General features: G+C 28.0%; 62 protein-coding genes and 1 pseudogene (1 of these 63 running past the window's edge). 16 read left to right on the top strand and 47 right to left on the bottom strand.

Going from position 1 to position 57671, the window contains the following annotated elements; genetic code table 11:
• A protein-coding gene (locus GM111_RS02965; RefSeq protein WP_156299398.1) for a heavy metal translocating P-type ATPase crosses the window boundary here: on the bottom strand, positions 1 to 1966 show its 5' portion. The gene continues 416 nt to the left of window position 1, outside the view; only the first 1966 of its 2382 coding nucleotides appear in the window; it begins with the start codon at positions 1964 to 1966; its stop codon lies beyond the left edge, outside the window.
• A gap of 287 nt (positions 1967 to 2253) precedes the next feature.
• The gene (nagA, locus tag GM111_RS02960) at positions 2254 to 3405 is read right to left on the bottom strand and encodes an N-acetylglucosamine-6-phosphate deacetylase (RefSeq protein WP_156299397.1); all 1152 of its coding nucleotides are present in this window, start codon (positions 3403 to 3405) and stop codon (positions 2254 to 2256) included.
• Positions 3406 to 3641: 236 nt separating this feature from the next.
• Here nagA and GM111_RS02955 point away from each other — a divergent pair, with 236 nt between their 5' ends.
• From GM111_RS02955 to GM111_RS02935, 5 genes are all read left to right on the top strand, one after another.
• Positions 3642 to 4535: a metal ABC transporter solute-binding protein, Zn/Mn family gene (locus tag GM111_RS02955; protein ID WP_156299396.1), complete on the top strand. Its 894-nt coding sequence runs from the start codon at positions 3642 to 3644 to the stop codon at positions 4533 to 4535.
• Positions 4532 to 4921 carry a hypothetical protein gene (locus GM111_RS02950; protein ID WP_156299395.1) on the top strand — a complete coding sequence of 130 codons (390 nt, stop codon included), beginning with the start codon at positions 4532 to 4534 and terminating at the stop codon, positions 4919 to 4921. Before GM111_RS02955 ends, GM111_RS02950 begins: the two co-directional genes overlap by 4 nt.
• A gap of 14 nt (positions 4922 to 4935) precedes the next feature.
• Positions 4936 to 5541: a hypothetical protein gene (locus GM111_RS02945; protein ID WP_156299394.1), complete on the top strand. Its 606-nt coding sequence runs from the start codon at positions 4936 to 4938 to the stop codon at positions 5539 to 5541.
• A gap of 61 nt (positions 5542 to 5602) precedes the next feature.
• A complete protein-coding gene (locus GM111_RS02940) occupies positions 5603 to 6094 on the top strand; it encodes a hypothetical protein (RefSeq protein WP_156299393.1) in 492 nt (163 codons plus the stop codon).
• 12 nt (positions 6095 to 6106) lie between these two features.
• Positions 6107 to 6499: a hypothetical protein gene (locus tag GM111_RS02935; protein ID WP_156299392.1), complete on the top strand. Its 393-nt coding sequence runs from the start codon at positions 6107 to 6109 to the stop codon at positions 6497 to 6499.
• 10 nt (positions 6500 to 6509) lie between these two features.
• On the opposite strand, the gene GM111_RS02930 is transcribed toward GM111_RS02935, so the two are convergent.
• From GM111_RS02930 to gyrB, 8 genes are all read right to left on the bottom strand, one after another.
• Positions 6510 to 7178, bottom strand: coding sequence for a thiamine diphosphokinase (locus tag GM111_RS02930; RefSeq protein WP_156299391.1), 669 nt, complete (start codon positions 7176 to 7178; stop codon positions 6510 to 6512).
• Positions 7178 to 9598 (bottom strand): phenylalanine--tRNA ligase subunit beta, encoded by a 2421-nt coding sequence (pheT, locus tag GM111_RS02925; protein ID WP_156299390.1) that lies wholly within the window; start codon positions 9596 to 9598, stop codon positions 7178 to 7180. Before pheT ends, GM111_RS02930 begins: the two co-directional genes overlap by 1 nt.
• 11 nt (positions 9599 to 9609) lie before the next feature.
• Entirely contained in the window at positions 9610 to 10626 is a 1017-nt protein-coding gene (gene pheS / locus GM111_RS02920) for a phenylalanine--tRNA ligase subunit alpha (protein WP_156299389.1), read from the bottom strand.
• 11 nt (positions 10627 to 10637) lie between these two features.
• Complete coding sequence (locus tag GM111_RS02915; RefSeq protein WP_156299388.1) at positions 10638 to 11966, bottom strand: hypothetical protein; 1329 nt, start codon at positions 11964 to 11966, stop codon at positions 10638 to 10640.
• Positions 11963 to 12415 (bottom strand): YfcE family phosphodiesterase, encoded by a 453-nt coding sequence (locus GM111_RS02910; RefSeq protein ID WP_156299387.1) that lies wholly within the window; start codon positions 12413 to 12415, stop codon positions 11963 to 11965. Before GM111_RS02910 ends, GM111_RS02915 begins: the two co-directional genes overlap by 4 nt.
• A gap of 4 nt (positions 12416 to 12419) precedes the next feature.
• A complete protein-coding gene (locus tag GM111_RS02905) occupies positions 12420 to 13190 on the bottom strand; it encodes a GntR family transcriptional regulator (RefSeq protein WP_156299386.1) in 771 nt (256 codons plus the stop codon).
• Positions 13191 to 13200: 10 nt separating this feature from the next.
• Complete coding sequence (gyrA, locus tag GM111_RS02900) at positions 13201 to 15705, bottom strand: DNA gyrase subunit A (protein ID WP_231479747.1); 2505 nt, start codon at positions 15703 to 15705, stop codon at positions 13201 to 13203.
• Between the two features lie 115 nt (positions 15706 to 15820).
• Positions 15821 to 17803 carry a DNA topoisomerase (ATP-hydrolyzing) subunit B gene (gene gyrB, locus GM111_RS02895; protein WP_156299384.1) on the bottom strand — a complete coding sequence of 661 codons (1983 nt, stop codon included), beginning with the start codon at positions 17801 to 17803 and terminating at the stop codon, positions 15821 to 15823.
• Positions 17804 to 17967: 164 nt separating this feature from the next.
• On the opposite strand from gyrB, the gene GM111_RS02890 reads away from it, so the two are divergent.
• Together GM111_RS02890 and GM111_RS02885 are read left to right on the top strand one after the other, a co-directional pair.
• Entirely contained in the window at positions 17968 to 18516 is a 549-nt protein-coding gene (locus tag GM111_RS02890; RefSeq protein ID WP_156299383.1) for a hypothetical protein, read from the top strand.
• Complete coding sequence (locus tag GM111_RS02885; protein WP_156299382.1) at positions 18516 to 18974, top strand: methylated-DNA--[protein]-cysteine S-methyltransferase; 459 nt, start codon at positions 18516 to 18518, stop codon at positions 18972 to 18974. The genes GM111_RS02890 and GM111_RS02885 overlap by 1 nt, the downstream gene beginning before the upstream one ends.
• A gap of 10 nt (positions 18975 to 18984) precedes the next feature.
• Here the strand turns inward: GM111_RS02885 and GM111_RS02880 are convergent, their stop codons facing one another.
• Positions 18985 to 19236: an RNA-binding S4 domain-containing protein gene (locus GM111_RS02880; protein ID WP_156299381.1), complete on the bottom strand. Its 252-nt coding sequence runs from the start codon at positions 19234 to 19236 to the stop codon at positions 18985 to 18987.
• Entirely contained in the window at positions 19236 to 19952 is a 717-nt protein-coding gene (locus GM111_RS02875; RefSeq protein ID WP_156299380.1) for a hypothetical protein, read from the bottom strand. Before GM111_RS02875 ends, GM111_RS02880 begins: the two co-directional genes overlap by 1 nt.
• Before the next feature lie 90 nt (positions 19953 to 20042).
• Here GM111_RS02875 and GM111_RS02870 point away from each other — a divergent pair, with 90 nt between their 5' ends.
• Positions 20043 to 21926, top strand: a complete 1884-nt coding sequence (locus GM111_RS02870) for a M13-type metalloendopeptidase (protein ID WP_156299379.1) — start codon at positions 20043 to 20045, stop codon at positions 21924 to 21926.
• Between the two features lie 32 nt (positions 21927 to 21958).
• Here the strand turns inward: GM111_RS02870 and GM111_RS02865 are convergent, their stop codons facing one another.
• Positions 21959 to 23284, bottom strand: a complete 1326-nt coding sequence (locus tag GM111_RS02865) for a YadA-like family protein (protein ID WP_156299378.1) — start codon at positions 23282 to 23284, stop codon at positions 21959 to 21961.
• Between the two features lie 154 nt (positions 23285 to 23438).
• Here GM111_RS02865 and GM111_RS02860 point away from each other — a divergent pair, with 154 nt between their 5' ends.
• The gene (locus tag GM111_RS02860; protein WP_156299377.1) at positions 23439 to 24179 is read left to right on the top strand and encodes a YlmH/Sll1252 family protein; all 741 of its coding nucleotides are present in this window, start codon (positions 23439 to 23441) and stop codon (positions 24177 to 24179) included.
• A 194-nt stretch (positions 24180 to 24373) separates the two neighbouring features.
• Positions 24374 to 24958: a DDE-type integrase/transposase/recombinase gene (locus GM111_RS02855; protein ID WP_331279610.1), complete on the top strand. Its 585-nt coding sequence runs from the start codon at positions 24374 to 24376 to the stop codon at positions 24956 to 24958.
• Positions 24959 to 25122: 164 nt separating this feature from the next.
• Here the strand turns inward: GM111_RS02855 and GM111_RS02850 are convergent, their stop codons facing one another.
• The 22 genes from GM111_RS02850 to GM111_RS02745 all read right to left on the bottom strand — a co-directional run bounded on the left by GM111_RS02850 (position 25123) and on the right by GM111_RS02745 (position 37865).
• The gene (locus tag GM111_RS02850) at positions 25123 to 26196 is read right to left on the bottom strand and encodes a hypothetical protein (RefSeq protein WP_156299375.1); all 1074 of its coding nucleotides are present in this window, start codon (positions 26194 to 26196) and stop codon (positions 25123 to 25125) included.
• A 131-nt stretch (positions 26197 to 26327) separates the two neighbouring features.
• Positions 26328 to 27644, bottom strand: coding sequence for a preprotein translocase subunit SecY (secY, locus tag GM111_RS02845; protein WP_156299374.1), 1317 nt, complete (start codon positions 27642 to 27644; stop codon positions 26328 to 26330).
• 54 nt (positions 27645 to 27698) lie between these two features.
• Entirely contained in the window at positions 27699 to 28235 is a 537-nt protein-coding gene (gene rplO, locus GM111_RS02840; protein WP_156299373.1) for a 50S ribosomal protein L15, read from the bottom strand.
• A gap of 4 nt (positions 28236 to 28239) precedes the next feature.
• Positions 28240 to 28419 carry a 50S ribosomal protein L30 gene (rpmD, locus tag GM111_RS02835; protein ID WP_012859266.1) on the bottom strand — a complete coding sequence of 60 codons (180 nt, stop codon included), beginning with the start codon at positions 28417 to 28419 and terminating at the stop codon, positions 28240 to 28242.
• Positions 28420 to 28437: 18 nt separating this feature from the next.
• Positions 28438 to 28938, bottom strand: a complete 501-nt coding sequence (gene rpsE / locus GM111_RS02830) for a 30S ribosomal protein S5 (RefSeq protein WP_197034451.1) — start codon at positions 28936 to 28938, stop codon at positions 28438 to 28440.
• 16 nt (positions 28939 to 28954) lie between these two features.
• Entirely contained in the window at positions 28955 to 29317 is a 363-nt protein-coding gene (gene rplR, locus GM111_RS02825; RefSeq protein WP_156299371.1) for a 50S ribosomal protein L18, read from the bottom strand.
• A 12-nt stretch (positions 29318 to 29329) separates the two neighbouring features.
• Positions 29330 to 29863 carry a 50S ribosomal protein L6 gene (rplF, locus tag GM111_RS02820; protein WP_156299370.1) on the bottom strand — a complete coding sequence of 178 codons (534 nt, stop codon included), beginning with the start codon at positions 29861 to 29863 and terminating at the stop codon, positions 29330 to 29332.
• Positions 29864 to 29910: 47 nt separating this feature from the next.
• The gene (gene rpsH / locus GM111_RS02815; RefSeq protein WP_012859270.1) at positions 29911 to 30306 is read right to left on the bottom strand and encodes a 30S ribosomal protein S8; all 396 of its coding nucleotides are present in this window, start codon (positions 30304 to 30306) and stop codon (positions 29911 to 29913) included.
• A 20-nt stretch (positions 30307 to 30326) separates the two neighbouring features.
• On the bottom strand, positions 30327 to 30614 hold the full coding sequence (gene rpsN, locus GM111_RS02810; protein ID WP_156299369.1) for a 30S ribosomal protein S14: 288 nt from the start codon (positions 30612 to 30614) through the stop codon (positions 30327 to 30329).
• A gap of 21 nt (positions 30615 to 30635) precedes the next feature.
• A complete protein-coding gene (gene rplE, locus GM111_RS02805; protein ID WP_156299368.1) occupies positions 30636 to 31190 on the bottom strand; it encodes a 50S ribosomal protein L5 in 555 nt (184 codons plus the stop codon).
• Between the two features lie 18 nt (positions 31191 to 31208).
• A complete protein-coding gene (gene rplX, locus GM111_RS02800; protein WP_156299367.1) occupies positions 31209 to 31592 on the bottom strand; it encodes a 50S ribosomal protein L24 in 384 nt (127 codons plus the stop codon).
• Positions 31593 to 31608: 16 nt separating this feature from the next.
• On the bottom strand, positions 31609 to 31977 hold the full coding sequence (gene rplN / locus GM111_RS02795; RefSeq protein WP_156299366.1) for a 50S ribosomal protein L14: 369 nt from the start codon (positions 31975 to 31977) through the stop codon (positions 31609 to 31611).
• Between the two features lie 41 nt (positions 31978 to 32018).
• On the bottom strand, positions 32019 to 32273 hold the full coding sequence (gene rpsQ / locus GM111_RS02790) for a 30S ribosomal protein S17 (protein ID WP_012859275.1): 255 nt from the start codon (positions 32271 to 32273) through the stop codon (positions 32019 to 32021).
• A gap of 12 nt (positions 32274 to 32285) precedes the next feature.
• The gene (gene rpmC / locus GM111_RS02785) at positions 32286 to 32477 is read right to left on the bottom strand and encodes a 50S ribosomal protein L29 (RefSeq protein WP_012859276.1); all 192 of its coding nucleotides are present in this window, start codon (positions 32475 to 32477) and stop codon (positions 32286 to 32288) included.
• Positions 32477 to 32899 carry a 50S ribosomal protein L16 gene (rplP, locus tag GM111_RS02780; protein WP_012859277.1) on the bottom strand — a complete coding sequence of 141 codons (423 nt, stop codon included), beginning with the start codon at positions 32897 to 32899 and terminating at the stop codon, positions 32477 to 32479. Before rplP ends, rpmC begins: the two co-directional genes overlap by 1 nt.
• Positions 32899 to 33558 carry a 30S ribosomal protein S3 gene (gene rpsC / locus GM111_RS02775; protein WP_156299365.1) on the bottom strand — a complete coding sequence of 220 codons (660 nt, stop codon included), beginning with the start codon at positions 33556 to 33558 and terminating at the stop codon, positions 32899 to 32901. The genes rplP and rpsC overlap by 1 nt, the downstream gene beginning before the upstream one ends.
• Positions 33559 to 33580: 22 nt before the next feature.
• Positions 33581 to 33913, bottom strand: coding sequence for a 50S ribosomal protein L22 (rplV, locus tag GM111_RS02770; protein ID WP_156299364.1), 333 nt, complete (start codon positions 33911 to 33913; stop codon positions 33581 to 33583).
• Positions 33914 to 33971: 58 nt separating this feature from the next.
• On the bottom strand, positions 33972 to 34235 hold the full coding sequence (gene rpsS / locus GM111_RS02765) for a 30S ribosomal protein S19 (protein ID WP_012859280.1): 264 nt from the start codon (positions 34233 to 34235) through the stop codon (positions 33972 to 33974).
• 27 nt (positions 34236 to 34262) lie between these two features.
• Positions 34263 to 35090: a 50S ribosomal protein L2 gene (rplB, locus tag GM111_RS02760; protein ID WP_156299363.1), complete on the bottom strand. Its 828-nt coding sequence runs from the start codon at positions 35088 to 35090 to the stop codon at positions 34263 to 34265.
• A 219-nt stretch (positions 35091 to 35309) separates the two neighbouring features.
• The gene (locus GM111_RS02755) at positions 35310 to 35801 is read right to left on the bottom strand and encodes an NUDIX hydrolase (protein WP_156299362.1); all 492 of its coding nucleotides are present in this window, start codon (positions 35799 to 35801) and stop codon (positions 35310 to 35312) included.
• Between the two features lie 68 nt (positions 35802 to 35869).
• Positions 35870 to 36922: a PTS transporter subunit IIC gene (locus GM111_RS02750; protein WP_156299361.1), complete on the bottom strand. Its 1053-nt coding sequence runs from the start codon at positions 36920 to 36922 to the stop codon at positions 35870 to 35872.
• 7 nt (positions 36923 to 36929) lie between these two features.
• On the bottom strand, positions 36930 to 37865 hold the full coding sequence (locus GM111_RS02745; RefSeq protein WP_156299360.1) for a 2-dehydropantoate 2-reductase: 936 nt from the start codon (positions 37863 to 37865) through the stop codon (positions 36930 to 36932).
• Between the two features lie 427 nt (positions 37866 to 38292).
• Here GM111_RS02745 and GM111_RS02740 point away from each other — a divergent pair, with 427 nt between their 5' ends.
• The 6 genes from GM111_RS02740 (at position 38293) to GM111_RS02715 (ending at position 43448) form a co-directional block, all read left to right on the top strand.
• Positions 38293 to 39324 carry a methionine ABC transporter ATP-binding protein gene (locus GM111_RS02740; protein ID WP_156299359.1) on the top strand — a complete coding sequence of 344 codons (1032 nt, stop codon included), beginning with the start codon at positions 38293 to 38295 and terminating at the stop codon, positions 39322 to 39324.
• Entirely contained in the window at positions 39317 to 39985 is a 669-nt protein-coding gene (locus GM111_RS02735; RefSeq protein WP_156299358.1) for a methionine ABC transporter permease, read from the top strand. Before GM111_RS02740 ends, GM111_RS02735 begins: the two co-directional genes overlap by 8 nt.
• 18 nt (positions 39986 to 40003) lie before the next feature.
• Positions 40004 to 40822 carry a MetQ/NlpA family ABC transporter substrate-binding protein gene (locus GM111_RS02730; RefSeq protein WP_156299357.1) on the top strand — a complete coding sequence of 273 codons (819 nt, stop codon included), beginning with the start codon at positions 40004 to 40006 and terminating at the stop codon, positions 40820 to 40822.
• Between the two features lie 13 nt (positions 40823 to 40835).
• Complete coding sequence (locus GM111_RS02725; protein WP_156299356.1) at positions 40836 to 42011, top strand: M20 metallopeptidase family protein; 1176 nt, start codon at positions 40836 to 40838, stop codon at positions 42009 to 42011.
• Positions 42012 to 42172: 161 nt separating this feature from the next.
• Complete coding sequence (locus tag GM111_RS02720) at positions 42173 to 42625, top strand: DUF2147 domain-containing protein (protein ID WP_156299355.1); 453 nt, start codon at positions 42173 to 42175, stop codon at positions 42623 to 42625.
• 97 nt (positions 42626 to 42722) lie between these two features.
• Positions 42723 to 43448 (top strand): gamma-glutamyl-gamma-aminobutyrate hydrolase family protein, encoded by a 726-nt coding sequence (locus GM111_RS02715; RefSeq protein WP_156299354.1) that lies wholly within the window; start codon positions 42723 to 42725, stop codon positions 43446 to 43448.
• A 128-nt stretch (positions 43449 to 43576) separates the two neighbouring features.
• On the opposite strand, the gene GM111_RS02710 is transcribed toward GM111_RS02715, so the two are convergent.
• From GM111_RS02710 to GM111_RS08160, 12 genes and pseudogenes are all read right to left on the bottom strand, one after another.
• A complete protein-coding gene (locus tag GM111_RS02710; RefSeq protein WP_156299353.1) occupies positions 43577 to 44071 on the bottom strand; it encodes a hypothetical protein in 495 nt (164 codons plus the stop codon).
• A gap of 64 nt (positions 44072 to 44135) precedes the next feature.
• Complete coding sequence (locus tag GM111_RS02705) at positions 44136 to 44837, bottom strand: B3/B4 domain-containing protein (protein WP_156299352.1); 702 nt, start codon at positions 44835 to 44837, stop codon at positions 44136 to 44138.
• Positions 44837 to 45205, bottom strand: a complete 369-nt coding sequence (locus tag GM111_RS02700; RefSeq protein WP_156299351.1) for an OsmC family protein — start codon at positions 45203 to 45205, stop codon at positions 44837 to 44839. The genes GM111_RS02705 and GM111_RS02700 overlap by 1 nt, the downstream gene beginning before the upstream one ends.
• 65 nt (positions 45206 to 45270) lie before the next feature.
• The gene (locus tag GM111_RS02695; RefSeq protein WP_156299350.1) at positions 45271 to 47394 is read right to left on the bottom strand and encodes a hypothetical protein; all 2124 of its coding nucleotides are present in this window, start codon (positions 47392 to 47394) and stop codon (positions 45271 to 45273) included.
• A 12-nt stretch (positions 47395 to 47406) separates the two neighbouring features.
• A complete protein-coding gene (locus tag GM111_RS02690; RefSeq protein WP_156299349.1) occupies positions 47407 to 48591 on the bottom strand; it encodes a glycoside hydrolase family 88 protein in 1185 nt (394 codons plus the stop codon).
• A gap of 13 nt (positions 48592 to 48604) precedes the next feature.
• Positions 48605 to 50008, bottom strand: coding sequence for a sulfatase family protein (locus GM111_RS02685; protein ID WP_156299348.1), 1404 nt, complete (start codon positions 50006 to 50008; stop codon positions 48605 to 48607).
• A 12-nt stretch (positions 50009 to 50020) separates the two neighbouring features.
• Positions 50021 to 52246, bottom strand: coding sequence for a polysaccharide lyase 8 family protein (locus tag GM111_RS02680; RefSeq protein ID WP_156299347.1), 2226 nt, complete (start codon positions 52244 to 52246; stop codon positions 50021 to 50023).
• 1 nt (position 52247) lies between these two features.
• Positions 52248 to 54044: a heparinase II/III domain-containing protein gene (locus tag GM111_RS02675; RefSeq protein WP_156299346.1), complete on the bottom strand. Its 1797-nt coding sequence runs from the start codon at positions 54042 to 54044 to the stop codon at positions 52248 to 52250.
• Positions 54045 to 54103: 59 nt separating this feature from the next.
• Positions 54104 to 55621, bottom strand: a complete 1518-nt coding sequence (locus GM111_RS02670) for an extracellular solute-binding protein (RefSeq protein ID WP_156299345.1) — start codon at positions 55619 to 55621, stop codon at positions 54104 to 54106.
• Between the two features lie 35 nt (positions 55622 to 55656).
• On the bottom strand, positions 55657 to 56535 hold the full coding sequence (locus tag GM111_RS02665) for a carbohydrate ABC transporter permease (RefSeq protein ID WP_156299344.1): 879 nt from the start codon (positions 56533 to 56535) through the stop codon (positions 55657 to 55659).
• A 9-nt stretch (positions 56536 to 56544) separates the two neighbouring features.
• Positions 56545 to 57447 carry an ABC transporter permease gene (locus tag GM111_RS02660; protein ID WP_156299343.1) on the bottom strand — a complete coding sequence of 301 codons (903 nt, stop codon included), beginning with the start codon at positions 57445 to 57447 and terminating at the stop codon, positions 56545 to 56547.
• A 9-nt stretch (positions 57448 to 57456) separates the two neighbouring features.
• A pseudogene (locus GM111_RS08160) lies at positions 57457 to 57671 on the bottom strand (sugar ABC transporter ATP-binding protein); the annotation flags it as partial.

The following is a 57671-nucleotide window of genomic DNA, read 5'->3' as shown; positions in this document are numbered from 1 at the left end:
CTAAGATATCTCCAACTTCTTTTGCAGCTTCTTCATTATCCCCAGTAAGCATTATTATATCTTTAATACCACTTTCTTTAATCATCGTGATAGCTTCTTTAGTATCATCTTTTATCTTATCTTTGATAACAAATAAAGCAACAAATATATTATCTATAGCTACATATACTAAAGATGAATTTTTATCATTTAAGAATTCAGTTTTAGGTATAAATATATTTCTATCTTCTAGTAATTTTCTCTTACCTATTAATACTTTTTTATCATTAAATTCTACATCTACGCCTAATCCTGGAAGTTCTACACTTTCTACTATAGTTTTATCCTTTGCAAACATATTTCTTATACATGATTCATTGTGATTGTGTAATTCACAATCACAATGCTCACTATGTTCTAACTTCTTAACGTGATTTTTGCATTCATCACCATAATAATGTCCTTTAGGCTCATGTTCTACTATTCTAACTCTTTCATTAACATAATGTTCTGAATAATCATGACAGCAACCACAGTGTTTGCATAAACTAATATACTCATAAAATTTATCATCATTTTCAATATTGTCTACTAATCTAAATTTTTGATTTATAAAATTAATTATTGATCTTGCTATAGGATGATTTGAATGTTCTTCAGCCTTATATACATATTCATATACTTCTTTAGCATCTATATTAATTTTTTCTAAATCTTCAAATACTGAATTTACTTTAAATCTACCTTCAGTTATAGTTCCAGTTTTATCTAGAAATACACTTTCTACTTTATCTATATTATCAAAGATATCTGCACCTTTAATTAGTATTCCTTCTTTTGCAGCTCTACCTATACCTGAAAAAAATGTTAGTGGTATAGAAAGAACTAAGGCACAAGGACAAGCTATAACTAATAATACTATACCGTTATATAGTGAATCTATAAAAGTAATTCTTCTAAAAAATAGAGGAGGTACTATAGTTATAAATATAGCTAAAGTAAATATTATTGGAGAATAATATCTAGAAAATCTTGTAACAAATTTTTCCATTTTTGACTTATTATGTCCTGAATTTTCTATTAACTCCACTATCTTATATATATTACTCTCATCAAAGCTTTTAGTTGCTTCAATTGCTAATGATTTAGATAAATTTATCATACCTGCAAGTACATCATCACCTTTTTCAAAATGTCTAGGTAAAGATTCTCCTGTAATCATAGAAGTATCTAAATCTGCACTTCCTATATATACTTTTCCATCTAATAATATCTTTTCTCCTGGTTTAACATAAAATACATCTCCAGGCTTTATTTCATTAACATCTACATCTTTAAATTCATTTTTATCTAATACATGTACTACATTTTCTTTTAAATCTATTAAACTTCTTATTCCTTTTCTTGTTTTAAGTACTGAGTATTCTTGAAAATATTCTCCTACTGTATAAAATAGCATTACTCCTGTTGCTTCTTCATATTCTCTAATAAAAATAGCTAATAATGAAGCAACCATCATAAGTACTTTTTCATTAAAGAAGTCTCCATTTTTTATTGATCTTATAGCATCTTTTATTATTGGAAATGCAACAAATGCATATGAAAATAGGTAAAGAGGTATATAATATAGATATAGATCTGAATCATATTTTAGATATCTATATAAATATTTATCTACGAAAAGTCCCAAGATAAATAAAGCTAAAGATACAAACATATATACTTTTTGATCTTTAAGTATTTCTAATTCTTCAATAAATTGCGTCTCAGAATTATCTTCTTCCTTAATATCAAAAGAACTTTCTTTTTCCCTTCCAAGTCTTATTAATTCATCTATATTTCCTTTTTCCTTATTTTTAAAATCTACTTTTAATGTTTTAGTTGTAAAATTTATACTAATATCTTTTACATTTTCATGTGTTTTTAAATGTTCTTCTAGTTTAGCTGCACATCCTGCACAGTCAAGACCACATATAGTATACTTCATTTTATCACCTCAATCTCATTATATCACAGTAAAAAAATTATTGCTAGAATTTTTTAAGACTGAATAAAATTTTTTTATCAAAATTAAGCAATAACATTACTTTAAAGATATAAGACTGAAAAAATGTTATGGTATTAAATAGGTATTTTTACATTACTCAAATTTACTTATTAATTTTATTTTTTATAAACTATGATTATTTTTTATATCAGTCAATAAAATTACATACATCTTATTAGAATTCTAATTTCCTATAGAAAAAAAGAGCTTTCGCTCCTTTATTCATATTAATATCTTTGTAATTTGCCTTTTGAAATTGTTCCTTCTACAACAAAGTCTTCATTATAGAATGTTAAGTCAGCAATATATCCTTCTCTAATATATCCATATCTGTCTTCAACTTGAACTGCTTTTGCTGGGTATGAAGTTGCCATACGTAAAGCTTCTTCTTCACTTATTTTAACTTCTTTAACTAAGTTTTTAACTCCTGTTATCATATCAAGAGCTGATCCACCTAATGATCCAGTCTTAGGATCCCAACATTTTCCATTTTCATGACGAACTAAGTGGCCTTCAAATACGAATTCAGGCATATCTGTTCCCATAGGAGCAACAGCATCTGTAACTAAATACATATTTGATCTCATTACTTCTTTAACTACTCTTACTGAAGGGTAGCTAGCATGCATTCCATCTACTATTATTCCACATTGTACGTTTTTCTTATCTAATAAGTAACCAATAACTCCTGGCTCTCTTGAATCAAATCCACGCATTGCATTAAAGAAGTGAGTTGCATGAGTGAAGTACTCAGCTTTTTCTTCTACTTGTGCATAAGTTGCATTTGTATGCCCTAAAGCTATGTTAATTCCACTTTCTTTTAATTGTTTTAAGTGTTTAACTAGTGCATTTTCAGGAGCAATAGTCATAATTTTAACTCCTTCATATCCTACTTTAGCAATAGTATCTATAACTTCATCTGCTAAAACTCTAATATAGTCAGGTCTATGAACACCTTTTTTCTCAACACTAATATATGGCCCTTCAATATGTAATCCTAAAACCCCAAATTCTTCTTTAGTGTCTTTGATTTCTTCAATTAATTTTAAAGCTTTTAATATTTTTTCATCAGGTGATGTAATTAATGTAGGTAAGAATGAAGTACATCCATATTTTTTATTAGTTTCATTCATTACTTCTAAAGCTTCTCTAGTGATTTCATCGTTAAATAATACTCCACCACATCCATTAATTTGTAAATCAATAAATCCTGGTGATAATACTTTACCATCTATGTCTACTACTTCATGTTTAGACATTAATTCTTCTGTTAATTCAGATACAGTAGTAATTTTTTCAATTTTATCTCCATTAAGAATTACTACATTTTCTGGAATAAATTTATCCCCATCAAATATTTTTGCATTTTTGATTATCATATAGCAGCCTCCTGTTTTTTATTCTATATTTATTTTACCTCTATTCAACGAAAAAAGCAAGTTTTATCGTGAAATTTATCTTTCATTTTTTTACTATCCTGTGAAAGATTATTTTAGTACTATTCAAAGTTATAGTATTTATGCCTTATATTACTCTTTTTATTACCTTAACCCTTATTTTAACTTGTTGAAATATATTAGGATTAATGGTATAATTTACGTGAAACGGAGGCAAAATGAGAAAGATTATTTTTAAATTAATAATGTTACTTTTATTAGTTTCTAATATTTCTTTAGCAAAGCTTAAAATAGGAGTAAGTATGTTGCCTTATTATTCTTTTACAACTAATATTGTAGGAGATAAGGCAGATGTAATCCAAATACTTCCAGCTGATGTTGATGTACACGCATATCAACCTTCACCTGATGAAGTTAAAAAAATTACAGATCTTGATGTTTTAATTATTAATGGTACTGGTATAGATAACTATATGTACAATCTTGTTAAAGCTTCAAATAACAAGAAAGTCACTATTATTAACGCTAACAAGAATGTATCTCTTTTACCAATATCTGGTGAAAGAAGCAACTCTAAATCTGTTAATACTCATACTTTCATATCAATACAAGCTTCTATACAACAGATTAATACTATAGCTAAGGAAATAGCTAAACTAGATAGTAAAAATAGTAGTTATTATCTTAAAAATGCTAGGGATTATACTAAGAAACTTTCTAATATCAAATCTAAAAAGATAAAAGAAATAGCTAATCTTAGAAAAGGTATTAATTTAACAGTTGCAACTACTCATGGAGGTTATGACTATATCTTAGGAGAACTTGGTATTAAAGTTGGAGTTGTAATAGAACCTAAAAACAATAATAAGCCTAGTGCTAACGACTTGAAAGTTGCTATAGATTTAATTAAGAAAAATAGAATAGATATTCTATTTGAATCAGATGGTGCAAGTTCACCTTATACTAAAGCAGTTCAAAGAGAAACAGGTGTTGTGGTTGAGCAACTATTACATATGACTAGCGGTAGATATACTAAAGATGCGTTTGAAAAAGATATCGAAAAAAACCTTGATAGAATAATTTCAGCACTTAGAAAGGTGAATAAAAAATGAGAAAAACACTAATATTTACAAGTATAATTTTTGCTCTAACTAGTTGTTCTAGTATAGTAAATGGTTTACATCAACCATTAGATATTAGATCTAGTTCTGGTAAAGAAATAGTAGTTAAGGACGAAAAAGGAAATGTGCTAAAAAAAGGTAAAGGAACTTTATTTGTTAATCTAAAAAGATTAGATAATGAATCAGGTGTAGGTGCAAAATATTTTATCTCTTCAGGTGATAAAACTGTTGCTATCTTACCTAAAACAAACATTCCTGCATTTATAGTTGGAAATATATTTGTTCCAGGTGGACATTTTATAGACAGAGCTACAGGAGCTATGTATGATCTTGTAGATGTTGATGGTGAAAAAATAGATAGAATAGAATTTAAATAAAGGATGTTGATATAATGAAGAAATATTTAATACTAGGTATCTTTTCAACTCTTATTGGTTATTCAGGGACTGAAGTTACTGTTCTTGCTCAAGGTAGTGTTGGAGGTTTCCAAAGTGATGATATCAATAATACATCAGTTCATGCAGGTATACATACCTCTCTTGGAAAAGTTATTCCAATTAAAAAATATGGTATAAATGTAAATCTTGGAACTGGACTTGAAGGAGGATTAAGTAAAAAGATTTTAAATAAATCAGAAAATGAAAAATATAATATAAAAATTGAAGATTTTAATAGAAAAATTGAAACTGCACATGATACAGAAAAAAACAAATTAGAAATTGAAAAAAAAGACTATGAAAGAACTATCAAAAATTTCCATCCATACATTTCTCCATTTATATTTGCTGAAGTAAATGGAGAGGTTAAAGAAGACATTAAACTATATACTGGAGCTTCTATTGGTTCATATCACTATATAGTTAACGATAGATCAATTAACAAATTTGCAATAAAAGCTAAATTTGGAGCAACATTTAAGAACACATTCACAGGTGAAATTAGTTTAGGATATCCTCAATATTTCACTATAGGATTAGGAACAAAATTTAATTTTTAAAGAATAAAAGGAGGAGATGTATGGTAAAGTTTAAGAACTAACTATATCATACAAGTAAATTATGAAAAAAATTTTAACAACATTATTATTATCATTTGGAGTATTTTCTTGTAGTTTATTAAATGTTACAGATTATACAGTCCCAAATAGTGTAATTAAAGCAAATATTGCACAGAAAGTAGACAACAGGATAGATTTATTCTTAGCAAAAGGCGAAGTAGCTATAAGAGATGTCTTTGTTAAAGACTATAAATTAAATATAGTTTTAACTGCTGAAACTAGTTCGGTTGTCGGGGCTCTTTTAGGTAAAACAAATACAACTGCTATCGTTTATTTAGAAAGTGATATCAGATTCCAAGATGGAAAAATCTATCTTAAAAATGTAAAAGTTAAAGATGTTAAAGGTGATATTCAAGACGAATTCTTAAATCAAATCACTAACGCTATAGTTTATGCAACTTTAGACAACACAGAAATTTATAGTTATAAATATCCTAATGATTTAAAAGGTGCTCAATTAGGTCCTAATAATTTAATATTAAACTTTAGATAGGAGTAAATAAAAATGAATGATTTAATAGATATAAGAAATTTAATAGATGAAATTTTAATAGATTTAAAAGATGTGAAATCTAGTTTAAAATATTCTAAAAATTGGGGTTTATTTGATATGTTTTTTGGAAATACTTTTTCAACTCTATTTAAACATTCAAATCTTGATAAAGCTAAAAGTAAAATGGAATTAGTGAATTATAAGCTTAGGGATTTAAAAGCTATGTTTAATAAAGCTAATGTTGAATCTTTAAATATTAATGTATCTAGTTTCCATGTATTTGCAGACTATTTCTTAGATAATATCTTTGTAGATTGGACTATGCAAAGTAAAATAAAAAAATTCTACAATGAAGTTGATAACTTAATTAACAAATTAGAAGATATGAGGAAAGGGTTGTTTTAAAACAACCCTTTTATATTTCTATAATTATTAACATATCTCCACTTTTAGCACTTATCTTTGCTGAATCATCTTTAATAATATTACTTACAAGTGACATATCTCTTGAAATATCTTTATCTTTAAGATTATATACAAAACCTTCAAGTGTTAATTCTTTAAGATCTGAAAGTGGTATTAAAGAAAATCTTTTACCAGCCTTTCCATTTATCACATCTTCTTTATTTACATAATACATAAGTTCATTTTGATGACTAATATATTTCATATTAGTATTTTTAGCAAGTAATTTAGCATTACCTATAGACATATCCATTCTACCACCAGTAGCACCAAATACTAATACATCTTTATTTTGATAAAAATCTATTTCTTCTTTTTGAAATCTATCATTCATTCCAACATTTTCATAACCGCAAATATGAAGTAGTGCTATTCCAAAATCTGTATAATCTTTATCACTTGAATAATCATAAATTTTCACATCTTTTTTTCTATAATACTCTAAAACTTCAGGATTAATTGAATCTAAATCTCCTACTATAGCATGAGGAACTATCCCTTGCTTATAAGCAAAGTTAGTTCCTCCATCTGCACAGTATATTATTCTATCTTTTAATAATTCTAAATGATAATCATTAAATTCTGGATATTCTCCATTAAGAAATATACAATATTTCATTATCCTCTTAATGTTGCTCCAAAGTCTTTAGTTAATTTAGTAATGATTTTATTCATAACATCATTAATTTCTTTTTCTTCTAATGTCTTATTATCATCTCTCATCACTATACTTATAGCAACAGATTTATATCCTTTTTCAATTCCTAATCCTTGGTATATATCAAATAGTTCAACTCTTTCAATTAATTTATCTATTTTTTCTATAGTTTTTAACATTTCTCCTACTAGAACATTTTCATTAACTACTATAGCTATATCTCTTGGCACTGATTGATATTTACTTAAACCTTTGTATCTAATGCTTGTTGATATATATTTTTTAATTAAGTCTAAGTATACTTCAGCATAAAGGATATTACTCTTTTCAACATCCATGTTTTCTAATACATCTGGGTGTAATTCTCCATATGTTGCAACAAGTTCTTTACCTACAAATACATCAACGCTTCTTCCAGGATGATATGCTTTGTTTTCACTTCTTCTAATTTGATATTTAGTAAATCCAATTTTTTCAAATAATGCTTCTACTACACCTTTCATATCATAGAAATCATATTCTTCTGGTTTAGCATTCCATATATTCTTAATTTTGCTTCCTGATAGTACTAATGCTAATGTTTCTCTTTCAAATACTTGCATTTCTCCTATCATTACAGCTTTTTCATTTATATTTGTAACTTGTTCTTTAGTAAATCTCTTACTTACTTCAAAGAATCTAATATCACTTGCACCTCTATTAATGTTATCTCTTACATTTTTGATTAATGAATACATTAATGTAGGTTTTAAAATACTAAATTCTTCTACTATAGGGTTTTTGATTTCAATAATATTTTCTTCTGCTATATCAAACAATACTTTTTCTAAAGAATTTTTAGGGATAAAGCTGTAGTTAATAACCTCTCTTACTCCTAAGTTAGATACTACCTTTTTAATATCAGTAACAAATTTAGTTGTATCTTCTAATCTTTCTTTAGTTAGTTTTACTGAAGGCATAACATTTTCTATACTATCAAAACCTACCATACGTATAACTTCTTCAAAGTAATCAAATTGATTTATTAGATCTTGTCTATGTGAAGGTGCAGTTAATAATAACTCTTCACCTTTATCTTCAACTTTTACTTCTAATTTTTCAAAGATATCTATTATTTTATCTTTCTCTATTTCCTTACCTACAAATCTATATAGTCTTGGTAAAGATAATGTAGTTATATTTGTATTAGGTTTAACTGGATAACTATCGTTAATATTACATACTGTTCCTCCAGCTAATTCTTTAACTAAACTTGAAATTCTATCTAATACATATTCCATATTTTCTGTATTTACTGATCTTTCAAATCTATATGCAGATTCAGTAGATAAAGCAAATTTTCTATTAGTTTTTCTAACCATAATGTTATCAAAGTGTGCAACTTCTATTAAGATATCAGTAGTGTTTTCATCAACTTCTACTTCTCCACCACCCATAACTCCTGCTATAGCTACAACTTTTTCTCCATTTGTTATTACTATATCCTCGTTATCTAATACTCTTTCTTTATCATCTAAAGTAACAAATACTTCTTCATTTTTTGCTCTAGATACTGTAACTTTTCTTGAACCAAATTTATTTAAGTCAAAGATGTGGTTAGGTTGATTAGTTTCAAGCATTACATAGTTAGAAATATCAACTATATTATTTATACTTCTAATCCCTACTGCTTCTAATCTATTTTTTAACCATTTAGGACTTTCTCCTACTTTTACACCTTTAATTACTCTTGCTAAATATCTATTTGATAATCCTTCTTCTATAGATATATCAATATTTTCATTTCCTTCTACTGTAACTTCAGCTGTAGGTACTTTTAATTCTTTTGAATAATATGCTGCAAGTTCTCTTGCAATACCTACATGAGATAAGCAATCAGGTCTATTAGGTGTAATTTCTAATTCAAATACAGTATCATCTAAACCTAAGTACTCATTCATAGGTACTCCAAGTTTAGTGTCTTGTGGTAATATCATAATTCCATCATGATCTTTACCTATTTTTAATTCAGATTCTGAACAAAGCATACCATTAGACTCTGCTCCTCTTATTTTACCTTTTTTTATTATGAAATCTTCGTCAAGTTTAGCACCTATTTGTGCCATAGCAACTATATCTCCTTCTTTATGATTAGGAGCTCCACAAACTACTTGAAGAACTTCAGTTCCGTTGTTAACTTGACAAACAGTTAGATGATCTGAATCTGGGTGTTTTTCATATTTTTCTATTTTAGCTGTTAAAACTTTGCCTAAATTTTCACCTTGTTTTTCTATTTTTTCTACTTCTTGCCCTATCATAGTTAAGGCATTTTCTAGTTCTTTTATATCTATATTTTTGTCAAGATCTATATATTCTCTTAACCAATTTAATGAAATTAACATATTTCCTCCACTTAAAATTGTTCTAAAAATCTAATATCATTTTCAAAGAATGCTCTTAAATCATCAATACCATATTTAAGCATAGTTATTCTTTCTACTCCAAGTCCGAATGCAAATCCTTGATATACTTCTCCATCTATACCAGCTGCTTCAAGTACTTTAATATTAACCATACCTGAACCAAGTATTTCTAACCAACCAGTATTTTTACATAATCTACATCCTTTACCTCTACATACTCCACATTCTACGTCCATCTCAGCACTAGGTTCTGTAAATGGGAAGAAATGTGGTCTAAATCTAACATTTCTATCTGCACCAAATATTCTTTGTACTATACTTTCAAGTGTTGCTTTAAAGTTAGAGAAACTTACATCTTCTCCTATCATTAAACCTTCAACTTGATGGAACATAGGTGTATGTGATACGTCATAATCAGGTCTATATACTTTACCTATAGATATCATTTTAAATGGTGGTTTATGTTCTCTCATATATCTAATTTGAACTGGAGATGTTTGAGTTCTTAATATTACATCATCAGTGATATAGAAAGTATCAGTTAATTCTCTTGATGGATGTGTCTTAGGTATATTTAAAGCATCAAAGTTTAAATATGTACTTTCAACTTCAGGCCCATCAACTATATCAAATCCCATTTCACTAACTATTTCTTTTATTTCAAGTAATGTTTTAGTTAATGGATGTAAACTAGATTTTTCTAAAGGTTTCCCTGGAAGTGAAATATCTAGTGTTTCTGATTCTAATTTGATTCTTTTAGCTTCTTCTTTTAACTCTGCAAACTTAACATCAAATTTATCTTGTAATTCTGTTTTTACTTCATTTGCAAGTGCTCCAAATTCCTTTCTTTTTTCAGCTACTATATTTCCCATTTCTTTCATTATAGCTGTAAATTCACCTTTTTTACCTAAGTATTTAACTTTTAAATCGTTAAAATCTTGTACAGAATCTAATTTTTCTATATCTGATAAAGCTTTTTCTTTTATCAGTTTTAATTTGTCTAACATTTTTCCTCCAACTACTTAACTTTTTCTATCTTATTTCCTTTAAGTGAGCCTAATAACTCTTCTTTATTATTAAATAGATATGATCCTTGCTCTAAGTTTAATCCTTCAAGTCCGACTACTTCTTTTTTATCTCTATACATAACACCTAAATATATTAGCTTATATATTTCATCAGTTTCTTGGAATTTTGGAGCATCTGTAAAGCTTAATTCATCATATTTAATCTTTTGAAGAACATAGTATTCTGAATTACCATCTATAGCTTTACCTTCATAAATACCTGTTAATTCATCTTTGCTACTGAATTTAGAATATCTTTCATCGTATTTTCCTAAATATTCGTAAACAGTTTTAGTATTTATTTCATCTATAGATTTTACTATTTCAGGTACTTCTTTAATTGTTATTTTATCTTCAATCTTACCTGTTTTAAGATTTAAGAATTCTTTTGTTTCAACATCAAAACTAACTTTAATTTCTCTAGTTTCTCCAGCTTTTAATTCTTCTGTTCCTCTTTCTACTTCATAGTTAACTCCTCTTAAATAAAGGGTTCTGAAGTTAGGATCAAGGTTTTTCTCATTTACTTTTCTCATATTTACACTACCATAAAGATATATTTTATCATCTTTATGTTTATAGTTTGTTACCATATATCCAAATGGTTTAAATTGTTTACTATCGTATTTAATATATATATTCCATGCTACTAATCCTGAAAATACTAACATTGATACTGTAAATATGCTAGCATTTAATTTTTTCCAAATAGCTTTATCTTCTTTTCCAACTAAAGTTCTTACATTTAATATTATTGCAAGGACTGTTGATACAAGTATAATAGCAGTTAATGCATGTATTATGTATTTAACATCTAAGATATATTGTATTCTACCCATTAAGTATAAGGCTGCTGGTAATCCTTGTTCATACTGTCTTTCAGTTATACTTTTTAAAGCATAGAATAAATCTTTTGTAATATATACATAATATACTGCTGCCATACTTGCTACCCACATCATTACTGTAGAAGCTTTTAGTAATCTGTCATATTGTCTTTTTACAATTCTAAAGATTATGAAGGCCGCGAAAGTAATCAATAGGAATAATAAGAATGTTCTATAAATAGTTGCAAACACTTCTAAGGCTTTTAAATCTTCAGTCATTACAGATAACTTTTTAACTAAAGTTACAAAGTCTGTCTGAGTAGTAATTTTACCTCTAAGTTTATAGAAAATATCTCCTACTTTTGCCATTAATAATAGTTTTATTAATAAGCAAAATGATAATAACCACAACATAACTGTTTCAAATATCTTACGTGGTTTTACTACATTATTCATCTTCTTCCTCCCTTAAATTCTAGAACGCCATCTTCTAATATTGCATATTCATGATTCATTATAGCTCCAGGATTAATGAAAACTACATCTTTAAATTCACTTTTATGCTGAATGTGAGTATGTCCAAAAATTACATAATTTGCATTTTTTTCTACTCCAAACTTATATATACTATTCATATTTGATTTAACACCAAAAAGGTGTCCATGAGTAAGTATTACCTTACCCATAGACTCTATTTCTAACTCTAAAGTTTCCTTAGTTTCATCATCAAAATAGTCACAATTACCTTTTACTATATGAAAAGGTATATCTACTGCATAAGACATTTCTATAGCATCAGCGCTATAGTCTCCTGCAAAAATTATTAATTCTGGGTTTTCTTTCTTGATTACTTCATAAAAATATTTTAAATCTGTATGAGAATCAGAGCATAATAGTATTTTCATACTATCACCCCATATATATAGGTGTTTCAGTTTTTTCAAATACTTTTAGTCCTACTTGCCCTGTAAGTCTTTCAAATATTATTGAGTATTTTAATACACCCATTAAAATTAAATCATATTTTGGTACTTCTGATAAGATAATAGATACCTCATCACCTTTTCTATCTATTATATTACATTTAGAACCAAATCTTTCAGTTAATCTGTTTTGATCTTCTACATTAACTCTTAGTACATCTATATCTTGTACACCAAAAGTATCGAAGTAATCATAAACAGTTCTATTAACCATGTATCCACCATCATTTAACATTAATATATTATCAAATGAATATTCTCTATCTGTTATTGAAAGTATTAACATAGGTTTATAGTGATGTCTTAATAGTGAATGTAAATTATCACTTATAGTTCCATTCTCTGTTCTACACACTACTAGTAAATCGTAAGCTTTTAATTCTTCCATAGCTACGTCAACTATTTCACCCTCTAAAGAGTATATTTTTCTGAAGTTACCTTCTGCTAATCTTTCCTTGTAGCTTTCAAAAATCTCATCTTCTAATCTTAGATAATCTTCAATAAGTAAATTAGTATTAGCACTAACTCCCATTCCCTGTATAGTTAATGGAAAGATGTCATATTTCATAATATCTTTAATATATACTACATCCTTTTCTATATGTGGGTATTTCTTATCTAAAGATTTAGATAACTTTAAGAACTCATTTATTTCTACCTCATTTGTTAGTAAAAACAAGAATCTTTTCATATTCATACCATCACTCCTATTCTTCAACTATTTCCTCTTCTTCAGAATTTTCAGCAGCAACTCTATCAGCTGATACTAGGTATTCTTTATATTTAAGAGATTGTATTTTAACACCTTTACTGTTTCTTCCTACTACTGGAAGATCTTTAATCTTAATACGTATTACTGTTCCTGTAGTTGATATTGCAACTAATTCCATATTTTCTGAATTTTCATCAGTAGGATCTATTATAGTTGAATAAACTACGAAATGATTTTCACTTTCTTCTTTACTTCTTCTTTCAAGGTTATAGTTTTTAACTCCTTTTCCACCTCTCTTGATAGTGTTGTATTCAGAAAGTAATGTTTTCTTCCCTATTCCTAAAGAAGTTACACTTAATACGCTCATTTCTTCTACGTTATTATCTGTATAAATTACATCAGCAGAAACTACTTCATCTCCAGCATTTAATTTAATTGCTCTAACTCCTGCAGCAGTTCTTCCCATAGAACGTATATCTTCTTCTTTAAATCTTACTGCCATACCACCTTTAGTAGATATGAAGATTTCATCTTTTTCACTTCCAGAAGTAATACCAACGAATTTAACTTCATCTTCATCTTCTTTAAATGAAATAGCTATCTTACCATTTCTATTAATAGTTTTAAACTCAGAAATCTTAGTTTTCTTAGCTATACCATTTCTAGTAATAAATATTAAATCTCTATTATCATTTTCTACTTCATCAACTGGTATTATTACTGAAATTTTTTCGTTTTCATCAAGCTCTATAATATTTCCTATTAATTTACCTCTAGCTTGTTTACTTACTTCAGGTATTTCGTAAACTTTAATAGAATATACTTTACCTTTATCACTAAATACCATTAAAGTATCAAGCGTCTTAGCTGTAAATAGGTCTTTTAGCACATCATCTTCGATAGTTGTAGTATTAGATACTCCTTTTCCACCTCTTTTTTGCGCTTTATAGCTATCAAGTGACATACGTTTTGCATATCCTCTCTTAGTTATAGTAACTATTACATCTTCATTCTTGATTAAGTCTTCTATATTTATTTCATTTCTATCTTCTTCAATAGCTGTTCTTCTTGGATCTCCATATTTTTGTTTTAATTCTAATACTTCTTCCTTGATAATTGCATATTTTCTCTCATCTTTAGCAAGTATATCTTCAAGATCTGCAATAAACATCATTAATTTATCATATTCAGCATCTATTTCTTCTCTTGCTAGACCTGTTAATCTATGTAATCTCATTTCAAGTATTGCATCTGCTTGTATTTCAGTAAATGCAAATTTAGCTATTAATGATTCCTTAGCTAAAGCTCTTGTTTTACTTCCTCTAATAGTAGCAATAATTTCATCTATATGATCAAGTGCTTTTCTTAATCCTTCTAATATATGTGCTCTATCTTTAGCTTTATTTAAATCAAATATTGTTTTTCTTGTAATAACATCATATCTATGTTCTAAGTATTTTTCTAATATTTCTTTTAGATTTAATATCTTAGGCGCATTATTAACTAATGCTAACATTATGATACCAAAAGTAGATTGTAAGTCAGTAAATTTAAGTAATTTATTAAGTACTATTTCTGCTTCTTCTCCTCTTTTAATATCTATAACTATTCTAATTCCATCTAAACTTGATAAATCAGCTAAATCAGATATACCAGTAATTACTTTATCCTTAACTAATTCACCTATTCTCTTAATTAAGTTAGATTTATTAATTTGATAAGGTAATTCTGTAATAACTATACTTTGTTTTCCTTTTTTATCAGTAACAATTTCAGTTCTTGCACTTACTCTTACTTTACCTCTACCTGTTCTATATGCTGAATATATTCCAGCTTTACCATAGATAATACCACCTGTAGGGAAATCAGGACCTTTAACATGAGTTATTAATTCATCTATAGTAATATCTCTATTATCTATTAATGCAACTATTCCATCAGATAATTCTCCTAAATTATGAGGTGGTATATTAGTTGCCATACCTACTGCTATCCCTGTAGTACCATTTAATAATAGGTTTGGTAATTTAGCAGGTAATACTGTTGGTTCATCTAAACTTTCATCAAAGTTTTTTCTCCAATCTATAGTATCTTTATTGATATCTACTAGCATTTCTTCAGCAATTTTTGACATTCTTGCCTCAGTATATCTCATCGCTGCTGCAGAATCTCCATCTATAGATCCAAAGTTTCCATGTCCATCTACTAGCATATATCTAGTATTGAAATCTTGTGCCATTCTAACCATAGAGTTATATACTGCACTATCACCATGTGGGTGATACTTACCTAATACTTCCCCAACTAGTCTTGCTGACTTTTTAAATGGAGTATTATGATACATTTTTAATTCATCCATAGCGTATAGTATTCTTCTGTGTACTGGTTTTAATCCATCCCTTACATCCGGTAAGGCCCTTGAAACTATAACACTCATAGAGTAATCTAGATAAGATGCTTTAATCTCATCTTCTATATATATTAACTGTTCATTTGACATTTGAGTCTGTTGCATTACTGCTTCTATTGCACTTTGACTGTCCTGATCTAATGTCGAGTCTATATCTTCTATTATTTCATCTTCATTATCGAATAAATCTGCCATTTCAACCTCCCTATATATCTAAGTTTCTTACGTAATTTGCATGTTCTTCTATAAACTCTCTTCTTGGTTCTACTTTATCTCCCATTAGTATAGAGAACATCTTATCTGCATATTGTGCATCTTCAAGTGTAACTTTTAATAAAGTTCTGATATCTGGATCCATAGTAGTTTCTTTTAACTGATCTGGATTCATTTCTCCTAACCCTTTATATCTTTGCACGTTATACCTATTCTTACCATTGTTATCTTGACCTAATTTTTCATCAAGTACTCTAGTTATAGATTTTAACTGCTCATCAGAATATGCATATTTAACTTGTTCTTTTTTACCACTCTTAGTTGTAATTTTATATAAAGGTGGTTGAGCTATATATACATGCCCATTATTGATTAATTCTCTTAAGTATCTATAGAAGAATGTAAGCATAAGTGTTCTAATATGTGCACCATCGACATCGGCATCGGTCATTATTATTATCTTATGATATCTTAATTTCTCTATATCAAACTTATCTCCAAATCCAGCACCAAAAGCTGTAATCATAGCTTTAATTTCTGAATTTTCTAATATCTTATGTTCATTTGATTTCTCAACGTTTAATATCTTTCCACGTAATGGAAGTATTGCTTGGAATTCTTTAAATCTTCCTTGTTTTGCTGATCCACCCGCTGAATCTCCTTCGACTATGAATATTTCTGAAGCTGAAGGGTCTTTAGATTGACAGTCAGCAAGTTTTCCAGGAAGTCCCCCTAAACTAAATTCATTTTTCTTAGTAACTAGATCTCTTGCTCTTTTAGCAGCTTCCCTTGCTTGTTTAGATATAGCTATTTTATCAACTATAACCTTACAATCTTTAGGATGATCTTCTAAATACATTTTAAGTTTATTTCCTACTACTCCTGATACTATACTTGTAGCTTCAGAAGATCCAAGTTTTGATTTAGTTTGTGACTCAAATTGTGGTTCTGGGAATTTTAAACTTAGTACATATACTAATCCTTCCCTTACATCCTCACCTTTAAATTCATTCTTACTATTAGCTTCTTTAGCTAAATCATTAATCGTTCTAGTTAAAGCACTTCTTAATCCTGAAACGTGAGTTCCTCCATCTGTAGTATTAATATTATTAACAAATGAATACTCTACTGTAGATTGTGAGTTCTTATATATTAAAGCTATTTCTACTTCTGAATATTTATCAGGAATAGGGTTACCTTCATCATCTACTTCACCTTCTGAAAGCATCACTCTATCTTTCATATAGATTACTTCATCTATTATCTTATCATCACCAACAAGTTCAGTAACGAAGTCTACTATACCACCCTCAAAGTGGAAAGTTTCTTCTTTAACTTTTTCAGGTTTTCTAGCATCTATTAATACTATTTTTATTCCTTTGTTTAGATAAGCTAACTCTTTAAGTCTTCTTTGTAATATATCATAATCAAATAATATAGTTTCAAAGATAGTTGCATCTGGTTTAAATTTAATTGTAGTTCCATGTGCTTTAGCTGGTGCTTTTCCAATTTCTAAAGCTTCTGTAATTGCATTTCCTCTTGAGAATATTTGTCTTACAACTTTACCATCTCTTGTAACTGTAGCTTCTAATCTATCTGAAAGAGCATTAACTACTGAAACTCCAACTCCATGTAATCCTCCTGAGAATTGATAGTTAGAATTATCAAATTTACCTCCAGCATGAAGTACTGTCATTACTACTTCTAGTGTTGATTTTCCTGATTTATGCATTTCTGTAGGTATTCCCCTACCATTATCTGAAATCTCTATTTCTGAATCTGGAAGCATTTTAACTGTGATTGTATCACATACTCCTGCAAGAGCCTCATCTATACTATTATCTACTATTTCCCATACTAGATGATGTAATCCTCTTGAAGAAGTTGTCCCTATATACATCCCTGGTCTTACTCTTACGGCATCTAATCCCTCTAAGACCGTGATGCTTTCTCCACCATAATTTTTTTTCGACATAATTCCTCCATTTTAATATATTTTTTATTACTTAAATTATATCATATTTTATTGATTTTTACTAGCTTTTTAATAGATTTATCCATCTATTTTTCATATATTTTTTTATATCACTTATTGAATAAAAAATACTAAAATGTTAAAATGAATCAAGAGGTGATATTTTGAATAATAAATTAAGATTTTTCCTAGCTATTATTATACTTTCAAGTACTATTTTTGTATTTAATAGATTCGTAATATCAACAAATAATAATACCATAGCTATAGAGAGTGTAAATAAGAATATATTTAAAAACATGTTACTTGACAATGTTATTGAAGAATTTAATAAAAAATATGGTCCAACTAAATACGATGTAAGTAAATTCGTTAATAAAGAAGTGGACTCAAATATATATTTCTATTCACAAATTTTTGGATATACTGAATCATACTTCATAATACAATACAATGATTTTGAAGTTACACAATTAGTATTTAATTTCTCTAATGCTAAGAAAGAGGATTTAGAAGATATTACTGAGATAATATCTCTAATGGTACAGATTTCAGATAGTGATATTAAAGAAATTGAATCAAAAGCAATAGTTTTAAATATGTTTAAAGAGTTTGAACACAACAAGGATACTGTAACTTTAATCTATGATAATAACCTTATTTATTCACTTAATATATTTAATAACAATAGCATAAGGTTTACTATAAGATAATGTATATATCATATATAGAAAATAAAGTACTAGGCTGTATTGAAATAATCTGTGATGAAACTCATTTGATAGAAATAAATATTAATGTGAATAAAAAGAAAAAATATATTGAAAATAATCTATCTAGGAAAGTTAAAAAACAACTTTTAGAATACTTTAATGGGGATAGAAAAGTTTTTGAGCTCCCACTAAAATTTGAAGGAACTGATTTTCAAAAAAGTGTATGGAATACATTAGTAAAGATTCCATACGGTAATACTAAAAGCTATAAAGATATAGCTAAGGAAATAAATAATGAAAAGTCATGTAGAGCTGTTGGTGGAGCTAATAACAAGAACCCTATACCAATTATCATTCCTTGTCATAGAGTTATTAATAAAAATGGTAGTTTAGGTGGATATAACGGTGGGGAATATATAAAAAGATACTTATTAGAATTAGAAAAGCACGAGAAATAATCTCGTGCTTTTATTTAATTTCTTCTATTTTAATATACATCTCTATATCTTCTTTTCTTAATGATTCAGGTGGTAATTTTAATACGTTAACCACAAAGTTTCTGTTATAGAATTTAATATCTATTTTATCTCCTTCTTTAACAGAATAAAGAGCTTTTTTTGTATCTCCATTTACTGATACATTACCAGAATCACATAATTCGTTAGCTATAGTTCTTCTCTTAACAACCCTAGTAACTTTTAAAAATTTATCTAGTCTCATTATCTTCCATCTCTTTCTATACTATTCATTACTCTAGCTGCAGCAAGTATATATGAGTTTACATTAGTTTTCTTAATATTATCGTAAGCCTTAGCTAAAAATTCTCTAGCAGAATATTTATATCCTTTAGACTCTAATCTTTGTATACTTTCTACAGTTTTTCTCTTAATCTGTTCTTCATTTTCTACTACTTGTTCAGCAATAAATTTAACAATCTTTAAATCAGTATCATCAAATTTTACTGTAGTTTCTTCAATCTTAGAAGTTACAACTTCAACTTGTACTACTTCCTTTTTCTCTACAGGTTTAACTTCAGCTTTTGTTTCTACAACCTTGTTTTCAACTTTCTTAGGTTCTTCTTTTTTAACTTCTTTTGGTTTTATCGGATTATCTGATTTAATAATATTCGCTTTAATTTCAGACTCACTTTTAGCTGGAGTAACTACAGGAGTTTTCTTTTTAACTTCCTCTTTCTTTTCTACAATTTCTGTTTTCTTTTGTATTTTAATAGTCTCTGCTTTTTTAGGTTCTTCTTTTTTTACTACCTTAGTATCTTTAACTTCTTGTTTTTTTACTTCTTCTTTTTTTTCTTTTATCTCAACATATTTAATATGATCGTTTTGTGTAATCAAATTTCTGTCTTTTAAATATTCATCTACTGAAGTACATGAAACAACAGCAAATGCTAAAAAAATATAACTCAAAAATTTCATCATTTTAATCACCTCATACGTATTTTACCATATTTTTTAATCTTTTAAAAGAATAATATTCGTGGTATAATCTTATTAAACAAGGAGGAACTTATGAAAGAAATAAGAAATAATTTGTATTTAGCAGTAAATTCAAAATGGCTAGAAGAGACTGAAATACCTGAAGGAAGAACTAATACTAGTTCATTTTCACAATTAGATTTTAAAACAGAAGATATTATTTTATCTGAGCTAGATAATTTTTTAACTAATTTTGATGCTGTACCTAATAAAGAAATGGGCAATTTTGTAAAATTATATAAACAAGCAATTAATATTGAAAAAAGAAAAAAATATGGAATAACTCCTATTAAAAAAATGATAGATTTTCTTTTAGAAATAGATAATTTTGATACTCTTAACTCAAAATTATTTCATTTAATTTGTAATGATTATCCTCTACCATTTAATCCATCAGTACAAATAGATATGAATGATTCTAATACTCATTCTCTTTATCTATATATTGCATCAAGTATTTTACCTAATAAAGATACATATTATAGTAATAAAAAAGAAATATATTTAGAGAAATATAGAGAAATGGCTATAGAAGTTATGAATCATTTCTTTAGTAATGAAGAAAGTATAAAACATGTTGAAAATACAATTAAATATGATTTATCTTTTATTGAATATATAAAGTCACCAACAGAAAAAGCCGATTATTATAAATCATATAACCCTAAAAATTTAGATGACATTGCAAACTATAGTAATAACATACACATACTAGATGTGATTAATAAGATATTTAATAAAAAGGTAGAAACTGTAATAGTTACCGAACCTAGATATTTTGAAAATATTGATAAGTTTGTTAACCCTGAAAACTTTGAATTACTTAAATCTTGGATGATAGTTAAATATATTTTAAATAATACTTCACTATTAACAGAAGAACTAAGATTATTAGGAGAAAAATACTCTAACTTTATTTTAGGAAAAGATAAATCACTAGATTTAAAGAAATATAGTTTCAATTATTGTTCTAGCATTTTTTCTGGTGTTGTAGGTGATTTCTATGCTAAAAAATATTTTGGTAATGAAGCAAAAGAAGATGTTTTAGATATAGTTAAAAAAATAATAACAACATACAAAAAGAGATTAAATGAAAATACATGGTTAAAGAAATCTACTATAGAAAAAGCAATAAAGAAAATAGAAACTATGGATATTTTAATAGGTTATCCTGAAGAATATGATAGTAAATATAAGAAATATATAGTAAGAGAAGATCATTCATATTTTGATAATAATTTAAACATAATTAGAGTAGCTATAGTTAAAAACTTTAAGAAATTAACAGAAGCTGTAGATAGAAAAAAATGGGATATGAGTCCTGCTATGGTAAATGCATATTACCACCCTACAAAAAATCTAATATGTTTTCCTGCTGCTATATTACAAGAACCTTTCTATAATTTAAATAGAGACAAATCTTCAAATTATGGATCAATAGGAGCTATTATCGCTCATGAAATATCTCATGCATTCGATAATAATGGAGCAAAATTTGATGAATTTGGAAATTTAAATAATTGGTGGGATGAAGAAGATTTCAAAAAATTTAACGAGTTAACAAAAAAAGTTATAGAACAATTTGATAATATTCCTTTCCAAGATGGGCATGTAAATGGTAAGTTAACTGTTTCTGAAAATATTGCAGATCTTGGTGGTTTAAGTTGTGCTCTAGAAGCATTAAAAGAACATGATGAATATTCTATTCAAAACTTCTTTATATCATGGGCAAAAAGTTGGGCATTTAAATCAACACCTGAATACACTAACCTTTTATTATCAATGGATGTACATTCTCCTTGTGAGATACGTGCTAATATGCAACCTAAAAATTTAGATGATTTTTATGAAGCATTCAATATCAATGAAAACGATAACATGTACTTAGCTAAAGAAAAAAGATTAAGAATATGGTAAATAAATAGGCCTCAATCACATGAGGCCTATTCCTATTTTTTAAGCATATTTTTTAATTCATTTAATTCTTGTTCTAATTTATTTACTTTTTCATTTAATGCTTTATTCTCATTTTCTACTTTACCAAAGTTATATGAAACTCCTGCTCCAAAGTTTATATTTTTAACTCCCCCTATCCCTAGGCTTGCCTTATATCCAAAGTTTCCTAATTTACCATTTACACCCATAGCAAATGCACTATTTCCATTAGTTGTACTAAATGCAGCACCTAATGCAAATTTAGCACCTGGATCAAGACCTGGAATATTTGCCATTGCTACAGCTGATGCAACTTCCTTTTTAACTTCATTAAGTTTTCTATTTACTTCTAAGTTAGAATTTTCAAATACTAATCCATCTACTTTTTGATCAATTAATTTTTTAACTTCTACTTTATCTGCTTTAATCGTTTCTAATTCTGCAATTTTTTCATTAACTGCAGTTATTCCTTTTTCTCTTTCTTTTGCTTCTTCAGTTATTTTTGTTGTTAAGTCAGCTATTTGTTTATCTTTTTTCTCAACAGCTCTTAAGAATCTTTCATCTAAACTTTGAACAGCTGTTTGTCTTGCTAAAGTTTCGTTACTGATATTAGTTTCCATTGTTTTAACACTTGTTTTTAAGTCTGTAATTAATTTATCTTTTCTTTCAACGTCTCTTAAGAATCTTTCATCTAAACTTTGAACAGCTGTTTGTCTTGCTAAAGTTTCGTTTTTAATACTAGTTTCTAAAGTTTTATACGCAGCTTTTCTTTCCTCTTGTTCAGTAAACAATTGTGAACCAACTACTACTTCATTACTATTTTCTGTAAGATCTCCTGCTTTAACATTTACTATTTTTCTTGATATATTTTCTCCATCAGCTGCAACTCCTCCTAAAGATAGAGCTCCTGCAACTGCTACTGATTTATTCCCTAAAACTATAGCATTTTTAACTCCTGTTGCTACATTAACATTAGAACCTAAAATATACACATCATGTCCTGATTCTTGATCTTTTCCTTCATTTACAGTATTATTATTCCCAATTACTACTGAATTACTTCCATTTAATTTATTATTTAATCCAAGTACTTGATCATATGACCCTGAGACAACATTTTCTCTACCAAAAATATATGCATTTTCAGATATTCTACCATCACCTAATCTATCAACTTTATTGTAATTACCTACAGCAAATGATTGATCTGATGTTCCGTTCCAAACACTATTACCTGCATTATCATAATTTTTTTGATCAAGTAATAATAACTCTGCATTTCCTACTGCTCTACCTAATACTCCCAAAACTAAAATCGCTACTAAAAAAGATTTCTTCATATATCACAACTCCTTCAAAATATTTAATATATTATACCTTGAATTTCCCCATTGTCAAGATTATGCAAACGTTTAAATTATAGAAAAATAAGGTATGCAAGTGTTTACATTTTACATTCTTTGTTATATATGTTAAAATATTTGCGGTGATGATATGAAATTAAATAGAGAAGAATTTTTAAAAAAATTTGTAGATAATGAAATGTCTATCAAAGTATTTAATGCTCTTGATATGGCTTTAGAATATGAAATAGGGGTATGTACAGAAATTTTTGTAACTCCTAACATATATAAAAAACTTACTGAAACATATGGAAATATACATACATATTTAGAAGGTTATGATAGAAAACAAATTTGTTTTACTCCCTATGAACCTGAATTTGATTTTAGTGTTATAGAAATTAGTGTTAATAATAAGTTTAGGGAATATACTCATAAAGATTTTTTAGGATCAATTATGGAACTAAATATTAAAAGAGAAATGATAGGTGATATATTTGTTGAAAATAATACAGCATATGTATTAATATCTAATAGTATATTAAACTTTGTAATAAATAACCTAACTTCTATTGGTAAAAATGATTGCAAGATCAGTTTAAGCAATAGGAACAATTTTAAATACAACTTTAAAGATATTAAAATTAATATTAGTTCTAATAGATTAGATAATTTTGTTAGTGATATTACTAATTTATCAAGAAATAAGGCCGTTGAACTTATAGAGGCAGGACTTGTACAAATAGACTATGAAGTATGTAAAGAAAAGAATAAAGAGATAAAACATCAAGATATATTAACTATAAGAAAGTATGGGAAGTTTTTAGTGTCTGAAGAATTAGAGGATAGTAAAAAAGGTAAAAAAAGATGGATAGTAAAAAAATATGAATAAAAATTGGGCTCATTTATATGTGATATGTACCCTCTTTACTGGACAAAGCAGTAAGGAGGGTATTTTTATGTGTTACAGTTTTGAATTTAAAAAGAAATGTGTTGAAATGTACAAAAAATGAATTTATCCAGAAACACCAGATAGTGTAAGTACAAAAACATTTAAAAATAAAATTAGACACTGTATAAACTAAAATATTTATTGAAAGCTACCTGTATACCAAAATCTACATATTATATGAAATTAGTAAAATAGATGTAGTAGAAGGTAGATATGGAGTAGGCAGAGTACATAGAAAGTTATTGAATTTAGGGTATAAGATTAACCATAAAAAAGTTCAAAGATTAATGAATAAAATAGGACTATTAGTTAGAAGGCCTAAGAGTAAATATCGTTCATATAAAGGAGAGGTAGGAAAGGTTGCTACAAATATAATTGATAGAGACTTTAATGCAACAGCACCGTTACAAAAATGTAGTACAAATATATCTAAATTTTCATTTAAATGGGGTAAATGTTACTTTTCTCCAATACTAGATATGTATAGTAATGAAATAATCTCATATCATATTTCATTGAGTCCTAATTTAGAATTAGTATCTAGAATGCTTAAGAAAGCATTTAAAAAATACCCTAATATTGAAAATTTGATATTTTATTCAGATCAAGGGTGGTATATAAATGAATTGAAAAAATATAATATTAGACAATCTATGTCAAGAAAAAGCAGTGATGGAGTATTTTTTGCTAGATTAAAACTAGAAATGTATTATGGTTAAGAATACAAGTATAAATCTTTTGAAGAATTTTCAAAGGCAATAAAAGAATACAGGCTAAAACAAAATGGATGCCTCCTGTTAAGTACAGGGAAACATCCATTTCCATAGCCTAATTCATATGTGTCCAGGATTCTAGGTACATATCAAAAAAGCCTATTTATTTATTACCATTTATAGTTTAATCCTACTTTTAAGCTTGGTGTTGAATTTAAATACCCATATTTATTTGAAACAGTTTTACCAAAGTTAATTCCAGTTTCAGCTTTAGCATTAACTTTTAAGTTTTTAATTATTTCATATTTAGCTTCAACAGCTGGAGTTAATGATAACCCTAATCCACCAAATGCTAATTTAGCATCGAAGCTTGGTGTAATTACCAATCTATCTACTGTATGAATTTCTTTAGTAATGTCATATGCTACTCCAGATTCTAATGATCCAGTTACTGTAGTATTAATATTTAATGAAGAACCAGCTTTAACAAATGTAGTTGCTGTTCCTAATTCAACTTTTCCATTAACAGTTAAGTTTTTAATTGGTTTAATTTCTGTAGATACAATTGTTTTAGTATCTAAACCAGGTGTAACATCTTTATTTAAAACTGTTATTGGTATTGAAACTTCTGTAGATCCTGTAACAGATAACATATCTGAATGTTTGTAAGTAACTTCTCCACTAACTTTTGGAGTTACAATATGTTTTTTTGTACTTGGAGTAACATTGTATTTTAATTCTACTCTTGCTTTCGCATTTGTTTTAGGATTAATTGTATATTCAGAACCTGCTCCAACTTTTAATGTATGAGTTTTGAATTCATTTGATAATTTATATTCAGCATCTCCATTAACTTTAACTTTATTTACTTTTCCTTCATTTTTATATCCTAAAGTTAATGTCTTATCTGCATACATTGATACATATGGATTTCCATATTTTTTAAAGTTTAATTCAACTTTTGCTCCTGTTTCTGAAGGTTCTAAAGCTGCTCCAGCTTTCCCAGCTTTATAAGCTAATTCTCCTGTAACTTTAGCAAATTCATATACATCTAATACTACTTTGTTGTTGTGTTTGAATGTAGTATCTTTTGCATCAAAATTTTTACCAACTATAGTGTTTGATACTGTTCCTTTAGTATCTACTTCTATTGAAAGTGGTTTTGCATTTTCAAAATTAAATGGTGATGCTGCAAGAGCTAAGCTTGAAACACCTAATAAAGTTAATAACATTTTTTTGTTCATAATAATCTCTCCATTCTCCTTTTTATTAATAGCTTTGCTATTGTTTAACTTATATTATCAAATTTTCTAAATTTTGTCAACAGAATTACTAAGTTTTTTCTAAGTTTTTTTAATATAAAAAAGAAGAAGTATTATCTTCTTCTTCTAACATTATTAAATCCTTTATATTTTTGTGTCGCCATATGTGAATCAATATTTTGTATTAATTCTACTGCTACCCCAACTAGGATTAGTAAGCTTGTACCACCTAACATAACTGGGATATTTAGTACATATCCAAACCAAATGTTTGGTAATATACCTAGTATAGCTAAAAATATTGCTGTACCAAATGTAATTCTTGTTGCTACATATTCTAAGAAATCAGATGTTTCTTTACCAGCTCTTTTTAAAGGAATACTTCCTCCACTTTGTTTTAAGCTATCTGCAATTTTATCTGGATCAAATACTATTGCAGTATAGAAGAATGAGAATAATACTATTAATATTACAGTAAGTAATAAGTAAGCCCATCCTTTTGGCCCAAATAAGTTTAATAAATATGCTTGTTTAGCTTGGTCTTTAATTAGAGGTATAACAGCTGAAGGTACAGCCATAATCATTGATGCAAAGATTATAGGCATAACTCCTGCAATATTTATTTTAACAGGAAGATATGTTTTTCTTCCAACTACAGAAGGTTGTTGCATATTTCCAACTCCTCTGCTTGATTTACCTACATATTGTATAGGTATTCTTCTTTCCCCTAATTGTATTACTACCATTATCATAATAATAGCAACAAATAATAATAGTGAAATATATCCAAGTGCTGGACCTCTTCCTGAAGTTCTTAATTGATCTATAGTTCCTTTAACAACTTGAGGTAAGTTTGAAACGATATTTAGGAATATTAACATTGAAGTTCCATTCCCTATACCTTTTATAGATATTCTTTCTGATAACCACATTAGGAACGCAGTTCCTCCAGTAATTAATACTACTGTAGTTAATACAAATATTGTTCCTGGATCTCTAACTAAGTTGTTAGATTGTAATAGGAACGCAATACCAGCTGACTGGAATATTGTAGTAACTATAGTTAAATATCTAGTCCATTGTGTAATTTTCTCTGCTTCTTTTCCACCCTCTTTTTGCATTTCTTCAATTCTTGGCCATAATACACCTAAAATTTGGAAAACAATTGAGGCATTAATGTAAGGCGTTATTCCTAATGAGAATATTGATGCTCTTTGTACAGCTCCCCCTGTAAACAGGTTTAAAAATTGAGCTAAACTACTTCCACCAGTAAAATCTCTGAATAATTCCATATTAATTCCTGGAACTGGAATATGTATACCAATTCTAGCAACTAAAAAACATCCTAAAGTAAACAATACTCTTTTTCTAAGCTCATGAGTTGTTATCATGGCTTGGAATCTTGTTACTATTGCTTCTTTAAATGTCAAAGAAATCACCTCTATTCTATAATTTTATGTAAACAGGAAAAAAGTAAGTTAAACTTACTCTCCCTTAACTTCTTTAGCGTTTCCTGCTACATTTGCAAATGATTTGATTTCTAATAATTCAACTGTTCCATTGAATTTTTCAATTGCTTCTTGAGCACCTTTAGATACTCTGTGTGCTTTAACTTTTAAAGCTTTTTCTAATTCGTAATTACCTATAACTTTTAATAATGAAGTGTATACTCTTTCTCCATCTTCTTTAGTAATGAATCCAGCGTTTTTAACTACTCTTCTTTCTAATAAAGATTCTAAAGTTACTTCTTCACCATCATTAAATTTGTCTACTATGTCTTTTAAGTTGATTACTACCATGTCTTTTTGGAATACAGAATTTGAGAATCCTCTTTTAGGAACTCTTCTGATTAAAGGCATTTGCCCTCCTTCAAACGCAGCTGATACATAAGTACCTGATCTTTGTTTTTGTCCATTGTGACCTTTACCAGCAGTTTTACCCCAACCAGTTCCATGTCCTCTACCGATTCTCTTTCTATCTCTTTTTGATCCTTCGGCAGGTCTTAATTCATTAAGATTCATTGATTTAAACCTCCTCTACTTTAACTAAATAAGAAACTAATTTAATTTTACCTTCTATATCTGCAGTCAAATTGTGTTCAACTGTTTGACCAATTTTTCTTAAACCTAAAGATTTAATTGTTGCGATATGGTTAGGCTTTCTTCCATTAATTCCTTTTACAAGTGTTATATTTACTTTAGTCATTAATCTATCCTCCTAGCCTTATCCTAAAATTTCTTCTACAGTTTTTCCTCTAAGTTTAGCAACTTTTTCAATTGATCTTAATTTTTTTAATCCATCTAATGTAGCTCTTGCAACATTATCTTTATTTTTAGATCCTCTGATTTTAGTTAGTACGTCAGTAACACCTACTAATTCTAAAATTTCCCTTGTTGCTGACCCAGCGATAACCCCAGTCCCTTTTGAAGCTGGTTTTAATAAAACTGATGTAGCGTTAAATTTACCTATTTGTTCGTGTGGTAATGTTCCACCTTTTAATGATACTGTTATCATATTTTTCTTAGCACCTGCAATAGCTTTTCTAATTGCTTCAGGTACTCCGTTTGCTTTTCCTAATCCTATTCCAACTTTTCCGTTTTCGTCTCCAACTGCTGCTAGTACTGAGAATGAAATTCTTCTTCCCCCTTTAACAGTTTTAGAAACTCTACTAATTCTTAAAAGTTTTTCTTTGTATTCGTTAGTTTTAACTTCTCTTGCCAAAATAAATCCTCCTATCCTATTAGAATTCTAATCCTGCTTCTCTTGCAGCGTCTGCTAAGGCTTTTACTCTTCCAGTATAAATGTATCCGCTTCTATCGAATACTACTTTAGTAATTCCAGCAGCTTTAGCTTTTTCAGCTATTCTTGTTCCTATTAATTTTGCAGCTTCTACATTTGAACCGTGTTCAACTTTGTTTCCTTTTTCAATAGTTGAAGCTGAAACTAATGTTTTACCTGTTGTATCATCTATTAATTGTGCGAAGATGTTAGATAAACTTCTATAAACAGTAAGTCTAGGTCTTTCAGGTGTTCCACTGATTTTAACTCTTATACTTTTATGTTTTCTAACTCTTGCTAAGTTTCTATCTACTCTTTTAATCATTTAGACTACCTCCTATCCTTTCTTACCTTCTTTTCTTCTTATCTTCTCATCTGCATATTTAACCCCTTTACCTTTATAAGGTTCTGGTGCTCTCTTAGCTCTGATATCTGAAGCAACTTGACCAACTAATTGTTTGTCAATTCCTTCTACAGTTAATTTAGTATTTCCTTCTACAGTGAATGTAATTCCTTCAATTGGAGCTATTTCTACTGGATGTGAATATCCAAGTGCCATAGTGATCCCTTTACCAGCTGCAGCTACTCTGTATCCAACCCCAACTAACTCTAATTTAATTTTGAAACCTTCACTTACTCCAACTACCATGTTATTAACATTAGCTCTTGTAGTTCCATGTAATGCTCTAATATTAGGTAAGTCATTTGGTCTTTCAAAAGTTATTTCATTATTTTCAATATTTACTTTAATTTCTGAAGAAAGTTCTCTAGTTAAAGTTCCTTTAGGTCCTTTTACTGTATAAACATTACCTTCATTTGTAATTTCTACACCGTTAGGTATAGTAATAGGTTTTTTACCTACTCTTGACATTATTCTCCTCCTTATATGCGTAAATTTCCAGAAGTGTCTAGGTTATATTACCAAATGTAACAAAGAACCTCTCCACCAACACTTTGCTTTCTGCATTCTTTATCAGTTAAAACACCTTTAGGTGTAGTAACGATAGCTATCCCTAAACCACCTAATACTTTTGGTAAGCTTTCTACTGAAGAGTATACTCTTCTTCCAGGTTTAGAAATTCTTTTTAATCCTTTTATAACTTGTTCACCGTCAACAGTTTTTAAAGTTACAACTATATCTTTTATACTTCCTTCTTCTTTGATTTCGTATTCTGATATATATCCTTCATTTCTTAATATATTTGCGATACTTTCTTTAATTTTAGAAAATGGTATTGCAACTTTATCATGTTTTGCAATATTAGCATTTCTAATTCTTGTTAACATATCTGCAATAGGATCTGTTAAATGCATGTTTGTCCTCCTCTCAAATATTACCAGCTTGATTTTTTGATTCCAGGTATCATACCTTCACCAGCTAATTGTCTAAACATTACTCTTGATATTCCGAATTCTCTCATAAATCCTCTTGGTCTACCATTTACTTGACATCTATTTCTAAGTCTTGTAGGTGATGCATTACGAGGTAATTTAGATAATTCGATAAGTGCTTCTCTATCTCCTTGTTTAGCTCTTGCTTTTAATTCAGCTCTTTTAGCTGCATATTTATCTATTGTTTTTTCAATTTTTAGATTTTTTTGAACCATTGCTTTTTTAGCCATAAATTCTTTTGCACCTCCTTATTATTTTGCAAATGGCATTCCAAATGCTCTTAATAATGCTCTTCCTTCTTCATCAGTTCTAGCAGTTGTTACGAATGTAATTCCCATCCCTAATACTTTATCAACTTTATCAATCTCGATTTCTGGGAAGATGATTTGTTCTTTTAATCCTAAAGTGTAGTTTCCTCTTCCATCGAATCCTTTAGATGAAACTCCTTCGAAGTCTCTTACTCTTGGTAAAGTAACACTTACTAATCTATCTAAGAATTCATACATTTTTTCTTTTCTTAAAGTTACTTTTGCACCTATTAATTGACCTTCTCTTAATTTGAATCCAGCTTCAGATCTTCTAGCTTTTCTTGCAACTGGTTTTTGTCCTGTAATTTGTGCTAATTCTTTAACTGCTGTATCTATTAATTTAGGGTTGTTTACTGCTTCTCCAAGCCCCATGTTTACTATTATTTTATCTAATTTAGGTACTTCCATAATGTTAGAAAGTCCTAATTCTTTCATTAATGCTGATACCATAGTTTCTTTGTATGCTTTTTGTAATCTAGGCATATATTTTGTAGACATTTAGGTATCCTCCTTCCCTTATATTTCTTGTCCTGATTTAACTGAAATTCTTACTTTTTTACCGTCTTTAATTTCATATCTTACTCTTGTTGCGCTTTTTACACTTTCGTCCCATAACATTACTTTAGATGAGAAAATTGGTACTTCTCTTTCTACAATCTCACCTTGTGTGTTCATAGCATTAGGTTTTAAATGTTTTTTCTTAACGTTTACACCTTCAACTACAACTTTTCCAAGTTTAGGGAATACTTTTAAAACTTTTCCTATTTTTCCTTTATCTCCCATTTGAGAAGATTTATTACTTCTTTTGTCATTATTACTTCTTCCACTAATTACTACAACTGTATCTCCAGTTTTAACGTGTAATTTTTTAGGAACTGATTTTATTTTAGATTTAATCACAAAAAATTCCTCCTTCCTAAAGTACTTCTGGTGCAAGTGACACTATTTTCATAAAGTTTTTCGCTCTTAATTCTCTTGCAACAGGTCCAAAAATTCTCGTCCCTTTCATTTCTAGTGACGCATTTAAGATAACACCTGCATTATCATCAAATTTTATATATGAACCATCCACTCTTTTAACTTCTTTTTTAGTTCTAACTATAACTGCTTTTACAACGTCTCCCTTTTTAACACTTCCATTAGGTATAGCTTCTTTTACAGATGCTACAACAACGTCTCCTATTCTACCGAATCTTCTTCTTGATCCACCTAATACTCTAATAACCATGATTTTTTTAGCTCCTGTGTTATCAGCAACATTAAGTATACTTTGTTGTTGAACCATTTAATAGTTCCTCCTCCCATTTAATAATAATATCTATTAAATTATTTTGCCTTTTCTAAGATTGTAACTACTCTCCAGTTTTTATCTTTACTTAAAGGTCTAGTTTCCATTATTCTTACTTTATCTCCTACACGACATTCGTTTAACTCATCATGAGCTTTATATCTTTTAGAAGTTTTTACTCTCTTTTTATATAATTTGTGCAGTTTCATCGTATTTTCTACAACTACTACTGTTTTATCCATTTTATCAGAAACTACGATTCCTTCTCTGACTTTTCTTTCGTTTCTTTCCACGTGAGAATCCTCCTATTTTCCAGTTTTTTCTGTTAAGATTGTTTTCATTCTAGCTATGTCTCTTTTTACTTTTCTAATTTGTGCTGTGTTTTGTAATTGTCCAAGAGTTTTTTGTAGCTTTAAATTAAACAATTCATGTTTTAATTCTTTTACTTGTGATTCTAACTGATTTAAATCTAAATCTCTAACTTCTTTAACTGTCATTACTTATCACCACCTACTTCTTTTCTTACGAATTTAACTTTGATAGGTAGTTTGTGTCCAGCTTTTCTTAATGCTTCTTTGGCTTTCTCTTCTGATACTCCACCAACTTCAAACATTACTTTACCAGTTTTAACAACTGCTACCCAACCTTCAGCGTTACCTTTACCTTTACCCATTCTTGTTCCTTCAGGTCTCTTTGTATAAGGTTTATCAGGGAAAATTCTTATCCAAATTTTTCCTTCTCTTTTAAATGTTCTATTTATTGTAATACGGCATGCTTCTATCTGTCTAGAAGTAATCCAACCAAATTCTTTAGCAGCTAATCCGAAATCACCGAATGCTACATAGTTTCCTTTAGTTGCTATACCTCCCATGCTTCCTCTAAATTGTTTTCTATATTTAGTTCTTTTAGGTATTAACACTATTCTGTTCCCCCTTCCTTCTTAGTAGGTAAAACTTCACCATTAAAGATCCATACTTTGATCCCTAATGCTCCATATGTTGTATGAGCTGTTGCTGTTGCATAATCAACATCTGCTCTTAATGTATGTAATGGTACTCTTCCTGATAAAGTCCATTCACTTCTTGCTATTTCTGCTCCGTTTAATCTTCCAGAAGTCATTACTTTAATTCCTAATACTCCAGCTTTTTCAGCTCTTTGAACAGCTTGTTGTACTGCTCTCTTATAAGCCACACGTTTTTCAATAGCTGTTGCAATACTTTCTGCTACTAATTGTGCATCTCTGTTAGGGTTTTTAATTTCTAAAGCTTTAACAAAAACTTTTTTTCCTGTCATTTTTTCTAATTTTGCTCTTAATGCTGTAATTTCAGCACCTTTTCTACCAATTAATACTGCTGCTTTTCCAGTAGAAACTATTACAGTTACTTCATTTTCAGAAACTCTTTCAATAGCTATTGAAGAAATTCCAGCTTGGTAGTAGTTTTTCTTAATGTATTCTCTTATTTTTAAATCTTCGTGAAAATTATTTAAATATTCTTTTCCTTTTTTGGCAAACCATTTTGAATCCCATGTCTTAACAATACCGATTCTTATGCCCCTAGGATCTACTTTTTGTCCCACAGACTTACCTCCTTATGTACTCTTATTTTACATCCACTTCAACAGTTATGTGTGCAAGTGGTTTTCTTATAATATCTGCTCTTCCCATTGCTCTTGGGTTCATTCTTTTTAATACAGGCCCTTTATCTATTAATACTTTTGAAACTATTAAGTTTTCAGGGTTTAATCCTAAGTTATGTTCTGCGTTTGCAATTGCAGATCTTAATGTTTTCTCTATTAATGGAGCTGCTTTTTTATTTGTGAATCTTAAAATGTTTAATGCAAGTAATGCATCTTTTCCTCTTACAATATCAGCTACTAATCTAGCTTTTTGAGGACTTAATCTTTGATAACGTAATTTAGCTACTGCTGGCATGCGTTTTCTCCTTTCATATAAAGTTGTAAGATTTTACTCTTTCTTATTTATCTAGATTTTATTTTTTCTTATCTTTACCGTGTCCATGGTAAGTTCTTGTTGGAGCAAATTCTCCTAATTTGTGTCCAACCATTTCCTCAGTTACATATACAGGTATATGTTTTTTACCGTTATAAACTGCAAATGTATATCCTATAAATTGTGGAAATATAGTTGATCTTCTTGACCATGTTTTAATAACCGCTTTGTTTGATCCTTGTGCTTCAATTTTTTTGAATAAATATTGATCAGCAAAAGGTCCTTTTTTTAATGAACGAGCCATTTTTCCTCCTTACTTTATAACACTAATCTATTTTTTTCTCTTTCTTACGATGAATTTATCAGAATTTTTCTTACCTCTAGTTTTCTTACCTAAAGCAGGTTTACCCCAAGGAGTAACTGGTGCTTTTCTTCCTATAGGTGATCTTCCTTCTCCTCCTCCGTGTGGGTGATCCACTGGGTTCATTACTGATCCTCTTACGTGAGGTTTTCTACCTAAGTGTCTGTTTCTTCCAGCTTTTCCTAAAGAAACTAATGAGTGTTCAGAGTTTCCAACAACTCCAACTGTTGCGAAACATTCTTTGTGAATTAATCTTAATTCTCCTGATGGTAATTCAACGTGGCAGTATGTTCCTTCTTTTGCTACAAGTCTTGCTGCAGTTCCTGCTGATCTTGCTAATTGTCCACCTTTACCTGGGATTAATTCAACATTGTGGATTAATGTCCCAACCGGTAAATCTTTTAATTTTAATGCATTTCCTGGTTTGATGTCTGCATTTTCTCCTGCAAGCACAGTGTCACCTTTTTTTAATCCGTTTGGAGCTAAAATGTATCTTTTTTCTCCATCAACATAATGTAATAAAGCAATATTTGCTGTTCTATTAGGATCATATTCTACACTTGCAACTTTTGCAGGTATTCCTAATTTGTTTCTTTTCCAATCGATTACTCTGTATAATCTTTTGTGTCCTTTGTGTCTGTTTCTTCCTGTTCTGTGTCCATAGTTGTCAATTCCATAAGCTGAGCTTAATGGTTCAACTAATGTTTTTTCAGGTCTAACTTTGTCTAATTCTGTGTTTACTAATATAGACATATGCCGAGTCCCACTAGTAATCGGTTTTAATTTTTTAATAGGCATATCTTCCCTCCAATTTCTAAATTTTTTATGTACACCTTTACCTCGTGTGCACCTCTTAAGTGCAAAGAAATAAGGCGCACTTCGACCTATAATTTCTAGCAATTCACCTTGCTAACTTAGTTAGTATATCACATTTAATCTAAAAAATCTAGCTTTTTTTGTATTTTTTTACATTTTTTGCTAGATTTTTTTTAAACTTATCTCAAAACTTTATTTTTACTACATTTTTTTATTAATAATATGTATTACTTCTTTACTATTTATTATTTCTGTAATTCTATTTTTAAGTACAGCAGGTCTAACATCAAAATTTTCTAAATTATTAATATCTAACCATCTCACTTCCTCAAGATCTCCATCCATGTTTATAGATTTAGCTTCCAGTTCTTCTTCCTCTACATTTAATATATAGTAAAATTCTAAAGCATGACATCTATCATCTTTTATTACTCCAATAGTTCCAATAAAGAAATTTTCTATTATCGCTGCTAGTCTTACTACTTTACATTTAACACCTAATTCTTCATATACTTCTCTAATTATTGCTTCTTCTGAACTTTCTCCTATCTTAACTCCTCCGCCTAAAGTATAAATATACTTTAAGCTTTCACTAGTTATAAATAGACATTTATCATCTTTAATAATTAATCCTGCAACCCTATATCTAAATCTATTTTTTCCTTCTACTACATCACAGTCTTTATTTATCATAATTATCACCCCTTAAATTATACCATATATTAACACAAAGAAAAAGGCAGCATAAGCTGCCATATTTATTAGTTTTCAAATTTATATATTTCTGGCGAATATACTTTTAATACTTTAGTATATACAATATGTGATATTAAAGCTACTCCAAATGGTACTACGAAATAGGCAATGATTACATATATTAAAGCTGTTGCTCCCGTAATTCCTGCTGCTGCATATTCACTCATAGCTTTAATAGGTCCTACTAGTCCTACAAATCCAAATCCTGAACTTATTTTATCTCCAGTAATTCCTAAAATTCTTACAGTTAAACCAGCTACAGCTGATGTAGTAAGTATAGGTAATAACATTATAGGATTTCTAACTAAGTTAGGCATCATCATTTTCATACCACCCATACCAACTGCTATTGTAACTCCAGCTTTATTTACTTTCCATGATCCAATAACTAATACTGCTGCAGTTGCTGCAACTCCAATATTAGCTGCTCCACTAGCAAGACCTGAAAGTCCTATAGCTATACCTATAGCAACTGTAGAAATAGGTGAAACTATTAATACTGCAAATGACATAGCAATTAAGATACACATTAATACTGGTTGTAATGTAGTGAATGAGTTAATTCCTGTTCCTATAGCTGTTGAAATTTTTTGTACATAAGGTAACATTAATAGTCCTAAGAACCCTACCCCAGCTCCAACTATAATTGGTTGTAATACTATAGTAAGTGATCCTAATTTTTCACCAAGTAACATAGTAACATAAGCCGCAATACCTGCAACTAACATAACGTTAATTAAATCTCCTAATCCTATTTTTAACATACCGTCAGGTAATCTAACTAAAGCTCCAGAAGCTATCCATGTAGCTGACATGATAATAGCTGATTTCATAGGATTAAATCCAAATTGTAACCCTACTAAGAATCCTATCATAGGTGCTACTAACCATTGAATATCTGCAACTACTTGAGCCATAGTTCCAAATACTGGATGGTATGCTGCAAGGTATTTAAATAATCCTCCAAGTACAGCATTTGGTATTAAACCAACAACTATACCTATAGCAGTTCCGTTTAATACTTTCATTATAAATTGTTTCATAGTCATATCTTTCATTTGTTTATTATCCTCCAATTAATACACTTTCTCTACCGTGAACTAAAATAGTTATTAAATCACAGAAACTAGTATCTATTCCATATTCTTTACCTTTTCTAGATACATATCCATTTAAATAATCTATTTCTGTTAATCTTCTTTTTTGAATTAAATCTTGATGCATAGAAGGATAATGTTTAACTCCTTGAAATTCTTCTGTTGTGAACCAACAAACTAGATTTGTTATTTCTTCAACATTTAAAGTTGTTCCTTCTTTTTTAGCAATAGCTGCAAATTCTTCAACTATTCTTCCTAAAAGTTCTCTTGATTTTTCAATTTTACCTAATTGTAACATGTTACAATCAAGTAGTGCACAACATGCATTCATAGTTCCATTAATACATGCTTTTCTCCAAATTGAGAACAAGATATCTTCAGAATATACTGTAGGTAATCCTGAATTGTTAATGCATTCTACAACTTTTAATGCATTTTCTCTTCCATTTTCAGAAATGTTTTGAATTTCTGTTTTACCATAGTTAGTTACTTCAAACATACCAGGACCTTTCATTCCAGCAGTTAAAACTGTAACTCCCATTAAGATTTGTTCAGGTTTAACAAATTCTTTTAATGTATCTATATGTCCTAAACCATTTAATAGACATAATACATTAGTTTTTTCTGATATTAAATGTTTAATATCATTTAACATTTCTTTTAATTGCATAGATTTAGTAAACACTATTATTAAATCTGCAGTTTCATTGTAGTTAGAAGGAATATACGCTTTAGCTTCTATATTTTCTTCAACTCCAATATTTGTAAATTTGATACCATTATTATTAATAGCATCAATATTTTCTTGCCATAAATCTAAGAACGTTACATCATGTCCAGATTTTTTTAACATAGAACCATATGTTGCTCCCATAGCTCCAGTTCCTGCAATAATTACTTTCATAAAATTCTTCTGTATGATAAAAATATCATACATCTCCTTTCAATAAGTTTACAAAGTTAATTATATCACAAAGCAAATGTATTTTGCAATAAAAAATTTACTATATTTTAACTTTAAATTATTTTTAACTCCTTTTATTTGAAAGCTAAAATTCTCTTTTATCTTTCATTTCACTTTTCGATACATTAGCAGAATATATAATAGAATCTATATTATATATTTGAAAAAATTTTTTTCCTATGCTAATATATGCATAAATAAAAAATTGGAGGAAATATATATGAAAAATTTAGTAGTAGTTAATGTTATGATGATGCACACATAAGCTTGGCCAAAAGGGCACAAGCTTTTTCGCGTGTGCCTAACACTACTGAATCTTTAACAGGCACACAGGTGCCTGTTTTTTTTTGCAAATGAAAGGAGTAATATGATTAAACTTAACAATATTAGTGTTGATTTTAACGGCTTTAAAGCTGTTAATAATGTAGATTTAGAAATAGATAAAGGAGATATTTATGGTATAGTTGGATTTAGTGGTGCAGGTAAGAGTACTCTAGTTAGAACCATTAACCTATTACAAAATGTTAGTAATGGTAATGTGGTTATTAATAATACCAACATCACTAATCTAAAAGAAAAGGAATTAAGAAAATATAGAGAGAAAATTGCTATGATATTTCAACATTTCAATCTTCTTAACTCCTTAAATGTCATAGATAATGTTACTTTCAGCTTAAGAAATAGTAATTTATCTAAGGCTGAGAAAAAGGAAAAAGCTAGAAAATTACTTAAACTAGTTGATCTAGAAGATAAGGAAAATAACTATCCATCTGAACTATCAGGTGGACAAAAACAAAGAGTTGCTATTGCAAGAGCATTGGCTAACGATCCTGAAATTCTTTTATGTGATGAAGCTACTTCAGCACTAGATCCTCAAACAACTCAACAAATACTTAAATTACTTAAAAGAGTTAATGAAGAAATCGGAATTACTATAGTAATAATTACTCACGAGATGGGAGTTATTAAAGAGATATGTAATAAAGTAGCAATAATGGAAAAAGGAGAAATAGTAGAAAGAGGTACAGTATTTGAAATATTCTCTAATCCACAAAAAGAAATTACACAAAAGTTTATTAATTCTATACATAATAACGAAGGATTAATAGATTCTCTACACAGATTAAATCTTGAAACAGGTGAAAATAAGAAATTATTTAAACTTACTTATGTTGGAGATATCTCTACTGAACCATTGATAAATAACATATATATCAAATATGGGATAATTTCAAATATACTATGGGGTAATATAGAATTCATATCTAAAAAACCTCTTGGTAATCTAATAATAGTTTTTGAAGGTGAGAATATATATGAAGCTGTAAATTACTTAGAAAGTGTTGGAGCTTTAATCACAGAAATTAAATTAGAGAAAGGAGTAATAAATTATGTTTAAGTATTTTGAAAATGCGTACAATATTCGTCATGATTTTTGGGTAGAAACTAAGTTAACTATATATATGACAGTTGTTGCTGCAATTATAGCAGGTGTTTTAGGAATAATACTTGGAGTTATACTTATACTATTTCAAGATGGTGGATTATTAGAAAACAAAAAAGTATATTCTGTTTTAGATAAAATAGTAAATATTTCTAGATCTATCCCATTTATCATACTAATAGCTCTACTTTCAAATGTAACTAGATTTATAGTTGGTACAACTATAGGTTCTACTGCTGCAATTGTACCTTTAGTATTTGCATGTATTCCATTTTATTCAAGACAAGTTGAAAATGCACTACTTGAAGTTGATAAAGGGATAATTGAAGCAGCCAAATCTATGGGATATTCTAAACTTCAAATAATATTACATGTATATTTAAAGGAAGGATTGCCAGGATTAATAAGGGTAAGTCAATTAACACTAATTAGTTTACTTTCACTTACTACAATGGCAGGTGCTGTTGGAGGTGGAGGACTAGGTAATCTTGCAATATCTCAAGGATATTATAGATATAGAAATGATATTACTATAGTTGCCACAGCTATAATATTATTATTAGTATTTTTCATACAATATGTAGGTAATAAAATAATTAAAAGAATAAGTCATTAAAATTTAGGAGGAAAAATTATGTTAAAAAATATATTAAAAGGATTAGTAGTATTTGTATTAGGATTTGTCTTATTATCTTGCGGTAATAAAAAAGAAGAAGTTAAAAGTGATGTAACTAAGGTTAAAATTGGTGTTGTAGGTTCTACATCAGAAACTTGGGATTATTTAAAAGAAGTATTAATTAAAGAAAATATTGAATTAGAAATAGTTAAATTTTCAGACTATAACCAACCAAATGATGCTCTATTAAATGGAGACATAGATTTAAATGCATTCCAACACAGAATATTTTTAGCAAACTATAATAAAGAAAAGAATGCTAATTTAACTCCAATAGGGGATACAGTTATAGCTCCTATAGGTCTATACTCTAACAAAATTAAGAACGTTGAAGAATTAGTAGATGGTGATACTATTATCATACCTAATGATGTAACTAACCAAGCTAGAGCGATTAACCTATTAGTTAGTGCTGGATTAATTACACTTAAGGCTGATGCTGAAGAATTCCCTACTCCTAAAGATGTAGAAGGAAATCCTAAGAATTTAAATATAGTTCCAGTTGATGCATCACAAACTGCAAGATCATTACAAGATGTTGCTGCAGCTGTAATTAATAATGGAGTTGCTGTGGATAGTGGATTAACTCCTACTGTAGATGCAATATTCTTAGAAAAAATAGATGAGAAATCTAAACCATATATAAATATTATTGTTGCTAGAGAAGAAGATAAAGATAATGAAGTATACAAAAAAATAGTTAAAGCTTTCCAAACAGATGAAGTAAAAGAAATTATAGATAGAATAAGCAAAGGTAGTTCAGTTACTGCCTGGTAAAAAGGTGATATAGATGAATATTAAAAATGAAGTAGAAAAATATAGAGAATTTACGATAAATAATAGAAGATTTTTACATCAACATCCTGAACCAAGTTTAAAAGAATATAACACAGCTAAATTTATTCAGGATATATTAAAAGAAAACAACATTGAATTTGTTAAAGTTGGTGAAACAGGAACACTGGCTATAATCAAAGGTGAAAAAGAAGAGAAAAATAAAACAATATTTCTAAGATCTGATATTGATGCCTTAGAAATAGAAGATAAAAAAGAATGTGAGTACACTTCAAAAATAAAAGGGTTATCTCACGCATGTGGACATGATGGACATGCTACATCTCTTCTTACTACTTGTTTAATACTAAATAAAAATAGAGATAAATTTTCTGGTACAATTAAATTTGCTTTTCAACAAGCAGAAGAAATTGGAAGAGGAGCAAAAATTTTTGTAAAAGAAGGACATCTTGATGATGTAGATCTATCATTTGGTATACACTTAGATTCCTCTATAGATGTAGGGAAGGTCGGATTAACAAAAGGTCCAGCTAATGCTTCTTGTGACATCTTTAAAATATTTGTTAAAGGTGAGAGTGCACATGTTTGTGCACCTCACAAAGGTAAAGATGCATTAGTTGCAGCAAGTAATATAGTAGTTGCATTACAAAATATTATTGCAAGACAACTAGATCCATTAAAAGAAGGAGTTGTAGGAATAGGTGTTTTAAATGCTGGAACTAGATACAATATCATTGCAAATGATGCATATATCGAAGGAACAGTAAGGGCATTTGATTATGAAACTAGAGAATATATTCTAGCTAAGGTTGAAGAAATTGCTAAATTAACAGCTAAAATACATAATTGTGAGGCAGCATTTGAAAACTATAACGCAGCTAATCCATTAATAAATAATGACGAAGCTATTGATATTTCAATAGAAGCTGTAAAAGATTTAATAGGAATAGATAATATTATTACTAATGTGCCAAAAACATTAGGGGCTGAAGATTTTGCAGATTATTTAGCTGTAACAAAAGGATGTTTTGCTAGAATAGGAAGTAGAAATGAAAGCAAACCATACACTACTAGAGCACATCATCATCAAGAATTTGATATAGATGAAGAAGCTCTATTAGTTGCAAGCTCAGTATATCTTAAGGTTGCCCTTTATTTTTTAAATAATTAATGACAATAATATATAATATATAATATATAATATATATACATATGTTAAACAACGTATTTTCTTTATTCCTTTACCCTTGAAAAAAAATACTATTGACTTTAATTTTAATAGTTGTTATCATTAATTATACACCAATTTTTCAGGTGTAAAAAGGAGGAAAGATGAAGAAAATTTTTTATTTCTTAACTATTCTTTTAATGCCACTATTTGCTATGGCTGCAAAGGAAGATGCTTTTGGTAGATGGATTACTGAAACAAGTTCTGCAGGAGCTAATAGAATAATCGTGGATATCTATGAAAAGAATGGTAAAGTTTATGGTAAAATTTATCAATTAACAGAGAGATTTGATGATAAAGGAGAATTAAAAAAAGATGTTAATAATCCCGATAAATCAAAACAATCTAGAACTTTAGAAGGAATAGACTTTGTAAGTGGATTTGTTTATAACGATTCAAACAACACTTATGAAGATGGTAAAATTTATGATCCATCAACTGGTAAAACATATAGCTGCTATATGGTATTACAAGAAAATGGAACATTAAAAGTTAGAGGTCACTTACCTGGATTAACTTTAATAGGTAAAACTCAAACATGGAAGAGATACAAATAAAATCACTGGGATGTGTTTTCACACATCCCAGTGATATATATTTACAAAACTAAATCAAAGTTGTATAATATATATATTATATTAATGAGGTGATATTATGAAGAATGTATTAATAGGTGTTACTAGTAGTTTAAGATATGAAAATGAAGGTGTTTTCTCTGGTCTTGGAGAAACATATATTTCTGAAAGCTATATCAACAGTGTAACTAGATCTGAAGCTGTTCCTGTAGTACTTCCAGTAAATGATAATATTGAAGTAATTAGAAAATATGCTGAAATGATAGATGGACTTTTGGTTACTGGAGGATATGATGTTACTCCTAGTCTATATGGACAAGATCCACACAAACTATTAGGAGCTACATTACTAAAAAGAGATGTCTTTGAGATGAAGTTAATTAAAGAAGTCTTTAGATTAGGTAAACCTATACTTGGTATATGTAGAGGATTACAACTACTTAATGTTACTTTTGGAGGAACGCTTTATCAAGATATATCTCAACACGAAAAAGAAGTAATACAACATACTCAAAAAACAAGATTTAATCTTCCAAGTCATTTTATACAAATAGAAGATGTATTAAAAGATATGTATGGAAGAGATGAAATATATGTAAATTCTTATCATCATCAAGCTATAGATAAACTTGCAGATGACTTTAAAGTCATAGCTAAAGCTAGTGATGGAATTATAGAGGCTATAAAGTATAAGGATAATAAGAACTTTATACTTGCATTACAATGGCATCCAGAAGTATTAGAAGATTCTAAACCAATATTTGATTTGTTTATACAAAAAGCAGAGAATAATGTTCTAAAATAATTAAAAAAAATGGAGGATACTATTTTTTAGAATTCTCCATTTTTATTTTTTTCAATTGTTACAATAAAATAAAATTATCTACTAAGTGTTTTAAACTATATATTTGTAAGAGTTTTAGACTAGACTTTTTATTTATTAATTTTATTTTCAATTAAATCAAACAATTTATTATATAATTCTACATTATATATCGGTGTTAAAGTTGTATGTTCTTTAGATGTTTTAAAATTAAATGATAATACATCTAAAATTCCTATACCATCCTTACTTTTAAATTGTTCACTTACCAAAAGTCTAACTTTAACTCCATTATCTATCGGAGTTAAAACCGCATCAATGGTAAGATTTTTAAATACTTTCGAGCCTACCAATACATTAAATGATTCATCACTTGTTTGAATTTCTGTATATCCTTTAATAAATCCATCATCTATATTAGATGTGATAATATTAAATTCTTTTTCAACTATCATATCTCTAGTTGCATAATAAACATCTTTCATGGATTTTTGATAAGTTCTTGTTGTCATTACTTTAATATCTTCAGCTGATATTTTAGGTACTGTACTACATGAAAAAAGCGAAAACACTAAAAACATCAACATTATAATTATTTTTTTCATTTTCTCCTCCTTAATAAATTATTTAATATATTATACCTTAAATCCATAAAAAATCAATTAATTTTTATATAGTTATTTTTTCAATAGTCTTATCTAAAATTAGCGATTCTGTAGTTGCTCCTAAATATTTTTCTACATTATTTTTTATTTCATCTAATGCTTTTTGTAACTCTTCTTCTCTTTTTTCATCTATTAATTCTATAACAAGAAATACATTTCTTGTTTTCTCTGTTACCATAGTTCTCTTTCCATCTCTCCAGTTAAAACATCTACATACTGCTCCTGCATCATCTTTGTAACATAATTCTCCTGGTAATGTAGGGCTATTATTTTCTTCACCTATTAAGTAAAACTCATCATTACCTTCAGTAATACCTAATCTTAAATCACCTACAAAAGTATCTATATCTTCTGCTCCACAAGGCATCCCATATTTTAATGATACAATATTATATATATCTACAAGTGGATTAATACTTGTAACTGGATTTCCTTTTTCTATTCTTTTAAGTAAAGCTTCTATAGAAGATCTTACACCTTTTTTAGTTTTGAATTTCTGATAAGCGTCTCTCCATACTTTAATCACTGGATTTTCACTAAAAGTTTCTTTAACAAAAAATTTTTTTGCACTTTCATTTGCTTCTTCAAGCATTTTTTTTATTTCTTCATTACTTTCAGCATTATTCTCTATATTTTTTATTAATACCACTCCCAATTTAGAATTAGGGAATAGTTCCCAATAACTATTTTCTATTATAAATTCCATTATATCCCCTTAATATTTTTAATTACTTTTACTTCTTTAGATAACATTCTTGATACTGTACATTTTTCATCAACAAAAGCAAGTAATCTTTCAAGTTCTGCTTCACTAATTTCTGTATCTATATTAATATCCATATCTATATTCATTCCATCAAGTCTAGATTCTACTTCTACTTTAACATCTATACCCATAATGTTATAATATGATTTAATACCCATAATTATACATCCAACTAATGCTGAATTTAATAATCCAACAGGACTAGTTCCTATAGGATCTACTTTCTTATAGTCCATGTTATATACAGATCCATTTGTTTCTGTAGTTACTTCATATTTTTGTAAACTTTTACCTTTAGTTATATACATAATATTACCTCCTATTTTATTTATATTATATAAAATCCTCTAGAAAAAATCTAGAGGATTCTAAATTACCATGAATATTTAATATTAATTCCTATTCTACCTTCAAAGTTTCTAAAATTAAAATTTTTATTAGCATTTGCATCTTTAATTGCTGCCTGATAGATTTCATTTTTTTCTTTTCTTTCAGCTGAACCCATATGAGCTTTATTTATAGCATCTTTCTTTTCTTTAAGTTCTTTAGCATAATTTGCTGAATTATATCTATATGATTTAAAATCTAATACTCCTTCTACATATGGTATTAATTGTAATTTACCATGTAATTCTTTAATAACTAAAGAAAATTTAGGATTCATTCTATATGAATGTAAAGTATTAATTTTACTTTCAACTGTATCTACATTTTTTAAAGTTGCAATATATGCATCTTGTCTAGTTGCATCTAATGTTTTAACATAATTATCTAATGCAGTGTATTCTTTATCTTTAAATTTATCTGCACCAAATTCTTTAATATAGTCTCTTGCAACTTTGAAATATTCTTGTTGTAAGAAATTATATCCATATGTATTATTTAAATTAAATACTGTTTCTAACTTTCTAGTAGTATTATGCCTTAATTCTAAATTAAGTTTTGCTGAAACTGAATTAACTAAGTTATTATTATTTTCTTTGTATATATTATAGTATTGTAGTTCAGAAAATAATGTTGTTTTTAAATTACTAGCTGTATTAACAAATTTTAAACTAGGATTTAACAAGAAAATATTAAAAATATTCTTCTCTTTTACTGTATTAATAGTATCAAAATTAGTATAATTATATGTTTCTAATTTTAAATCTAAATTAGTATTTGTAAAATTATATTTCTTTTCATTTAATGCTTTAATAAAAATGCTGTTATCTAATTTATCTTCAACTTTCGCAACATATCTTAAGTCTAATGAATGATTTTCATCATCTCCTTTAAACCAAAAACTAGGACCCACTAAAACTTCATGTACTAAATCTTTATTTTTTTCATAATTTAATGCATATTTGAATTGTAATTTCTTACCAAAATTACTCTCAACATTTTGTACATCTATTTTAGTTTCAAATCTATTTTTTAAAGTTGTTAATTCTGGTTTAGTTGCAAAAGTATGAGCTACTTCTAACTTATCGTTAACTTCAAATTTTAAATTTGTATTATTAACTTTATATTCTCCAGCTAATTTAATCTCTGGTTTATGTACCATACTACCATCTTTTCTTGCATCAACTACTGTATTATACTTTAAATTATTTGTAAGTTTTAAATTATCTACTAAAGTATTTACATACTCGTTATTTGAAGTAAATTCAAATTTATTTATTTCTTTTATTTTCTTAACTTCTAAAACTAAATCATTTTTCATATTTACTTTTGATGTTAACTTAGTATCAAAATTAAATTCTGATTTTACTCCACCTAATTCTTTATAGTTTTCTTTATCAACTACATAAGTATTATCTGTTTTCATAAATGTTTTATGATTAATTTTTCCACTTGTTTTAATAAAAGCTTCGTATTCATGAGTTCCTGTTTCAAAATCTTTATTAGTATATATTGCACCTAAAATTAAACTAGTTTTTCTATTTATTCTTCCATTTAATACTAAAGAAAAAATATTATTTCTATCTACATCTAAACTGTATCCATTCTCTCTTAGATCTGCTTTTCTATCTTTAACTTTAATATGTTCATTAACAGCACTTTCTAAAACTTTTTTGCTCTCTACTTTTTCTATTTTATTTTTACCATTAACTTTTTCTACTAATTTTTTATTTATTACATAACCTTTTTTATGCGCTATTAATATATTTAAATCAAAATTATCACTTACGGGCGCATCAACTCTTGCTCCTACATAATAATTAGTATATTTACTATCTTTTTTATTTTCCTCTTTTTTTGTCTGTGTTTCTACTCCTCCAAATACAAAAAGATTTTTCCCTTGATATAAATAGCCGCCTGAATCTAAATTAAAATTAATTGTTTGACTTAAAGGTTTCACCAAATCTTCTGTTCTTACACCCTTACTATCATATTCAATTTCTCTCATTTTATGAGTATACTTTAAATCACTTTTTATATATCCACTAAAATTATTTTCACTTGCCTGTGATAAAAATCCTAAAATCGAAAGTAAAATCAATTTATTTCTCATTCAATATTCTCCTTACCAATAAATATTCCATTCAGGTTTTAAAATTCTAACTAAAGCTTCCATATAGAAATAATCTCCCCATATACAACTTTCTCCCACACCATTATTATGTGGCTTTGAATATACTGCTTCTTTAAGTAAAGCATTAGAATTCATACCTTTAGTTGTATATCCTTCAATTAAAGCTTTAATCATTGCCATAGCTGCGTTATAGTAAATCGCTTTATCGGGATCATCATCTGATAAATATTTATGCATTTCAAGTATTCCACAAGCAGCAATTGCTGATGATGAACTATCTCTTTCTTCATTATCTTCTGGTTTAAAATCCATATCCCAATAACATACATCATCTTCTGGTAGTTTATTTAAAAAAGTATTAGTAACTTTTTTGTATAAATCTATATATTTTTTATCTTGTAAGTGTCTATATGCTAATGCAAAACCATAAACTCCCCATGCTTGACCTCTTGCCCAAGTTGAATCATCTGATTTACCTTGTGCAGTAACTCCTTTTAATGGGTTACCTGTTTCTGTATCGAAGTAAAAAGTATGGAAAGTAGTTCCATTTTCTCTTACTATTACTTTAGAAACTGTCTCTAAATGTTTTGTTGCAACTTCTCTATATTTATTATCTCCAGTAACTTCACTTGCCCAGAATAATAATGGAACATTTAAGTTACAATCTATAATAAGTCTATAATCTTCTGGTTTATCTAATACTCCCCATGCTTGTATAAATTCACCTTTTTCTCTATATCTTCTCATTAATACATCAGCAGCTTTAATTCCTGCTTGTTTTGCAACTTCTGATTTTGTTATTTTATAATTAGCAACTACTGAAGGAATATATAAAAATCCTAAATCATGATGATCTACTGCAATATTATTATCTATTCTTTCTTTATATGTTTTTAATTGATAATCTGCTATTTTCTTATATTTTTCTTCTAATGTAATCTCATGAGCTAACCATAAAATTCCTGTCCAAAATCCACTAGTCCAATCATCCCATTCCCCACCATTTAAAATAGGTGGATAAATATTATTAACACTTGATGGTCTAGGGAAGTGGTTTATAAATACATCACTATTTTCATCAACTTTTGTTAATGCTTCATGTAAACCTCTATAAATTATCTCTTGTTTTAATTCTACTGTTTCAAATTTCTCTCTTACCTTGTTTAATAATTCCATAATTTCTCCTTATTTAAAATCCATCATTGTGTTCTGTTAACCATTTAACTAAAATTTCATTTAGTTTACTTGCTATTTCATCTTCTTTAATATCCTTTATTTTTTTAGGATTTATCTGATAAATATCATTGACATTATCATATAATAATGTTTCTATTTCTTTACCAGGTTCATATCCTTTATTAATTACAAAAGTATGATCTTTACTTCTAACCGCACGCCATCCAAAATCTAGATTATTTAAATTTTCTTTATTAAATTTCTCTATTGCTTTTATTTGACCAGGATATGCTGCAATCACTGCTGTATTTTCTAAATCATCTTCTTTTTTTGTAATTACATCTTTTAAATCTTTACCTTCTACAGTAGAAGGTATTTTTAATTCAAGTAATGATAATAATGTAGGCATAATATCTACTCCACTAAGTACACTTTCACTTATTCCTTTATTATCTCCATATTTAATCATAAAAGGTATTCCTATTGATTCTTCATACCATACATGTTTACTCCATAATCCATGTGAGCATAGCATTTCTCCATGATCTGCTGTAAGAACTATAATACTATTCTCATAAAGATTATTCTCTTTTAAATATTTGATAAGTCTTCCAAAATTTTCATCTATACCACTTACTGCAGCATAATATTTTTTTAATGTATCTTGAAATTCACTTTCTGTAAAATTAAGTGCTTGTGGCATTGATTCCGTATGATCAATAACATTATTTAATATTACATTATCACTTACTCTTAGTCTTTTCCCCTCATACATTTTTACATATTTTTCAGGAACTAAATCTAAAGGTGTATGCGGTGGATTCCATGATAGAAATAATGCAAATTGTCTTTCTTTATTATTTTCTAAAAATTCTATTGCTTTATCTGTTTCATGTTCAACTGACCATTTATCAACTTCTATCATTTCATTTGAATCTTCCCAATAATGTGGTTTCAAATGATTATCATATGCCCCATACGAATACCAATAATCAATACCATGTCTCTTCTTACCCGGTGGTGTAAATGCATCCCAATTTCTTGCTCCTGATTTTGGTAATTTTTCAATATTTTCTTCAGGATTATCTAAGTGCCATTTCCCTATATATCCTATATAATATTCATTTTCTTTTAAAACATCTGTGATTGTAATTGCTTCTTCTTTTAACCAAACATCAAATAAACCAGTCTTACAATTAGTCCATACTCCATGTGTCGCTGGATATGTCCCTGTAAGTATACTTGCTCTACTTGGAGAACACAAAGGCCCTGTACTAACAGCATTTGTAAAAGTTATCGAGTCTTTTGAAAATATATCAATATTTGGAGTTATTACGTCTTCCTGTCCTACAAAGCCTGCTGCATTTCTTCTCCATTGATCAGCGAAAAGAAAAATTAAATTATATTTATTTTTCATAATTTTACCTATCTATTCTTTTATTAATTTAATTGTTTTACTAATTCCATTCTTCTCTAATTTAAATGTTAATATAGTTTTGTTATCTTTATTAACTACTACTACATTATCATCCTTAACTATATAATTCCCTTCTAACACTATAGTTGCTTCTTCTAAATTGTGATTAGGATCTGCTATAGTTAATAACATTTCTTTTTTATTAATTTTTCTAATTAATGATAGTTCATTATTTAACTGTATTCCATCTATTACTAATTTATCAGATTTCCATGAATTTATTGCTAAAATATTTCCTCTTTTTACTATATGTGCCACTTCGTCAAGTCTTAAAATATCAATATCTTTAACTTCTTTATTAGAAACAACATATGCATATTTTTCATTTTTAGGATTATTTCCATGAGTTATTATTAATTCAACAAATTCTTTATTAATTTCATCAGTTTTTTTTCCACCAATTTCTTTAAAATTTCCTTTTTTTTGTACTATATTTTTTTCAATCTTAGTTTCCATTAATGGTGTATATACTAATTCATTAGCACTTTCATTATTAAATCTATTATCAACTATAGTAATTATTTCTCCATCAGTACTTTTAATATTAGATCCTAATGCTACCATAGCACCATTTAATAATAAGTAACTTTTTTTAGCTTCTGTTAAATTATTCCATGAAATGAAATCCATACCAATAAATGCTTCACTACCATTATCAGCCCCTCCAACCCAAGTTTTAGGACTTAAATCTTTCGTTAATCTTCTCTCACCTGTTGAATTAACTCTTTCATTTATACTTTCTGTAGTTCCAGGTAATCTTAAAGGATTTATAGTTGGCCAATACTCAACAAAATCTGATGAATTATTTGTATATATATATGTCATTCCATCTCCTGTATACCAACCTTTTAAATTTTCCTTATTCATAGTTTCATAATTTGCTATTCTATTAGAATGCATAGATATTACGAATTTCAATCCATTATCACCTATAGAAACTGCTCTATCCATATATGAAAATACTTTAGTTCCATTAACATTTATTTTTTTTATATTTTCATCTTTCGCTATTTCATTTAATATATTTTTTATAACTAAATTATTAACAAAATCAGGCATATATTCAAAATTATTATCAATTATAGCTTTCTTAACTACTGATTCTAATTTACTTTTATACTCTTTATTTGCACCACGTGAAATTAAAGCTAATGAATTTATTATTCCTCTTGCTCTTTCTAAATCATTTGAATTATCTCTACTTATAGATCTCCCATTAACAGAATCATTTATACCACCATTAATTAATAAATATGAATATCCATTAATGATTGCATCATATATATTAGCAATATTTGGATTATCAACCTCAAATGAAGTACCTCCAGTTAAATATATAAATAATGATAATCCATTTAATAATACTTGTCCATATGTCCCATTATATGCTACATTACCATGTTGCACAAAAGAATAATCTTTATAGAATCCATCTCCTTTAGTTACATATTCACCCACAACTGCTACTGAATCTATAGCTCTTTTAATTTCTTTAGCATCTCCTTCAAGTATTCCTCTACCATAAGTTACTAATGCAGTATCTGTTCTATTCCCACCAGTAGAAACTCTTTTATTTGGATTTGTTGAAGTTGCTGCTGCAGGTGAAAGTCCAGAAAATTCTGGATCTGGTTGGAAATAATGTGAGGCTTTTAAGAATTTTTCTACAATTTCTTGTTTGATTATTCCTTCACCTATAATTAATAACTCATTTAAAGTTTTAGGTATTCCTATTTCCCAGTGCCACCAGTTACCTTTTTCCATAGCACCTTCTACATACCCTTTTTCAGCCACTATTTCAAGTGCCATATTCATCATTTCTTCTACTTCATTATCTAAATATACGTTTGTTCCTGGTGTTAAATACGCCTTCATTAATGTTTGTACATCTAATAAAGTTTTACGTACATGATCTCCATTTGTTAAATCTTTATAATTTTTAAATGCATAATCTTGTGTTTCATACACAGTCATTCTATTTAATATATCATTAGAGCTTTTATTTAATTTTTCTATATTTTTTTCTTTATCTGCTATAGATATTTCTTTTAAAGAAATATTTTGTGGAACACTTAATAGAAATTCTTTCCATTTTAACTTCATTCCTTCTATTTCTTTATTTTCACCTGTAAAACTTAAAATTCCTAATATCAGAGCAAAAAAAATTATTATTTTTTTCATTTTACCTCCTACTTTCAATTATTACTTTGAAGTTTTTATAAAATGGTTTATTTTCAATATATGAAACATTTTGTTTCATTATATTATCTTCATTTTTAGTAAATATTATATATTGCATATTTTTTGTATATACCTTAAATGCAAGAATATTTTTATCTGTGTTTATAACCTCAACCTTAACATCTTTATTTAAAATTTTATGTACAATTTCAATTTCATTCTCAAAATCATATTCTAGATTCACAAATTTACTTTCTTTTTTTTCATTATACTTACTGCTATATATTCCCTTTTCTAAACTATATTTTCCTAATTCAAAATATATTCCTTTATTCAATAAAAGTTTATCTTCTAATTCATTAATTTCTATTTTAGGGTGAAAATGATATCTCATCTTCAAATTATGTTTACCTTTTGAATATATTTTATTTATTATTATCACATTTTCTTCAAATAATATAAATTTCCTCTCAAAATATGAATTACTTTCTATATCAAATACATTTAATCTTACACATCTAACTCCATTATCTTCCATTATGTCTATCGGATTAATTAAAGGATATTTTCCATTATATTCCCAAGAATTCTTTATTCGTATAAATTCCTTATTATCTAAGATAAAAGTATTATGAGCTAGGGCACTTTTTAAGTAATTCCTATACTCATTATTTTCTAAATATGTATATCTTCCATTATCTACTAATATTTCTTTTTTATTAAAATAGTTAAAATGAAATAAATCTACATGTAAATGTCCAGATGTCATATTAGTTAAATAGGTACTAAAAGAATAGTTTTTATTTGTTAAATGATAATATCCACTATCTTTTAAATAATACTCATTCATATTATTTTTTTTATTTATTTTTCTATAATTATCAGTATAAGTTCCTCCAAACATGAGTGAAGTCTCTTTTAATGAATAAAAACTTTTTCTACCTAAAATTGCATTAGCCAATGATAATATATCTTCAATATTATCGTCATCACTATCTCCAAAATTAATTTGCTTTAAATTAGGATAATGTAATTTTTCTGCTGCATCTGTCATTTTAGATAAATAAATTAAGAAAAAATCATCTTTAATCTTACATTCTTTCTCTATCATTACCACCCATATCGTATAAATAAGCATCTGATAATGATAAGTCATTGATTTTTCTAAATGTAGTCCATCAGCAAGTATTTGAGTATTAAGTTGAATTTCCATATATTCTTTTGCTTTTTTAGCATATGATTTTTTATAAATCAAACCAAAAGTATATATCCCTACCATTTGTATATATCCCCAATTACTATGGTAATATTTTTCAACAAAAGAGTCAAAAAGATAAAGACATGTTTTATCTAAATGTTTTACTATTTTTAGCTCTTCTTCTTCTAATAAATATCCTAACTCTTTTAAATATACTAATGCTCTCAAGATATTTACAATTCTTATTCCACTATCTAAAGTTCTTGTACTTAATTCATATGTTAATTCTGAATGTCTATCTATAAAATCAAAAATCAACTCTTTTACTCTATCTAAATATTTATTATCAAGATATTTTTCATATGCAAGAAAAAGAGAATCAAAATAGTTCATTCTACTTCTCATAAATATCCATTCTTCATCTTCATTTACATACTCATTCCAATCTTCAGGAATTACATAGTAATTAGAACATCTTTCCATATCCCAAGGGTGTATAAAATTTAATTTATTATCCATTATTCTTTTTGCTTGTTTTAGATATTTATCAACTTTAAAGTTTAATAAAACATACCGATATTTTTTACTATAGTTAAACATATTTACCTCTATTGTTTAAGTAAAGGGAGAATTGCTTCCCCCTTTATTAATGTTTAGAATTATTTATTAAAGTTTTTAAATGCTTCATTTTGAATTTCTTCTGCTTTACTTAACCCTAAATCTTGTAATCTCTTGATATAAGCATCCCATTCAGCATCTATATCTCCAGAACCTAAAATCCATTGTTGTGCTTTTTCCTCAACAACTGCTCTAATTGCTGTATCTATAGAAACAAATTCTTTTGATCTTTCTTTAGTATATTTTAAGATAGGTAATTCATCTAATACTACATCATTATCCATGTAATATTTAAATCCTTCTTTAGCACTTTCTGATGCCCATCCTAATTCATATTGTGCATCTTGATATGCTCCTAATCTATATTGGGCTCCAACTTCTCTTAATACTGCTAAAGGAGTTTTTCCTTCTGTATTTTTAAGTACTTTATCAGTAAATACTGGTTTACCATCAACTAAAGTATATTCTGATCCTTCTATACCAAAATTCCATAATCTTCTTCCTTCAGGTGAATACCAATAATCAAAATATTTAATTAATGCAATTGGATCTTTTGCATCTTTAGAAATTCCCCATCCACCTAAATAAGTCGTTCTTGCATGTCTTGTTTTATTGTTTCCATTAAGTTCAAACGGTAATATTAATTTAAAGTTAAATCCAGGTATTTTTTCAGCTAAACTTTGATTGTATCCACTTGTTGAAGCTATCCAGTCATCTGTTGCTCCCCCTAAGTTGTTAGATAATAAATAATCTCTTCCTTCAAGTCCTCTTGTAAATACTTCTTCATCTATTAATCCTTCTTTATACCATTTAGCTAATTCTTTAATTGCATATTTGAACGAATCTTGAGCTGGTCCATATTTAACCATACCATTTTCTTCATACCATATAGGTGAAGCTTTAAACATATCAACAAGTGAAGTTAATACTTTTCTTACATTATTTGCTCTTACAAAGAATGGAACTTCATCTTTTTTACCATTTCCGTTAGGATCTTGTTCTTTAAACGCCTTTAATGTGTTATATAATTCTTCAACTGTTCTTGGTTCTTGTAAATTTAATTTTTCTAACCAATCTTGTCTAATGAAATATCCTTGAGATACTTTTAAATTAAAGTAATCATAGTAGTTAGGTATCATATAGATATGTCCATCAACTGCTACAGCATCTTTTTTATATCTTGGGTTTTCTTCAAAAAATTTCTTTAAATTTGGGGCATGTTCGTTAATTAAATCTTCAAGCGGGATTAATCCACCTTCAATTCCTAAATTTTCTAAATCAGCAGATAATTCATATGAAATTATATCTGGTAATTTACCTTCAGTAAGCATCAAGTTAAATGCTTGGATTTGGTCAGTTTGGTTTTGTGATGCAACGTTTACTAATTTAATATTAGTATCTGCTTCTGCTTTTGCAAATACTGGTAAGCTTGGATCTAAAGCTTTTCCTAAGTGCATTGCAAAAATTGTTGTTTCTCTTGGTCCTGTAGTAACTTCTTCTTTCTTACCACAGCTTGCTAAAACTAGTCCTAAAAGACCTAATGCTAATAATTTTTTCATAATCTTTTCTCCTTATATATTTTTATTTAATTTTTTTATCCTTTTACTGCTCCTAAAGTTACACCTTTTCTAAAGAATCTTTGTATAAATGGATATGCAATTAACATTGGTAATACTGAAATTACTATTATTGCATATATTATTGATTGAGGGGAAGTAACACTTTCAGGTGTAATTAATTGTGCTGCTTCTCCACTAGACATTTTGTCAACTATTAATTTTTTAACAAATACTTGTAATGGGGCTTTTGCATCATCTCTTAATAAAATCATAGTCCAGAAATATCCATTCCAACGTGATATTGCATAAAATAATGAAACTGTTGTAATAGCTGATGTTGAAAGAGGTAGATAAATGCTTGTCATAATTTTAAATTGACTTGCACCATCTATTCTAGCTGACTCTTCTAATGATCTTGGTACACTTTCAAAAAAAGATTTCAATATTATTACATTGAATGTATTAATAGCAAAACCAACTATTATTCCTGAATAAGTATTTATCATATGTAAATCTCTAAAATTTAAATATTTAGGTATCATTCCAGGATCAAACCACATAGTTACTACTACTAGCATTATTAATGCTTTTCTATATTTTAAATCTGGTTTTGATAATACATATGCTCCACTTATTGTAAATAACATACTAATTAATGTTCCAACTACTGTAATAAATATTGTATTTGCATATGCTCTCCAAATACCCGCCGTTTTAAATGCTGCAATAAATGAAGCTAATGTAAATCCTTTTGGAAATAACGTTACTTGTCCTGTTTCTAGTAAAAAAGGATTACTAAAAGATGCTGAAAACACATAAACTATTGGATATAGGAACATTATTGCAAATATTGTTAATAAGAAATAATTTATTACATTAAATATTTTCTCATCCGTACTCATTCTTATTTTCATTGCTCTCTCCTACCATATTCCTAGATTTGCAACTTTTTTACTTATAGTATTTGCTGTATATACTAACAACATCGCTACTATAGCATTAAATAATCCTACTGCTGTTGCAAGTCCAAAATCTTGATTTATTACTCCAGTTCTATAAACATATGTACTTATTACATCAGCTGTTTCATAAGTTGCTGGTTGATATAAAAGTAATACTGTCTCAAAAGCTACGCTTAACATAGAACCTATTTTTAAAATTAACATTACTACTATAGTTGGCATTATGCTCGGTATAGTTATATTAATTAATTGTTGTAATTTTGTTGCTCCATCAATTTTAGCTGCTTCATATAGTTGCTCATCAACTGCTGTTAGTGCAGCTATATATATAATCGCATTAAACCCTGTATTTTTCCATGAATTTAATCCAACAAATATACCTCTAAAATATTGCGGTTTAATTAAGAAATATATCTTCTCAAATCCAAGTTTTTGTAATATTATATTTACTACTCCTGTATTAGGTGATAACATATTTATTGTTATACCTGCTGCAATAACTATTGCTATGAAATAAGGAATAAATGAAGCTGTTTGTACAAAACTTCTAAATATTTTATTTTTTACTTCATTTAACATTAATGCTATAAGTATTGCTAATGGAAATTCTATTAGTAATGAATATAGATTTAACATCAATGTATTTTTTAATGTTCTATAAAATTCAGGTGAAGATAAAAACATTCTAAAATGTTTTAATCCTACCCACGGACTACCCGCTATTCCTTGAAATATACTGTAATCCTTAAATGCTATCACTAATCCATACATAGGCTTAAACATGAATAACATATACCATATTATAAATGGTAGCATTATTAAATATAATGAAATTTGATCTCTATTAAATTTTGGTTTTTTCATAAACACCACCTATAAACTTATGTTTTCTTCTGTTTCTATATCAAAGATATGTGCTTTACTCGTATCAAAGTAGAATCTCTCACTTCCATGTTTGTTTGTATCACTTATTCCATCTACATTCATTCTACATGTCATTTGTAATCCTGCTAGTTTAAAGTAGATATATTCTTCATTTCCCATTTGTTCTACTACCGATACTTCTCCTACCTGTGTATAACTATTTT

It is taken from the genome of Streptobacillus canis (assembly GCF_009733925.1).
GTDB lineage: Bacteria > Fusobacteriota > Fusobacteriia > Fusobacteriales > Leptotrichiaceae > Streptobacillus > Streptobacillus canis.
This window is presented reverse-complemented; position numbering and strand designations above follow the sequence as displayed.

Coding starts and splice junctions, on each gene's coding strand:
- nagA (WP_156299397.1), bottom strand. CDS start 3,405: ATGATAATCAAAAATGCAAAAATATTTGATGGGGATAAATTTATTCCA.
- GM111_RS02955 (WP_156299396.1), top strand. CDS start 3,642: ATGAGAAAGATTATTTTTAAATTAATAATGTTACTTTTATTAGTTTCT.
- GM111_RS02950 (WP_156299395.1), top strand. CDS start 4,532: ATGAGAAAAACACTAATATTTACAAGTATAATTTTTGCTCTAACTAGT.
- GM111_RS02945 (WP_156299394.1), top strand. CDS start 4,936: ATGAAGAAATATTTAATACTAGGTATCTTTTCAACTCTTATTGGTTAT.
- GM111_RS02940 (WP_156299393.1), top strand. CDS start 5,603: ATGAAAAAAATTTTAACAACATTATTATTATCATTTGGAGTATTTTCT.
- GM111_RS02935 (WP_156299392.1), top strand. CDS start 6,107: ATGAATGATTTAATAGATATAAGAAATTTAATAGATGAAATTTTAATA.
- GM111_RS02930 (WP_156299391.1), bottom strand. CDS start 7,178: ATGAAATATTGTATATTTCTTAATGGAGAATATCCAGAATTTAATGAT.
- pheT (WP_156299390.1), bottom strand. CDS start 9,598: ATGTTAATTTCATTAAATTGGTTAAGAGAATATATAGATCTTGACAAA.
- pheS (WP_156299389.1), bottom strand. CDS start 10,626: ATGTTAGACAAATTAAAACTGATAAAAGAAAAAGCTTTATCAGATATA.
- GM111_RS02915 (WP_156299388.1), bottom strand. CDS start 11,966: ATGAATAATGTAGTAAAACCACGTAAGATATTTGAAACAGTTATGTTG.
- GM111_RS02910 (WP_156299387.1), bottom strand. CDS start 12,415: ATGAAAATACTATTATGCTCTGATTCTCATACAGATTTAAAATATTTT.
- GM111_RS02905 (WP_156299386.1), bottom strand. CDS start 13,190: ATGAATATGAAAAGATTCTTGTTTTTACTAACAAATGAGGTAGAAATA.
- gyrA (WP_231479747.1), bottom strand. CDS start 15,705: ATGTCAAATGAACAGTTAATATATATAGAAGATGAGATTAAAGCATCT.
- gyrB (WP_156299384.1), bottom strand. CDS start 17,803: ATGTCGAAAAAAAATTATGGTGGAGAAAGCATCACGGTCTTAGAGGGA.
- GM111_RS02885 (WP_156299382.1), top strand. CDS start 18,516: ATGTATATATCATATATAGAAAATAAAGTACTAGGCTGTATTGAAATA.
- GM111_RS02880 (WP_156299381.1), bottom strand. CDS start 19,236: ATGAGACTAGATAAATTTTTAAAAGTTACTAGGGTTGTTAAGAGAAGA.
- GM111_RS02875 (WP_156299380.1), bottom strand. CDS start 19,952: ATGATGAAATTTTTGAGTTATATTTTTTTAGCATTTGCTGTTGTTTCA.
- GM111_RS02870 (WP_156299379.1), top strand. CDS start 20,043: ATGAAAGAAATAAGAAATAATTTGTATTTAGCAGTAAATTCAAAATGG.
- GM111_RS02865 (WP_156299378.1), bottom strand. CDS start 23,284: ATGAAGAAATCTTTTTTAGTAGCGATTTTAGTTTTGGGAGTATTAGGT.
- GM111_RS02860 (WP_156299377.1), top strand. CDS start 23,439: ATGAAATTAAATAGAGAAGAATTTTTAAAAAAATTTGTAGATAATGAA.
- GM111_RS02850 (WP_156299375.1), bottom strand. CDS start 26,196: ATGAACAAAAAAATGTTATTAACTTTATTAGGTGTTTCAAGCTTAGCT.
- rplO (WP_156299373.1), bottom strand. CDS start 28,235: ATGAATCTTAATGAATTAAGACCTGCCGAAGGATCAAAAAGAGATAGA.
- rpmD (WP_012859266.1), bottom strand. CDS start 28,419: ATGACTAAAGTAAATATAACACTTGTAAAAGGAATTAATGGAAGAAAG.
- rplR (WP_156299371.1), bottom strand. CDS start 29,317: ATGATTAAAAGAGTAGATAGAAACTTAGCAAGAGTTAGAAAACATAAA.
- rplF (WP_156299370.1), bottom strand. CDS start 29,863: ATGTCAAGAGTAGGTAAAAAACCTATTACTATACCTAACGGTGTAGAA.
- rpsH (WP_012859270.1), bottom strand. CDS start 30,306: ATGCATTTAACAGATCCTATTGCAGATATGTTAACAAGAATTAGAAAT.
- rpsN (WP_156299369.1), bottom strand. CDS start 30,614: ATGGCTAAAAAAGCAATGGTTCAAAAAAATCTAAAAATTGAAAAAACA.
- rplE (WP_156299368.1), bottom strand. CDS start 31,190: ATGTCTACAAAATATATGCCTAGATTACAAAAAGCATACAAAGAAACT.
- rplN (WP_156299366.1), bottom strand. CDS start 31,977: ATGGTTCAACAACAAAGTATACTTAATGTTGCTGATAACACAGGAGCT.
- rpmC (WP_012859276.1), bottom strand. CDS start 32,477: ATGACAGTTAAAGAAGTTAGAGATTTAGATTTAAATCAGTTAGAATCA.
- rplV (WP_156299364.1), bottom strand. CDS start 33,913: ATGCCAGCAGTAGCTAAATTACGTTATCAAAGATTAAGTCCTCAAAAA.
- rpsS (WP_012859280.1), bottom strand. CDS start 34,235: ATGGCTCGTTCATTAAAAAAAGGACCTTTTGCTGATCAATATTTATTC.
- rplB (WP_156299363.1), bottom strand. CDS start 35,090: ATGCCTATTAAAAAATTAAAACCGATTACTAGTGGGACTCGGCATATG.
- GM111_RS02755 (WP_156299362.1), bottom strand. CDS start 35,801: ATGATAAATAAAGACTGTGATGTAGTAGAAGGAAAAAATAGATTTAGA.
- GM111_RS02750 (WP_156299361.1), bottom strand. CDS start 36,922: ATGAAAGATATGACTATGAAACAATTTATAATGAAAGTATTAAACGGA.
- GM111_RS02745 (WP_156299360.1), bottom strand. CDS start 37,865: ATGAAAGTAATTATTGCAGGAACTGGAGCTATGGGAGCAACATATGGT.
- GM111_RS02740 (WP_156299359.1), top strand. CDS start 38,293: ATGATTAAACTTAACAATATTAGTGTTGATTTTAACGGCTTTAAAGCT.
- GM111_RS02735 (WP_156299358.1), top strand. CDS start 39,317: ATGTTTAAGTATTTTGAAAATGCGTACAATATTCGTCATGATTTTTGG.
- GM111_RS02730 (WP_156299357.1), top strand. CDS start 40,004: ATGTTAAAAAATATATTAAAAGGATTAGTAGTATTTGTATTAGGATTT.
- GM111_RS02725 (WP_156299356.1), top strand. CDS start 40,836: ATGAATATTAAAAATGAAGTAGAAAAATATAGAGAATTTACGATAAAT.
- GM111_RS02720 (WP_156299355.1), top strand. CDS start 42,173: ATGAAGAAAATTTTTTATTTCTTAACTATTCTTTTAATGCCACTATTT.
- GM111_RS02715 (WP_156299354.1), top strand. CDS start 42,723: ATGAAGAATGTATTAATAGGTGTTACTAGTAGTTTAAGATATGAAAAT.
- GM111_RS02710 (WP_156299353.1), bottom strand. CDS start 44,071: ATGAAAAAAATAATTATAATGTTGATGTTTTTAGTGTTTTCGCTTTTT.
- GM111_RS02705 (WP_156299352.1), bottom strand. CDS start 44,837: ATGGAATTTATAATAGAAAATAGTTATTGGGAACTATTCCCTAATTCT.
- GM111_RS02700 (WP_156299351.1), bottom strand. CDS start 45,205: ATGTATATAACTAAAGGTAAAAGTTTACAAAAATATGAAGTAACTACA.
- GM111_RS02695 (WP_156299350.1), bottom strand. CDS start 47,394: ATGAGAAATAAATTGATTTTACTTTCGATTTTAGGATTTTTATCACAG.
- GM111_RS02690 (WP_156299349.1), bottom strand. CDS start 48,591: ATGGAATTATTAAACAAGGTAAGAGAGAAATTTGAAACAGTAGAATTA.
- GM111_RS02685 (WP_156299348.1), bottom strand. CDS start 50,008: ATGAAAAATAAATATAATTTAATTTTTCTTTTCGCTGATCAATGGAGA.
- GM111_RS02680 (WP_156299347.1), bottom strand. CDS start 52,246: ATGAAAAAAATAATAATTTTTTTTGCTCTGATATTAGGAATTTTAAGT.
- GM111_RS02675 (WP_156299346.1), bottom strand. CDS start 54,044: ATGTTTAACTATAGTAAAAAATATCGGTATGTTTTATTAAACTTTAAA.
- GM111_RS02670 (WP_156299345.1), bottom strand. CDS start 55,621: ATGAAAAAATTATTAGCATTAGGTCTTTTAGGACTAGTTTTAGCAAGC.
- GM111_RS02665 (WP_156299344.1), bottom strand. CDS start 56,535: ATGAAAATAAGAATGAGTACGGATGAGAAAATATTTAATGTAATAAAT.
- GM111_RS02660 (WP_156299343.1), bottom strand. CDS start 57,447: ATGAAAAAACCAAAATTTAATAGAGATCAAATTTCATTATATTTAATA.